General features: G+C 37.5%; 55 protein-coding genes, 1 tRNA gene and 2 pseudogenes (1 of these 58 cut by a window edge). 24 read left to right on the top strand and 34 right to left on the bottom strand.

Translation table 11 applies throughout. The features are described 5' to 3' along the window. Positions 1 to 17 precede the first annotated feature (17 nt). Together AC3E9U_RS14400 and AC3E9U_RS14395 are read left to right on the top strand one after the other, a co-directional pair. Positions 18 to 587, top strand: coding sequence for a YdeI/OmpD-associated family protein (locus AC3E9U_RS14400; protein WP_488747615.1), 570 nt, complete (start codon positions 18 to 20; stop codon positions 585 to 587). 76 nt (positions 588 to 663) lie between these two features. Beyond that, positions 664 to 1863 carry an LETM1-related biofilm-associated protein gene (locus AC3E9U_RS14395; RefSeq protein WP_488747614.1) on the top strand — a complete coding sequence of 400 codons (1200 nt, stop codon included), beginning with the start codon at positions 664 to 666 and terminating at the stop codon, positions 1861 to 1863. A 31-nt stretch (positions 1864 to 1894) separates the two neighbouring features. Here AC3E9U_RS14395 and can read toward each other — a convergent pair whose 3' ends face one another. The 4 genes from can to AC3E9U_RS14375 all read right to left on the bottom strand — a co-directional run bounded on the left by can (position 1895) and on the right by AC3E9U_RS14375 (position 5218). Continuing rightward, on the bottom strand, positions 1895 to 2530 hold the full coding sequence (can, locus tag AC3E9U_RS14390; protein ID WP_488747613.1) for a carbonate dehydratase: 636 nt from the start codon (positions 2528 to 2530) through the stop codon (positions 1895 to 1897). An 87-nt stretch (positions 2531 to 2617) separates the two neighbouring features. After that, complete coding sequence (locus AC3E9U_RS14385) at positions 2618 to 4282, bottom strand: SulP family inorganic anion transporter (protein ID WP_488747612.1); 1665 nt, start codon at positions 4280 to 4282, stop codon at positions 2618 to 2620. Positions 4283 to 4366: 84 nt separating this feature from the next. Then, the gene (locus tag AC3E9U_RS14380; protein WP_488747611.1) at positions 4367 to 4651 is read right to left on the bottom strand and encodes a hypothetical protein; all 285 of its coding nucleotides are present in this window, start codon (positions 4649 to 4651) and stop codon (positions 4367 to 4369) included. An 87-nt stretch (positions 4652 to 4738) separates the two neighbouring features. Continuing rightward, positions 4739 to 5218 carry a Dps family protein gene (locus AC3E9U_RS14375; protein WP_488747665.1) on the bottom strand — a complete coding sequence of 160 codons (480 nt, stop codon included), beginning with the start codon at positions 5216 to 5218 and terminating at the stop codon, positions 4739 to 4741. A gap of 107 nt (positions 5219 to 5325) precedes the next feature. Here AC3E9U_RS14375 and AC3E9U_RS14370 point away from each other — a divergent pair, with 107 nt between their 5' ends. Next, entirely contained in the window at positions 5326 to 6267 is a 942-nt protein-coding gene (locus AC3E9U_RS14370) for a LysR substrate-binding domain-containing protein (RefSeq protein ID WP_488747610.1), read from the top strand. Between the two features lie 53 nt (positions 6268 to 6320). Here the strand turns inward: AC3E9U_RS14370 and AC3E9U_RS14365 are convergent, their stop codons facing one another. The 5 genes from AC3E9U_RS14365 to AC3E9U_RS14345 form a co-directional block, all read right to left on the bottom strand. Further along, positions 6321 to 6521: a hypothetical protein gene (locus AC3E9U_RS14365; protein WP_488747664.1), complete on the bottom strand. Its 201-nt coding sequence runs from the start codon at positions 6519 to 6521 to the stop codon at positions 6321 to 6323. 376 nt (positions 6522 to 6897) lie between these two features. Next, on the bottom strand, positions 6898 to 7095 hold the full coding sequence (locus AC3E9U_RS14360; protein ID WP_488747609.1) for a hypothetical protein: 198 nt from the start codon (positions 7093 to 7095) through the stop codon (positions 6898 to 6900). A 133-nt stretch (positions 7096 to 7228) separates the two neighbouring features. After that, positions 7229 to 7894 (bottom strand): tRNA (5-methylaminomethyl-2-thiouridine)(34)-methyltransferase MnmC2, encoded by a 666-nt coding sequence (mnmC2, locus tag AC3E9U_RS14355; RefSeq protein ID WP_488747608.1) that lies wholly within the window; start codon positions 7892 to 7894, stop codon positions 7229 to 7231. Positions 7895 to 7896: 2 nt separating this feature from the next. Next, positions 7897 to 8340, bottom strand: a complete 444-nt coding sequence (locus tag AC3E9U_RS14350) for a hypothetical protein (protein WP_488747607.1) — start codon at positions 8338 to 8340, stop codon at positions 7897 to 7899. After that, on the bottom strand, positions 8340 to 8837 hold the full coding sequence (locus AC3E9U_RS14345) for a DUF4920 domain-containing protein (RefSeq protein WP_488747606.1): 498 nt from the start codon (positions 8835 to 8837) through the stop codon (positions 8340 to 8342). The genes AC3E9U_RS14350 and AC3E9U_RS14345 overlap by 1 nt, the downstream gene beginning before the upstream one ends. A 302-nt stretch (positions 8838 to 9139) precedes the next feature. Here AC3E9U_RS14345 and AC3E9U_RS14340 point away from each other — a divergent pair, with 302 nt between their 5' ends. Further along, on the top strand, positions 9140 to 10207 hold the full coding sequence (locus AC3E9U_RS14340; RefSeq protein WP_488747605.1) for a branched-chain amino acid aminotransferase: 1068 nt from the start codon (positions 9140 to 9142) through the stop codon (positions 10205 to 10207). A gap of 165 nt (positions 10208 to 10372) precedes the next feature. Here AC3E9U_RS14340 and AC3E9U_RS14335 read toward each other — a convergent pair whose 3' ends face one another. After that, positions 10373 to 10756, bottom strand: coding sequence for a pyrophosphohydrolase domain-containing protein (locus AC3E9U_RS14335; RefSeq protein ID WP_367230379.1), 384 nt, complete (start codon positions 10754 to 10756; stop codon positions 10373 to 10375). A 302-nt stretch (positions 10757 to 11058) separates the two neighbouring features. On the opposite strand from AC3E9U_RS14335, the gene AC3E9U_RS14330 reads away from it, so the two are divergent. Further along, the gene (locus AC3E9U_RS14330) at positions 11059 to 12135 is read left to right on the top strand and encodes an SRPBCC family protein (RefSeq protein WP_488747604.1); all 1077 of its coding nucleotides are present in this window, start codon (positions 11059 to 11061) and stop codon (positions 12133 to 12135) included. 49 nt (positions 12136 to 12184) lie between these two features. Here the strand turns inward: AC3E9U_RS14330 and AC3E9U_RS14325 are convergent, their stop codons facing one another. From AC3E9U_RS14325 to AC3E9U_RS14315, 3 genes are all read right to left on the bottom strand, one after another. Further along, positions 12185 to 12901, bottom strand: a complete 717-nt coding sequence (locus AC3E9U_RS14325) for a tRNA threonylcarbamoyladenosine dehydratase (RefSeq protein WP_488747603.1) — start codon at positions 12899 to 12901, stop codon at positions 12185 to 12187. Positions 12902 to 12951: 50 nt separating this feature from the next. After that, entirely contained in the window at positions 12952 to 13587 is a 636-nt protein-coding gene (locus tag AC3E9U_RS14320) for a TatD family hydrolase (protein ID WP_488747602.1), read from the bottom strand. A gap of 249 nt (positions 13588 to 13836) precedes the next feature. Then, positions 13837 to 14427: a DUF1684 domain-containing protein gene (locus AC3E9U_RS14315; protein ID WP_488747601.1), complete on the bottom strand. Its 591-nt coding sequence runs from the start codon at positions 14425 to 14427 to the stop codon at positions 13837 to 13839. A gap of 108 nt (positions 14428 to 14535) precedes the next feature. Between AC3E9U_RS14315 and AC3E9U_RS14310 the strand changes: the two genes are divergently transcribed. The 6 genes from AC3E9U_RS14310 (at position 14536) to AC3E9U_RS14285 (ending at position 24318) form a co-directional block, all read left to right on the top strand. Further along, a complete protein-coding gene (locus AC3E9U_RS14310) occupies positions 14536 to 15753 on the top strand; it encodes an MFS transporter (RefSeq protein ID WP_488747600.1) in 1218 nt (405 codons plus the stop codon). Between the two features lie 85 nt (positions 15754 to 15838). After that, positions 15839 to 17449: a tetratricopeptide repeat protein gene (locus tag AC3E9U_RS14305; RefSeq protein ID WP_488747599.1), complete on the top strand. Its 1611-nt coding sequence runs from the start codon at positions 15839 to 15841 to the stop codon at positions 17447 to 17449. Positions 17450 to 17714: 265 nt separating this feature from the next. Further along, positions 17715 to 19373 (top strand): T9SS type A sorting domain-containing protein, encoded by a 1659-nt coding sequence (locus AC3E9U_RS14300; protein ID WP_488747598.1) that lies wholly within the window; start codon positions 17715 to 17717, stop codon positions 19371 to 19373. Between the two features lie 445 nt (positions 19374 to 19818). Further along, a complete protein-coding gene (locus AC3E9U_RS14295) occupies positions 19819 to 20178 on the top strand; it encodes a BlaI/MecI/CopY family transcriptional regulator (RefSeq protein ID WP_488747597.1) in 360 nt (119 codons plus the stop codon). A gap of 4 nt (positions 20179 to 20182) precedes the next feature. Beyond that, positions 20183 to 22162: a M56 family metallopeptidase gene (locus AC3E9U_RS14290; RefSeq protein ID WP_488747596.1), complete on the top strand. Its 1980-nt coding sequence runs from the start codon at positions 20183 to 20185 to the stop codon at positions 22160 to 22162. Between the two features lie 482 nt (positions 22163 to 22644). Continuing rightward, positions 22645 to 24318 (top strand): T9SS type A sorting domain-containing protein, encoded by a 1674-nt coding sequence (locus tag AC3E9U_RS14285; RefSeq protein ID WP_488747595.1) that lies wholly within the window; start codon positions 22645 to 22647, stop codon positions 24316 to 24318. Between the two features lie 231 nt (positions 24319 to 24549). On the opposite strand, the gene AC3E9U_RS14280 is transcribed toward AC3E9U_RS14285, so the two are convergent. The 11 genes and pseudogenes from AC3E9U_RS14280 to AC3E9U_RS14230 all read right to left on the bottom strand — a co-directional run bounded on the left by AC3E9U_RS14280 (position 24550) and on the right by AC3E9U_RS14230 (position 37124). Further along, entirely contained in the window at positions 24550 to 25728 is a 1179-nt protein-coding gene (locus tag AC3E9U_RS14280) for an efflux RND transporter periplasmic adaptor subunit (RefSeq protein ID WP_488747594.1), read from the bottom strand. An 11-nt stretch (positions 25729 to 25739) separates the two neighbouring features. After that, positions 25740 to 30118 (bottom strand): annotated as a pseudogene (locus AC3E9U_RS14275) (CusA/CzcA family heavy metal efflux RND transporter). 85 nt (positions 30119 to 30203) lie between these two features. Further along, the gene (locus AC3E9U_RS14270; protein ID WP_488747593.1) at positions 30204 to 30530 is read right to left on the bottom strand and encodes a DUF6660 family protein; all 327 of its coding nucleotides are present in this window, start codon (positions 30528 to 30530) and stop codon (positions 30204 to 30206) included. A 67-nt stretch (positions 30531 to 30597) separates the two neighbouring features. Beyond that, positions 30598 to 31110, bottom strand: a complete 513-nt coding sequence (locus AC3E9U_RS14265) for a 4'-phosphopantetheinyl transferase family protein (RefSeq protein ID WP_488747592.1) — start codon at positions 31108 to 31110, stop codon at positions 30598 to 30600. Beyond that, positions 31107 to 31361, bottom strand: a complete 255-nt coding sequence (locus AC3E9U_RS14260; RefSeq protein ID WP_488747591.1) for an acyl carrier protein — start codon at positions 31359 to 31361, stop codon at positions 31107 to 31109. The genes AC3E9U_RS14265 and AC3E9U_RS14260 overlap by 4 nt, the downstream gene beginning before the upstream one ends. Continuing rightward, complete coding sequence (locus AC3E9U_RS14255; protein WP_488747590.1) at positions 31358 to 32632, bottom strand: beta-ketoacyl-[acyl-carrier-protein] synthase family protein; 1275 nt, start codon at positions 32630 to 32632, stop codon at positions 31358 to 31360. The genes AC3E9U_RS14260 and AC3E9U_RS14255 overlap by 4 nt, the downstream gene beginning before the upstream one ends. Continuing rightward, positions 32629 to 33066, bottom strand: coding sequence for a 3-hydroxyacyl-ACP dehydratase FabZ family protein (locus tag AC3E9U_RS14250; protein WP_488747589.1), 438 nt, complete (start codon positions 33064 to 33066; stop codon positions 32629 to 32631). The genes AC3E9U_RS14255 and AC3E9U_RS14250 overlap by 4 nt, the downstream gene beginning before the upstream one ends. A 19-nt stretch (positions 33067 to 33085) precedes the next feature. Then, positions 33086 to 34138 (bottom strand): type III polyketide synthase, encoded by a 1053-nt coding sequence (locus tag AC3E9U_RS14245; protein WP_488747588.1) that lies wholly within the window; start codon positions 34136 to 34138, stop codon positions 33086 to 33088. Next, a complete protein-coding gene (locus AC3E9U_RS14240) occupies positions 34135 to 34848 on the bottom strand; it encodes a methyltransferase domain-containing protein (protein ID WP_488747587.1) in 714 nt (237 codons plus the stop codon). The genes AC3E9U_RS14245 and AC3E9U_RS14240 overlap by 4 nt, the downstream gene beginning before the upstream one ends. A gap of 3 nt (positions 34849 to 34851) precedes the next feature. Further along, entirely contained in the window at positions 34852 to 35976 is a 1125-nt protein-coding gene (locus AC3E9U_RS14235) for an NAD(P)/FAD-dependent oxidoreductase (protein WP_488747586.1), read from the bottom strand. Positions 35977 to 36362: 386 nt separating this feature from the next. Then, entirely contained in the window at positions 36363 to 37124 is a 762-nt protein-coding gene (locus AC3E9U_RS14230; RefSeq protein ID WP_488747585.1) for an XRE family transcriptional regulator, read from the bottom strand. A 103-nt stretch (positions 37125 to 37227) separates the two neighbouring features. Here AC3E9U_RS14230 and AC3E9U_RS14225 point away from each other — a divergent pair, with 103 nt between their 5' ends. Beyond that, positions 37228 to 38613, top strand: a complete 1386-nt coding sequence (locus AC3E9U_RS14225; RefSeq protein ID WP_488747584.1) for an exonuclease domain-containing protein — start codon at positions 37228 to 37230, stop codon at positions 38611 to 38613. Between the two features lie 21 nt (positions 38614 to 38634). After that, on the top strand, positions 38635 to 39237 hold the full coding sequence (locus tag AC3E9U_RS14220; RefSeq protein WP_488747583.1) for an alpha-ketoglutarate-dependent dioxygenase AlkB family protein: 603 nt from the start codon (positions 38635 to 38637) through the stop codon (positions 39235 to 39237). Between the two features lie 73 nt (positions 39238 to 39310). Here the strand turns inward: AC3E9U_RS14220 and AC3E9U_RS14215 are convergent, their stop codons facing one another. The 3 genes from AC3E9U_RS14215 to AC3E9U_RS14205 form a co-directional block, all read right to left on the bottom strand. Continuing rightward, the gene (locus tag AC3E9U_RS14215; protein WP_488747582.1) at positions 39311 to 39586 is read right to left on the bottom strand and encodes a hypothetical protein; all 276 of its coding nucleotides are present in this window, start codon (positions 39584 to 39586) and stop codon (positions 39311 to 39313) included. Positions 39587 to 39695: 109 nt separating this feature from the next. After that, positions 39696 to 40163 carry a hypothetical protein gene (locus AC3E9U_RS14210; protein WP_488747581.1) on the bottom strand — a complete coding sequence of 156 codons (468 nt, stop codon included), beginning with the start codon at positions 40161 to 40163 and terminating at the stop codon, positions 39696 to 39698. Between the two features lie 11 nt (positions 40164 to 40174). Further along, the gene (locus AC3E9U_RS14205) at positions 40175 to 41233 is read right to left on the bottom strand and encodes a tetratricopeptide repeat protein (RefSeq protein ID WP_488747580.1); all 1059 of its coding nucleotides are present in this window, start codon (positions 41231 to 41233) and stop codon (positions 40175 to 40177) included. Positions 41234 to 41577: 344 nt separating this feature from the next. On the opposite strand from AC3E9U_RS14205, the gene AC3E9U_RS14200 reads away from it, so the two are divergent. Genes AC3E9U_RS14200 through AC3E9U_RS14175 form a run of 6 tightly spaced genes read left to right on the top strand, consistent with a single transcriptional unit; the run spans position 41578 to position 47667 of the window. Then, positions 41578 to 42828, top strand: a complete 1251-nt coding sequence (locus tag AC3E9U_RS14200) for a TolC family protein (protein WP_488747579.1) — start codon at positions 41578 to 41580, stop codon at positions 42826 to 42828. Between the two features lie 15 nt (positions 42829 to 42843). Further along, complete coding sequence (locus AC3E9U_RS14195; RefSeq protein WP_488747578.1) at positions 42844 to 43743, top strand: HlyD family secretion protein; 900 nt, start codon at positions 42844 to 42846, stop codon at positions 43741 to 43743. A gap of 11 nt (positions 43744 to 43754) precedes the next feature. Next, positions 43755 to 44729 carry an ABC transporter ATP-binding protein gene (locus tag AC3E9U_RS14190; RefSeq protein WP_488747577.1) on the top strand — a complete coding sequence of 325 codons (975 nt, stop codon included), beginning with the start codon at positions 43755 to 43757 and terminating at the stop codon, positions 44727 to 44729. Further along, a complete protein-coding gene (locus tag AC3E9U_RS14185) occupies positions 44707 to 45444 on the top strand; it encodes an ABC transporter ATP-binding protein (protein WP_488747576.1) in 738 nt (245 codons plus the stop codon). Before AC3E9U_RS14190 ends, AC3E9U_RS14185 begins: the two co-directional genes overlap by 23 nt. Before the next feature lies 1 nt (position 45445). Further along, positions 45446 to 46552 (top strand): ABC transporter permease, encoded by a 1107-nt coding sequence (locus AC3E9U_RS14180; RefSeq protein WP_488747575.1) that lies wholly within the window; start codon positions 45446 to 45448, stop codon positions 46550 to 46552. 2 nt (positions 46553 to 46554) lie between these two features. Then, entirely contained in the window at positions 46555 to 47667 is a 1113-nt protein-coding gene (locus AC3E9U_RS14175) for an ABC transporter permease (RefSeq protein ID WP_488747574.1), read from the top strand. Positions 47668 to 47684: 17 nt separating this feature from the next. Here AC3E9U_RS14175 and AC3E9U_RS14170 read toward each other — a convergent pair. From AC3E9U_RS14170 to AC3E9U_RS14160, 3 genes and pseudogenes are all read right to left on the bottom strand, one after another. Next, positions 47685 to 47936: pseudogene (locus AC3E9U_RS14170) on the bottom strand (4a-hydroxytetrahydrobiopterin dehydratase). A 71-nt stretch (positions 47937 to 48007) separates the two neighbouring features. Beyond that, complete coding sequence (locus tag AC3E9U_RS14165; protein WP_488747573.1) at positions 48008 to 49183, bottom strand: ligand-binding sensor domain-containing protein; 1176 nt, start codon at positions 49181 to 49183, stop codon at positions 48008 to 48010. Positions 49184 to 49237: 54 nt separating this feature from the next. After that, positions 49238 to 49879, bottom strand: a complete 642-nt coding sequence (locus tag AC3E9U_RS14160) for a hypothetical protein (protein WP_488747572.1) — start codon at positions 49877 to 49879, stop codon at positions 49238 to 49240. Between the two features lie 350 nt (positions 49880 to 50229). On the opposite strand from AC3E9U_RS14160, the gene AC3E9U_RS14155 reads away from it, so the two are divergent. Continuing rightward, a complete protein-coding gene (locus AC3E9U_RS14155) occupies positions 50230 to 50976 on the top strand; it encodes a hypothetical protein (RefSeq protein WP_488747571.1) in 747 nt (248 codons plus the stop codon). Positions 50977 to 51260: 284 nt separating this feature from the next. Here the strand turns inward: AC3E9U_RS14155 and AC3E9U_RS14150 are convergent, their stop codons facing one another. Beyond that, positions 51261 to 51773, bottom strand: coding sequence for an adenine phosphoribosyltransferase (locus AC3E9U_RS14150; protein WP_488747570.1), 513 nt, complete (start codon positions 51771 to 51773; stop codon positions 51261 to 51263). Positions 51774 to 51847: 74 nt separating this feature from the next. Here AC3E9U_RS14150 and AC3E9U_RS14145 point away from each other — a divergent pair. From AC3E9U_RS14145 to AC3E9U_RS14130, 4 genes are all read left to right on the top strand, one after another. After that, a tRNA-Arg gene (locus AC3E9U_RS14145) sits at positions 51848 to 51921 on the top strand. Positions 51922 to 52038: 117 nt separating this feature from the next. Next, positions 52039 to 54396, top strand: a complete 2358-nt coding sequence (locus AC3E9U_RS14140; RefSeq protein WP_488747569.1) for a PAS domain S-box protein — start codon at positions 52039 to 52041, stop codon at positions 54394 to 54396. Further along, positions 54396 to 54776, top strand: coding sequence for a response regulator (locus AC3E9U_RS14135; protein WP_488747568.1), 381 nt, complete (start codon positions 54396 to 54398; stop codon positions 54774 to 54776). The genes AC3E9U_RS14140 and AC3E9U_RS14135 overlap by 1 nt, the downstream gene beginning before the upstream one ends. Positions 54777 to 54806: 30 nt before the next feature. Beyond that, complete coding sequence (locus AC3E9U_RS14130) at positions 54807 to 55382, top strand: pentapeptide repeat-containing protein (RefSeq protein WP_488747567.1); 576 nt, start codon at positions 54807 to 54809, stop codon at positions 55380 to 55382. A 78-nt stretch (positions 55383 to 55460) separates the two neighbouring features. Here AC3E9U_RS14130 and AC3E9U_RS14125 read toward each other — a convergent pair whose 3' ends face one another. From AC3E9U_RS14125 to gyrA, 3 genes are all read right to left on the bottom strand, one after another. Further along, the gene (locus AC3E9U_RS14125) at positions 55461 to 56123 is read right to left on the bottom strand and encodes a hypothetical protein (protein ID WP_488747566.1); all 663 of its coding nucleotides are present in this window, start codon (positions 56121 to 56123) and stop codon (positions 55461 to 55463) included. A 166-nt stretch (positions 56124 to 56289) separates the two neighbouring features. Next, on the bottom strand, positions 56290 to 57609 hold the full coding sequence (locus AC3E9U_RS14120) for a tetratricopeptide repeat protein (protein WP_488747565.1): 1320 nt from the start codon (positions 57607 to 57609) through the stop codon (positions 56290 to 56292). Positions 57610 to 57626: 17 nt separating this feature from the next. Then, a protein-coding gene (gene gyrA, locus AC3E9U_RS14115; RefSeq protein WP_488747564.1) for a DNA gyrase subunit A crosses the window boundary here: on the bottom strand, positions 57627 to 57671 show its 3' portion. It continues 2511 nt past the right edge of the window; the window shows 45 of its 2556 coding nt (coding positions 2512-2556); its start codon lies off the right edge, out of view; it ends in the stop codon at positions 57627 to 57629.

Genomic DNA, 57671 nt, shown 5'->3' with positions numbered 1-57671 from the left:
AGAGTATCATTTCAAAAATGAACGAAAGGCAACAATTATATTTTAAAAACGCAGAAGAATGGCGCAAATGGCTGCATGAAAATCATGATTCGGCTATGGGCGTTTATCTTATTTTTTATAAAGTCGGAAGTCCTTTTGAAAGCATGCGATGGGAAGAAGCCGTTCAGGTTGCCCTTTGTTACGGTTGGATTGATTCTACAGTTAAGCGATTGGACGAAAACAAACGCCGGCAGCTTTTCACTCCGAGAAAAAACAAAAGTGTATGGAGTAAAATCAACAAATCTTATATTGAAAAACTCATAGCAGCAGGTTTAATGCATGAAAGCGGATTGGCCAAAATTGAAATTGCCAAACAAAACGGTTCGTGGAATTCGTTGGATCATGTGGAAGAAATCATAATTCCGGATGATCTTCAGCGTGCATTTGATGCTAATAAAATTGCGTTCGAGAATTACAAAAATTTCAGTTTTACCTATCGAAAAAGTTATCTCTATTGGTTGAATCATGCAAAACGTGAAGAGACCCGAAAAAAAAGGATTGACGAGATAATCCGACTTTGTGAAGCCAACTTAAAATCACGACAATAATTATTTTCTCAAAACTTAACGTGAAGTTTGTATCCGATGCCTAAAATGATATAGCTTTGTGGTATAATTTCAAGTAATGATAAACCCTTCAACAAACGGATGGATCGACAAGTTTTTTGCAGAGCAAAAGCCACTGCTCCTACCCGTCGTTGTATATTCTTCCGTTTTTTATACCAACGTTAGAAAAACGGGTTTTATTTACGGTTACACGATTGATTTTGATGTTGAAAAACCTATATCAACAAAAGGATGGACTTCTGAAGAAATTACAAAAGTCGCTTTACTGAACACGCTTTACGGCGTTTACGGACTGATAACCCACGACGGGAATCCGAAAACCTTCATTGAAGAAGCGATAAAATTCTACAAGCAGATGAACCCGGAAGGCTTCAGTTTACTGAAAAAAATGCTCCCGGATTCTTCCAATAGTCACAAATTAGAGGAAATGATTGATGAAAGGGTCCAGACCAACGACAATATCATCAGTAAAAACTTCTCGCATATTCTGACGAATGCGCTCCTATTCATGGATGTTTTGGCTTTTCGTCAGTATCTTTTGCATCAGGAAATCCCATCCAATTATCTGAAAAAACTGGAGGAAAAAATCATCAGCATTGTTTCATTGGCCTTAAAGACCAAAGCGGTAAAATCCAATTACGACGATTTACTGATAAAATTGTTTGAGTCCTCTGTTCGCTATACCAAATTTTCGAAAGTCGACATTGAAACCATCGAAATGCTTCAACTCGACTATTTTACATCGGAAATCGAAAAGAATTATTTACTGGATATTGCCGGAATGGCCATGTGGAGTGATGATGTACTGGAAAAAAGAGAAAGTGATTTCTTGTACCGATTGGCTGAATCACTTGAAATTAAAGCTGATTTCGCAGCTAAAAGCATCGAGTCCATAGATACTTTTATTACGAAATACCAAAAAGAAATTCCGTATTTCAAATATTCCAATCCTGTAAAACATTTCTACGATCAGGCAACTCAGAATGTAACTGTTTTGATCACCCGAAATAAAAACCGTTTGATAAAAGAGATTTCGCAAAGTGGTGAACTAATGGTTTTACTGGCGCATTCTACAAGAAGGGATTTAGATTCGAAGGAAAAGAAAAAAGTAAAGAAACAGCTTTTGGACATCTGTAAAACGATTCCGTCTCTAACCATATTTCTTCTGCCCGGCGGAGGATTATTACTGCCGATATTAATCAAATTCATTCCGAAAATGCTTCCTTCCGCATTTAATGAAAACTTAGACACAGAATAAAAAAGCCCCGTTTTAAACGGGGCTTTTTTATTTAGAATTTCAATTGATATACATCATCCAGTTTTTCGTTCGAATCGATATTTACGTTCAAATCGGTTACATAACCAGAATTTAATCCGTAAACCCAACCGTGGATTACCAGTTCCTGCCCGGATTTCCAAGCAGACTGTACAATTGACGTTTTAGCCAAATCAAACACCTGCTCTTTCACGTTAAGTTCGACAAATTTATTAAAACGTTCGTTCTCATCCAGAATAGAATCAAGATAAGTGCTGTGGTATCTGTAAACGTCTTTGATGTGACGAATCCAGTTGTCGATAATCCCGATTGATTCATTGCCCATCGCGGCTTTCACGCCACCGCACCCGTAATGACCACAAACAATTATATGCTTAATTTTCAAAGCGTTTACGGCGTAATCCAATACACTCAACATATTCATGTCACTGTGAATTACCATATTGGCAATATTACGGTGAACGAAAACCTCACCTGGTGCTGCTCCAATTATCTCATTTGCAGGCACTCGGCTATCCGAACAACCAATCCATAACAGTGGTGGGTTTTGACCTTTTGCTAAATCCTTAAAATAGTCTTTATCAGTTGCTAATTTCTCTTCAACCCACTGCTTGTTGTTGTCTAAAATCTTTTTATAAAAATCGCTCATATTATAAATTTCACTTGTTATACTGATGTCAATTTAACGCGTAATTATTTTCCGCGAATTTACACCAATTTGATTAATTATTATTTTTTAATTCGTAGTTAACCCATCTATAACCTCTTTATGGGATGAAATGGATTTTTTTCTGTAATTCATTATAACGTTATGTTCCATAAAAACGTGGTTGTTCTCATGTTTTGAATTCTCAAGTTCGTAGGCTTCTTTAAAACCTATCAGCGACACTTCAATCTTTCTTTCGAGCGCATTGACATTCTTAAATTCTTTAATGAGGTCAATAACATCATGAGCAATATAGACCGTATCCGAAGCATTGATAACTACCTTCGAATTTTCAGGAAGTTTATTCAACGTCGATTTAATTGCCGCTTTGTTCAGGAACGAAACCTCCTGGGCAAGATCGATATGAATCACATCACCGTCTTCATACTCTTCCTTGCGGAAATAATAAGCCCGCTTCAGATTTCCTTTCAGAACAAAAAGAATACTGATAACCATTCCCAAAGCCACTCCTTTCAATAAATCCAGAAAAACAACCGCTAAAAGTGTAGCTATAAAAGGGATGAACTGATATTTACCTTTTTCCCAGAAATGCTTGATTGTTGCCGGTTTTGCTAATTTATAACCCACTACGAGTAGGACCGCTGCTAAGGTCGCTAGCGGAATTTTATTCAAAAGCATTGGTACAGCCAAAACACTTACCAATAACAATATTCCATGAATAATTGAAGACATTTTCGATTTTGCTCCGGCATTTACATTGGCCGAAGTACGCACAACCACAGATGTCATCGGTAATCCGCCCAAAAGTGAACTTATCATATTTCCGATACCTTGCGCTCGAAGTTCCACGTTAGTATCCGCATATCGCTTTAAGGTATCCAGCCTCTCAGAAGCTTCTATACAAAGTAAACTTTCAATGGAAGCAACAATAGCAATCGTTAACGCTACAATCCAGACTTTAGAATTGGTGATTGCAGTAAAATCCGGAAGTATGAACATCGCTTTAAAATCATCCACTGAAGAAGGAACCGGTAACGAAACCAAATGCTCGCTTCGGATTGCCAACGAACTTCCCGTGGAGATAAAAATCTGATTCAGAATAATTCCGACCAAAACGGCTACCAAAGCGCCAGGAATCAATTTGAATTTCTTTAAAAAAGGAATTTTGTCCCAGGAAATCAAAATGGCCAATGATAGTAAAGTGATAATCACGGAACCTAACTGAATGTAATCCAAGGCTCCAAACAAAGAGGAAAAAGTATTGGCGCCATCTGCCTGAGCAAAGGCTTCATCACCTTCAAAATCTGCATCATACCCAACGGCATGTGGAAGCTGTTTCAGGATAATGATAACACCGATACCGGCTAACATCCCTTCAATTACATTGGTCGGAAAGTAATTTGAGATACTCCCGGCCTTTAAAAAACCTAGTGCCAATTGGATCAAACCGGCCAAAAATACGGCCAAAAGAAAAATGTTGAATGCGCCAAAATCGGTAATAGCGGTTAATACAATAGCTGTTAAACCTGCTGCAGGTCCGGAAACACTCACATGGGATTTACTTAAATAACCCACAACAATTCCGCCTACAACACCCGCAATAATACCTGAAAAAAGTGGAGCGCCCGAAGCCATTGCAATACCTAAGCACAATGGTAACGCTACAAGAAAAACAACCAGACCTGAAGGTATGTCAGATTTGAGGTTGCCAAAAATATTTGTTTTTTTTGTCATAACCCGATAAAATATAATACAATTAGTACTTCAGATACAAAAGAGTATCCGACTGATAATCAATAAAGATTAAATTAAAATGTATTATACCTGTTCAGGCGGGGGAGAGAAAATCTCTTCAGAAACATTATCGTGTTTCTGTTCATTTTCACTGTTAATAACTGTGGATTTGGTTCCTGTAAACGGAACCGGAATTTGAAGAATGTCTTCAATATTAGCGGGAATTTCTTTAATTTCTTTATGAACTTCCTCTTCCGAAAATGAGTAAACAACAGACGTGTCCGCATCCTCTTGGATCAACCCTATGATTGTAGGAGTCGCCAGAAAGGTTACGAACATAAAAAGTACCATGCTTACCAGTATTTTCATCCGGCTAAATTAAAAATTAATAATCAGGTTAAAAATATATTGGGATTTTTTTAATATTTCTAACCTGATTTTATCTAAACAACCGTATTAAATTTCTTCTTCCATCCAGGCTTTCATCATCCAGATGGTTTTTTCCTGTTCTTTTATGAAATCGCTCATCATGGCATTTGTTCCTTCATCATCAATTTCCGATGACTGCTTCAGAATAACACGCTCGATTTTCAATAATTCGGACAAACATTTGGTTATCAACTGAATTGCTTCTTCATCGTTGGAAATATTTTTTCCGACTTCAATCTTTTTATTGGCTACATAATCTTCAAAGGTGTGCAGAGGAACTCCTCCAAGAGTAAGCACGCGTTCTGCTATCATATCGATTTTTAGCTGACTGTCATTATACAATTCTTCAAATTTCAAATGAAGATCAAAGAATCTTTTTCCGCGAATATTCCAGTGCAATCCTCTTAAATTCTGATAAAAAACTTGAAAATTGGCCAGTAAAATATTCAATTCGGCAACCAAAACCTGCGTTTCTTTTACAGGTAATCCTAAGCTGTTCGTTTTCATCATTTTGTTTGTTTCTATTAGTTTACAGCAAAATTATTTCAAAATTCCGGTCGTGTCGTATAAATTTAATTGATAGATTTTATAATTTTATCGAAAATATTTATCCGATGACCATCACTCAATTATATTACGTTTTAGCCGTTGCAGAACACAAGAATTTCACATTGGCCGCTGAAAAATGTTTTGTTACACAACCTACGCTGAGTATGCAGATCCAGAAATTGGAAGAAGAGCTGGAAGTTCAGATTTTCGACCGAAGCAAGAAACCCATTCAGTTAACGGAAATCGGTTCCAAAATAGTGCAGCAGGCCAAAAATATCGTTAATGAATCCGACAGGATAAAAGATATTGTCGATCAGCAAAAAGGGTATTTCGGAGGGGAGTTCAAGATTGGTATCATTCCGACCATCATGCCTACCCTTTTACCGTTGTTCTTAAATAACTTCATCAAAAAATATCCGAAAATCAACTTAATTATTGAAGAACACAATACGGAAGAAATCATTAAAAGATTGAAAAGCGGACATCTGGACGCTGCTATTGCAGCAACACCTTTGGAAGAAGAATCGATTAAGGAAGTTGTTTTGTATTATGAACCTTTCGTTGGGTATTTCCCTGAAAACCATCAAAATAAATCGAAAGAGGAAATTGAAGTTGACGATCTGGATCTGGAAAACATCTTACTTTTACAGGATGGTCATTGCTTTAGAGACGGGATTCTGAATTTATGCAAAAATGCCAATTTAAGGCATGACAGCCATTTTCAAATCGAAAGCGGAAGTTTTGAAACTTTGATAAAACTTGCGGATGAAGGTTTGGGAATAACGCTTTTGCCCTACTTACATACTTTGGACTTGAGTGAGAAAAATAAATTAAACCTTCGTCATTTTAAAGAACCGAGACCGGCACGTGAAGTAAGTCTGATCTTCCCAAAAAACGAACTTAAGATACACATCATTGACGCGCTGCGAAGTACGATTTCCGGAGTAGTAAAAGGAGCTATAGTCTTTCACAATGTGCAGATAATTAGTCCGTTGACAAAAAAATAAAAGGAGCTACAAAAGCTCCTTTTATTTTGGGTTAAGTTAAGGTAGGGTTATAGTTAATTTTCATTTATTACAATCAAACACGGTCGTAATTCAGGTCTTTCTGAAGTAAAATAGTTTAGCCATTTACTTAGTAATTCAAGTTCATAAGGCAACAAACTCTTAATTGCTTTTTTTAACTCTTTCATAAAAAGCAATGGATCAAAGCTCACTCTTTCAAGCACAGACTTAGTGTAGTCATAAATCATTCGCGGCATAATCAAATTGTATTTATATTGGTTAACAGGATAAGAACTTGATGTAAAATTAATTAATTTAAGAATACCTGCAAAGAAAAAAAGCGAAAAATTATCGATTAAATGCAAAATTTTTCGGCAAACTACATGATTTTATTCAAAAACCAGTTAAAAAACTTACAATTTCATTATTTTTCTATTCGCTCTTTTTAGAATCAAGCAATAAATATTATTCAAATAGATTATAAAATTGTTATCAAATCAATAAATAAAAGGTTAATTTTCTGATAGACTACACTAACTAAAAGATATCAAAAGCAGAAATCGATTCAAAAACAGCAGCAGATTGCTGAAAGAAGGAAGGTACTAAAAATGCAAAAGGAGCCGAAGCTCCTCTTTATTCATTTATATAAACTAAACATTGCTGTAATTCTGGTTTTTCTTTTGTAAAGCTGATCAACCATTCCGTTAATTGCTCTATTTCATAAGGTAACAGTATTTTAATGGCTTTTTCTAATTCTTTACAAAACAATATTGGGTCAAAACTTACTCGCTCTAAGATAGATTTGGCGTAAGCATAATTCGATCTTGACATAATTGCAACTAATATAATTTAAAGGTTAATAGGATAAGAACTTATTAGTAAAATTATAAAAATATTTTATTATTATTTAAGTTTAAATTAATTATTTATTAACATTGAATAAATATCACAATATTTTAACAATCTATACTTTTTTAACAGAACGTAACATTTCACGTTTACCTGGAGGCCCTTGCAACTTCTCGACTTTAAAACCAGCCTCCAACATCGCTCTTTTAATAGGACCTCTGCATGCATAGGTTACAAGAACGCCGTTTTCCTTTAAAGCAGCAAACATTCTTCTGAAAATCTCCACCGACCAAAGCTCCGGCTGGTACTGAAATCCGAACGCATCAAAGTAAATCAAATCAAAGCAATCCTGATCATGGATTTCATTAAAAAACTGTTTCCTTTTTGTTAATGCAAATCCGTCGGAAAGTGCTGTTTTCTGTCCCCATTCACTGCTATGCATTTGTTTAAATTCCGTATCGTACTGATTAGCATCTAATTGCGAAACATAATTCAGTTTTTCAACTTCTTCCGGTAAAATCGGGTAAGCTTCCACTCCGACATAATCAATGTTTTGGTGGAAATTTTTTCCTTCCAGAAAAGTTATGAAAGCATTCAAACCGGTACCGAATCCAATTTCTAAAATAGCAACGGACTGTTCCTTAAAAAGTGACAGTCCGTTTTTTATAAATACATGTTTTGCTTCCTGAATAGCGCCGTGTTTCGAATGATAGGTTTCCCCCCACTCTTCCATCAGTAAAGAGGAAGAACCGTCTTCCGTCTGAATAATTTTTCGTTTCAACGTTATTCTATATATAGTTTCTTAATTCTCGGAATTGGTCCACCGCATTTCACTTGGTGACAGCTTAGACAAGCGTCTACTCCATTATTAAAATGTTCTTTAGCGTTTGCCGGATCCTGATAAATCAATTCCTGTGCTTTGATGAACTTCCTAGCTTGTTCTTTAAAGAAATCGTCATTTTCCTTGTCATCCGTCATCACAGCTTTATGAATCTTTAAAAAATGCTGAGGAAACTGTCCGATTGTGTCACCATTTTTAATACGGTCTTTCAATAGCTGATTTTCAACATACATCTGTTCCATCAGCATGGACATCTCCGACATCTCATACATTTTGAAATCCTTCTTTTCAGAAGTTTCCTTTTTTGTTTCAGCTTTAGCTTCTTCTTTCTTCACACAGGAAAAAAGAAAACCCGAAAGCACAAGTAACACAATTATTTTCTTCATTATCTAGCGATTAAAACACCATCAGCCATAAAAGAATAAGTAACTTTCGGCGTGGTAATGCTGTCAATTGCAGCCTGGGATTTACCGGCATCTTTAGCGTAATGCTTCTGTTCATCAATTGACTCTACACTCACAAAAGCTTTTCCGTTAACAATCGCTTCCTGCTTTGCAGCATTCATCGGAACAAAGAAGGCATAATCTTTGAATTTTACAAAAGTCTCATTCCCTTCCGCTAATTCCAAGGACATCCAGCAGCCTTTTTTCTGGCATACCTCATTAATATTCGATTTAAACTTAACATTAAGCGTATCTCCTTCTTTCAGATCTTTAAACTTAGAAAACATTTCTTCTTTTGTTAATACCTGAGTATCAGATATACTGTCACCAAAAACAGCATAATCCACTTTTTTTACTTCGGCTATTTTCTCTTCATTCTGTTTCTTATTACAACTTATAAAAGCCACAGCTGAAAAAGCTAAAATGACAACTTTTTTCATAATAATTCTATTTTCGACTTAATTTATAATTTCCAAAAGAAACAAATTAATATTGAACGGCAAAATGCACAATGGAGATTTTCTGTTTATTTGATTAAAATAGTGCTTTTTGATATTATTTTTTGAATTATTAAAAACAAATTGGCAAATCCTTAATAAATTACACTATTTTTAATACAACGTTAAAAAAGGTTCATTTTTTTGTTAGTTTTGCAAGGACACAACGAGTTTATTAGTAATAATAAAATTATGATTTTACTAATAACCAACGTTTTAGTGTTTTTAATATTAATTTTTATTCAATGGAATTAACAGCTATCGACAACATTAAAATTGTTACGGCAAAAGAATCAAAAATTACTTCGGTTGATTTTGATAACTTAACTTTCGGAAATGTGTTCACAGACCATATGTTGGTTTGCGATTACGACAATGGCGAATGGGGACAACCTGAGATTAAACCTTATGAACCGTTTACCATGGACCCGTCTTCCCGTGTTTTCCACTACGGACAGGCTATTTTTGAAGGAATGAAAGCCTATAAAGACGAAAACGATGATGTTTGGTTGTATCGTCCGGATCAGAACTACGAAAGATTCAACAAGTCGGCAGTACGTTTAGCGATGCCTGAGATTCCTGAAGAAATTTTTATTGATGCATTGAAAAAGCTGATCGAAATCGAGCAAAAATGGGTTAAAAAAGGAAAAGGGAATTCATTATACATCAGACCGTTCATGATCGCTACAGGTCACGGTGTGGTAGCTTCTCCTTCTAACCAATACCGTTTTTGCGTAATTCTTTCTCCTGCCAGCGCTTATTATTCAGGAGAAGTAAAAGTTGTAATTGCCGACCATTACAGTCGTGCGGCAAACGGAGGAATCGGTGCTGCAAAAGCGGCAGGAAACTACTCTGCACAATTCTACCCGACGAAATTGGCAAATCAGGAGGGATTCCAACAGATTATCTGGACAGACGATGCTACGCATACTATGTTAGAGGAAGCTGGAACCATGAATGTTTTCTTCAGAATTAACGATACCTTATATACAGCTCCTGCAAGCGAAAGAATCCTTGATGGTGTTACACGTAAAAGTATCATTGATCTTGCGAAACGTGACGGAATCAATATCGAAGTAAGACCGGTTTTGGTTTCAGAAATCGTGGAAGCTGCTGAAAAAGGAACTTTGAAAGAAATCTTCGGAGCAGGAACTGCTGCGGTTGTTAGTCCGATTTGCGGATTCTCGTACCAAGATACTTATTATGAATTACCAAAAATCGAAAATTCATACGCGTCCGAGATAAAAGACAAGCTGACAAACATTCAATACAATCTTGCTGAAGATACTTTCGGCTGGACAGTGAAGGTTTAGTTTAGTAGAAGGCAGACAGCAGAGGGCAGATTGCAGAAAATAAAGTTTGTACCTAACAGCCAACAAATTATATAAAACAAAAAAAAGGGATTCAAAACTTGAGTCCCTTTTTTATATTTTCAACATTCTGCTTTCTGCCTTCTGACATTTGTCTTCTGCTTTCTACTACTTCAATATCTCCTCAAAATTAGGCTTAAAGTAATTCGGACCTTTCATTACTTTTCCGTCTTCACGGTAAATCGGTTTTCCGTCTTCGCCTAATTTACTCATATTACTGCGTTGGATTTCGTCGAAAACTTCTTCTATTTTGTGTTGTAATCCGTGTTCTAAGATCGTTCCGCATAAAATGTACAGCATATCCCCTAAAGCATCGGCAATTTCCACAACATCATTATTCTGAACCGCCTCAAGATATTCTTCGTTTTCCTCTTTCATCAGATTGAAACGCAGCATGTTCTTCTGTTCTCCCAAATCGCCTTTTGGCGAAAAATTTACGCCTAAACCAAAGGCTTCGTGAAATTCTTTTACGGAATTAATTTGTTTTTGCATACTCATAAAATTTGTTCGGGAAATTAAATAAAATAATTTTCAAAAAACTAATTTTGCATAAATTTTCAAATTATGTTTTCACCAGGTCAGCTGTATTTCGCCCTTTTCTTTGTTATTGTATTTGTATCAGTTATGATTTATGTATACAGAAAAGATCTGGCATTACATAAAATACACTACAAAGGCAGTTTATGGATTCTCTTTTTCTTCCTGCTTTTTATAGGAATTTTATTTATAATCAAATTAGTACTGAAAGAATAAATATCCTTATATTTGAAAATTATCATAATTAGAATAAAATTATGCGAATTTTAAAGTACATATTTCTCCTTATACTTCTTGCTCTTATTGCCATTACCGTTTATATCGGCACCCAAAACGGACAGTTTGATATTAAACGCAGTAAAGTTATTAATGTTTCCCAACCCGTTTTATATAGCTATATCGACGACTATAAAAACTGGGAAGACTGGGGCCCGTGGGCTGAAGAAGATAAATCCATTCAATATTCTTATGCCGAAAGAACACACGGCTTGGGAGCTTCTTTTTCATGGGTTGGAAAAGAAGGTGAAGGTCGTATGAAAACGGTTAAAACTATAGAAAACGACAGTATTTTCCAGAAAATCTATTTTGAAGGAGGCGAACCCAATGACATTATCTGGGGTTTTCAAAAAGCAGGTAACGGCACTAAAGTAACCTGGCAAATGAAAGGAAAAATGGATTTCATGATGAAATTTTTCTCATTCTTTCAGGGCGGTGTTGAAAACATGATGGCTCCAATGTTTGAAAAAGGGTTAAATAATATTGACAACTTACTGGTAAAAGAACTGAAAACCTATACGGTAAAAGTAAATGGTTTGACGCGTAAAGCGGGGGTTTATTATATCAAGCAAACAGTAACCTGTAAAATTTCGTCTTTGAGTAAAAATATGGGAATCATGTTCCGTAAGATCACCAAATTTGCAAAAGACAACAATATTACAGTTAATGGTTCTCCGTTTGCCATTTATGAGAAATATGATGCCGAAAGAGGAATCACAACCTTCTCTACCTGTTTACCAATCGTTGAAGAAATTTTTACTTCGGAAGGGAGCGACATCGAAGGTGGACGTTTTTATTCCTACTTAGCATTAAAAACTACGCTTACCGGCGATTACTCGCATAGTAAAGATGCATGGGATAAAGCCTACGCTGAAATTGCTAAACACAGATGGATGCAGGATCGTACCGGAAAATATATAGAAGTATATAAAGTTGGGGCAAACCAAACCAGAAAAGCTTCTCAATGGGTTACCGAAATTTACATTCCGATTGTTGAAAAAGCCAAACCAATTGAAATCCCAACCGCGTTAAAAGACTCAACTCAGGTTACACAATAAAAAAAGTCCCTTAATTGGGACTTTTTCTTTATACCTATTTTGACTTTACTTAGTCTTTCAGTAATTGTTTGATGACCGTTTCTGCGGCATGCAATCCAAATAAAGCAGGCATCCAACTGTTTGTTCCAAAGAACGATTTCTTAAAATTGGTGCCGTCGGTCATTTTCAAACTGCTTTGATCAGGCTTTTCTGTTGAGAAAACAGCCTTCACCCCTGTTGAAATCCCTTCTTTTTTCAAACGCTTACGGATTACTTTAGCTAGCGGACAAACATCTGTTTTACTAATATCTTTTACCACCACTTTGCTGGCAAGCATTTTTCCGCCAGCGCCCATGTTGCTTATCACTTTTACTTTTTTACGCTTAGCGGCAAGGATCAGATTTAATTTTGGTGTAATACTGTCGATACAATCCAAAACATAATCATACTCAGGGGTAACTAGTTCAAATGCTCTTTCCGGAGACAAAAATTCCTGAATTCTTGTTAACTTCAATTCCGGATTGATGTCCATTAAACGATCACCCACAATTTTTACTTTTGGTTGCCCCACCGTCGAATGCAAAGCCGGCAACTGACGGTTAACGTTGGTAATATCTACCGTATCTCCGTCAACGATTGTCATCTTACCAACACCTGCTCTGGCAATAAATTCTGCTGCGAAGGAACCAACTCCTCCCATTCCTACTACCAGTACATTGGAATTTTTTAATTTTTCTAATCCTTCTTTCTTAAATAATAATTCTGCTCTTTCTGTCCATTCTGCCATCTTAATTCATTTTGCGTAATGCGATGCCGGTCGAAAAACCGGTCAGACCATTACAGGTTAAAAACTAACTTAAAATTATCCGTGATAATTTGTTCCACATCAGTGTTCTTTACTGATGCAGCCTTTATGTAAACATCGTTGATGCTTTCTTCAATAGTGTCGGTCTCCAGAAAAAACCGATTATTCGGAACGTTTTCAAAAACAGAAGCCAGTTCCGGATTACGAAGTAAATACTTCCCAAACGACAAATAAAAGCCGTTATCCAAAAGCGATTTGGCAACCTGCCAGTTTTTAGAAAACCCGTGAATAATCATCGGGACTTCGATTTTTAATCGCTTTTTGATTTCGATTACTTCCTGATACGCGGAAACGCAGTGCAAAATTACTGGTTTTTGGTGTTTTACCGCTAAAGCCAGTTGCTTTTCAAAAACGGCTTTCTGAATATCCAAAGGCGTCTCGATACGTTTGTCCAAACCGCACTCGCCTAAAGCAAGACAATTATTCAGTTGGAGCTTTTCATCTATAATCTTCAAATATTCCTCCACTCTCTGCATATCAATGTACCAGGGATGAATTCCAATCGAAAAAAAACGAACGGACGCATCAAACTCATTCGGATATTGATTGACAATTTCCAGAACGTCTTCCTGATTCGTACTTTTATGCGTATGGATGTTATATTTCACTTTTACTATTTGGAACGCGAATGAAACAGATGTTGGCAACGCGGATTTTTACAGATTTTAAATAGGGAACTCCCTTTTCCCTTTTCCCTTCTGCCTTCTAATTTCTAATTGATTGGAACGCAGATTATACGGATGCAGTCAACGCGGATTTTTACGGATTTTAAATAGGGATCTCCCTTTTTCTCTATTCTATTTTCTATTTTCTCTTTTCCCTTCTGCCTTCTGCCTTCTGCTACCTAATTTCTATAACTACTCATGGAACTTCTTCACGCCAGCTCTTACTTCCACTTTTAGATCATTTTCCTTTGGAGGAATCGGACAGGAATATCCTTCGTTATAAGCACAATACGGATTATAAGCCTGATTAAAATCCAATGTCATAGTTTCACTTTCAGAGGCTTCCAAATCAATATAGCGTCCTCCCCCATAACTTTCAACTCCCGAAGTCAAATCGGTAAACGGTAAAAACAGATAATTTTTAAATTTCTCCTGCTTTGACAAATCGATACTTTGATATACGTTCAGCTTGCATTCTTTTCCTTTCAACACAAAATTCAATTCACCATATTTTACGTATAAAGGTGTTCTGCTTCCGGTCGTTTTCATTGCAAACGGTTTTTCTTTCGGAGTTCTGACCAATTTGGCTTGTACACAGAAACTCATATCGATAGTATAAAAATCAAGCGCTTTAAAATGTTCTAAATCTGATTTTTTGAGCGGACTTTCCTTTTCATCGGAATATTCTTTATTAAGTTGCAACTGATAAGCCTTGGCGTTTTCTACATTACACTGCGCTGAAGCAATCATTGGAAACAAGACAATCAAAAGTAATCTTCTCATTTTTTGACTTTTTTACAAAAGTACTTAAAATTTTATTCTAAAAATTCACATTCATTTAACAGCGACCAGCGCAATAAGATTAGTAAATTTGCACTTAACATTTTAAGTATGTTCCTACAAGCCGTTTCGCGATATATAAATAATTACCGAGGATTTTCAAGAGAAATCTGGATTCTCACGCTGGTTACTTTTATCAACAGAGCCGGAACGATGGTACTTCCCTTTTTATCTAAATACCTGAAAGAAGATTTGCATTTTTCTTATGATCAGGTGAAATGGATCTTGGTTTGCTTTGGAATCGGTTCGATGATAGGCTCTTGGCTGGGCGGAAAACTTTCTGATAAAATAGGCTTTTACAAGATTATGATCTTCAGCTTATTTACCAGTGGAATAGCATTTATAGCACTGCAATATGTAACAAGTTTTGAAGGCCTTTGTGTAGCCATGTTTTCCATTATGGTGATTGCCGATATGTTCCGGCCGGCCATGTTCGTTTCCTTAAACGTTTATGCAAAACCTGAAAACAGAACCAGAGCCTTGACACTGGTAAGACTGGCAATCAATCTGGGATTTGCCGCAGGTCCGGCTATTGGTGGCTTCATCATTGTAACCGGAGGCTATGGAGGTCTTTTTTGGGTTGATGGTTTGACGTGTATGCTGGCGATAACTATTTTCGGATTGTTGGTTAAAGAGAAGAAAAAAGCACCGCTGACTGTTAAATTAATGGATCAACAACCCAACAAGTCCGTATTTACCGATGCTCCGTTTTGGATTTTCCTTAGTATTTGCATGGTTTCAGGGATTTTGTTTTTCCAACTCTTTACAACGCTACCACTATATCACAAGATACAATTTGATTTAAGCGAATTTCAGAGCGGCTTGTTGCTGATGCTGAACGGACTAATCATTTTCTTTTCCGAAATGGCCGTTGTGAGTTATGTGGAGCGAAAGCAGATTGACAAAGTAAAAGTAGTTACATACGGATTACTTGCCATGACAATAAGCATGTACCTGTTACTCCTTAATTTCTGGGCAAGTATATTGGTAGTGATGATGATTTTTATGAGTTTTGGAGAAATGTTTGCTTTTCCTTTTTCCAATTCCTTTGCCATGAGCCGGGCTCCTAAAGGACAGGAAGGCCGCTATATGGCAATTTTTACGATGACTTACAGTTTGGCTCATATCCTGAGTTCTAATATCGGTTTGGAAATTGTTGACCTAAAAGGTTATCAGGCCAATTGGTTTTTTATGGGGTCACTTGGAGTCGTGGCGTTAATTCTGTGTCTTTATTTACGAAAATTACTTTCTGAGGAAAATTCCGGATGATCAATTTTTGAATCTTTTTTGTATTCCCGGATTTCGTGCCTTTTTAATAAGGAAAGTAGTAATTTAGTGCTAAATTAAAATCGGTATGCGAAAAGTTCTGTTTTTACTACTTTTTTGGAGTTCCACCATCGTTGCTCAAAATGACGTCGGAAAATTATTGGACAGTCTCATCGTGAGCTTACCGGATCAGGAAAAAGCCAGGATCTCCCTGAAAATTGCCAGCGAATTAAAAAACTCCGACTGGAAAAGGTCTTTACATTATATTGAATATTCGGAAAAGCTTGTAAAAAATATAGATTCCGATGAAATTACCGCTGAAAACAACGAAAGGATTGCTGACATCTACAATGAGAAAGATGCGTTTGACATTGCCCTGACTTATTATCTGAAAGCTTATGAATATTATCAGGAAAAAAATGTGGGTGAAAAAAAGTATCACTTGGAAAACTCATTGGCCATCATCTATGCACGATTAAACAATAAAGCAAAAGCAATGTATTATTTTAATAATGTGCTGAAGCATCATCGGAAAAAAAAGAACACTATTTTCATAGCCAAAGCGCTAAACAACATTGGAACTTTATACATGAGCAACGGTATTTTAGACAGTGCTATGGTTAACTTTAAAGAATCCCTGAAACTTTCACAACAACTACACGACGAAAAACTAAAGGCTATTTTATACAATAATCTCGGACTATGTTATACCCACCTGAATGATTTTAAGGAGGCGAAAAGTTATTTCGATAAATCCATTGCTGCTGCCGGGGAAAAAACCGACGACAAAAACAAAGCCTGGATCTACAACTCTATTTCAAAACTGTATTTATTAAAAAAACAGCCAGATTCCGCACTCTTTTATGCTCAAAAAGCCGCCGCGTTATTAAAAGATGAAAAGTACAGTTTTGAAAATAAGAACGCTCTGATTAATATTTACAAATCCTACCTCTTAAAAGGAGAATATAAAAATGCGGCCAACTATTTTGAAACTTACGACCAGATTCGTGACAGCCTGAACATTGAAGGGAAAGCCATGAATGTTGAAAAATTAAAACTGGAGCAACAATATAAGGAAAATGAAGAGGTACGATTACTAAAAGAGAGTCAGGAAAACTTCCGGTATTATATTATCGGACTGAGTCTTATTGCTTCCATGCTGGTACTTTCCATTTTACTGATCAAATACAGAAATAGGCTAACTAATGCGCGTTTGGAAAAAGATTTAGTCGAGTCTAAACAGAAGGAGTTGGATGCGAATCTGGAGCTCAAGAATAAAGAACTGATCACCCATTCCATGATGGAAATTCAGAGGGCAGAAATCATTGAACAAATCATAGACGATTTAAAAGAACTAAAATTACAGTCCCCTAAAAGGGAAACAATACAAACCATTGACATGATCATTAAACAATTGGGTAAAAGGGACAATAATAGCCTATGGGAAGAATTTGAACTGCATTACAGACATGTGAACGAATCGTTCTACAATATCCTGAATGAAAAACATCCGGAATTAACTTACCGGGATAAGCGACTTTGTGCTTTATTGAAACTCAATTTAACCACCAAAGAGATTGCGCAGATTACAGGCCAATCGATAAAATCGCTTGAAAATGCACGAACCAGATTGAGAAAAAAACTAAACCTGACCAATACAAATCTTGATTTAGTCACCTATTTGGTCAATCTGAATTAAAAGTTTTCCAGATTCAATACAATTATCACTCTAAAAAGCGTACTTTAAAAACAACATCAAAACACCTTTAAAATCAGGTGTTTATAAAAAAATGAGTGGTAAATAAGTGTAGAAATAAACAGCATGAGTAGTTTATAGAGGCTTCAAAAATAGTGTCGGATATAGTGATTAAGTAATTTTGACTTACCAAAAATTCACGAGGATATCTGAATTACAATCAAAAAATTATAACGATTCTATTTTTCAACCTAAAACTTTTTATGCAATGAAAAAAATTACTTTTCAATTACTATTCCTGATTTCTTTTCTGACCGTAAATGCCCAATGGACCACTGACACTGCAGTGAATACATTAGTAGCCGATGTGGTCAATTTTGATCAGCAAGTTGTCAAATGTCCAAACGGAAGTACGTTTGTGGTATTCTGGAAATCAGTGGCTGCACCTGTTAATTTTGAATTAAGAGTGCAGTTATTAGACGCCAATGGTGTTCAGCAATTCGGAACAGAAGGTATGTTGATCAGCAATACGATTCCAATGTCTACTTCTACCGTTATCATGAAAGTAGCAGGTGATTCAAAAAACAACCTTTACGTGGGCGTGACCGGAACTTCAAATACAGCGGGACAACCTATTTTTGCCTATAAAATAAGCCAGACAGGCGCAATGCTATGGGGCGCTAACGGAATAAGCGTCGGAAACGGTTATTTACCTGTAATCCTTCCTTTAGAATATGACAACGATAATGTGATGATTCACTATATGCCTTCTGCCGGAGGACCATCTAAATTACAAAAATACACTGCCGTTGGAATCCCGGTTTGGGCAGCACCGGTTAATGTACTTTCTGATAATCCGGCGTCTATTACTACTCCGGGAACGCTTTTTGAATTGTCAAATCAACAGGTTATGGTCGTATTCCATAAAAAAGGAACAGGTGTGACAAGTAATCTTTTTGCACAAAAATTTGATACCAATGGTGTTGCACAATGGGTAGCACCTACCCAATTAGCAAGCAAAACTACATCTTATAATAACATGAACTATAATGGTACTCAGGATGGCGATGTGGTTTATTATGGTTTTTCCGGAAATACGGGAACAAGAGCCGACTCATTTGTACAAAGAATCAATCCTGACGGTACTATACCTTGGGGCATCAATGGTGTAGATTTCGATACCAATGCAACTCTTTATGAAACGGATACTAAGATTGCCTTTAGTCCAGGTTCACAGTATGTTTGGGCAATATCTAGTTACACCCCTTCTACGCAAGACCTTAGAGGTGAATATGTTCAGAAATTTGATAAAACTACCGGAGCCAGACAGTTTACCACTAATGCCAAACAGGTTTTTGCCGTAGACAGCAACATGAGAACACATTCCGGCAGCCTGCAGTTAATTAACGACACGCCTTTCTTCCTAATTACGGAAGGCAATAATAATGGAGTAAACCCCGTACCTCTCAAAGCCGTTCTTTTGGATTCTAATGGTGATTTTGTATGGCCCGGACAATCGCTTCCCGTAGCCACTTTTAGTGCTCCAAAATTAAATATAACTTTAACAAAACCTGTCAACAATAATGAAGCAATTGTTGTTTTCACTGAACCTAAAGTCAGTGGACAGAATAGAATTTATGCTCAGAAATTTATCTTACCAACACTTGGCGTTAACGATTTTACAGCTGCAGCAAATGCCTTAATGCTATATCCAAATCCTGCGAGCAGTTTCTTTAACATTAAAACAGACTCGACCATTAAATCTATTTCGGTTTATAACACTTTAGGGCAAAAGGTATTCGGTAAGGAAACTATAGATTCAATAGAATTAAACATACCAATCCAAAGCTGGTCAAGAGGTTTATATACAATCAATGTTGAAACCACCGACAACCAAACCGTGTCAAAAAAACTAATGAAAGAATAACCAAACACTTAACTATCACTTTTTTTGGTAGGCACGCCAAATAAGCCCTATCATAGCAATCCCGATTCGTCGGGATTTTTTTTTATTAAAAGGTCACTTGGAGTAATTGAACGTGTCCAATCTTGGATAATTTTTGCAGTTGGTCGAAAAAACACTTAACAAATAAGTTAATTAACAAATTAGTAATCAGTGGTTTCATTACTTTTACCCTCTCCAAATCTGTTAATAAAACTATAAAATTAGTTTGTTAACTATAAAAATAGTTGCGTAACTAAAAATATAGTTGTACGTTTGTTCTGTGCTTGAGTTAGTAGCCTGCACGTCCGCGTTAGGGATAGGAGCGGCATCCTGTTATTGTGAGATTGCTTTGCAAGCTCGCAATAACAGATACAGCGGATAGCCCGGCCCTTGTGGAAACGCCCAATTAATTTAGAAGAAACGAATCATGCAAAAGTTAACCAACAAAGAAGAAGAAGTAATGCACATTTTATGGAAGCTGGAAAAAGCCTTTGTAAAAGAAGTGATGGCTGAAATCAAAGAAGACCAGCCGCATTACAATACCTTGTCTACGATCATACGAAATCTGGAAGAGAAAGGATATGTTTCACACAATGCGTTTGGAAACACGCACCAGTACTTCCCTATCGTAACGAAAGAAGATTACCGTAAAGGGTTTATGAATACAGCTATTGAACATTATTTCAATAACTCTTACAAAAGTATGGTTTCCTTTTTCGCTAAGGAAGAGAAGATCAGTGCGAAAGAATTGCGCGAGATTTTAGAGATGATCGAACAAAAAAAATAAGCCTATGGAAGCTTTAGGAATTTATCTGCTGAAAGTGAGTGCCTTGATGGGTGTATTCTATCTGGCGTACATTTTATTCCTTCGAAAAGAAACCTTTTTTAATTCGAACCGATGGTTTTTACTGGCAGGTTTGGTAACGTCAATGGCCTTACCGTTTATAACCTATACCAAAATTATCTGGGTTGATCCTGTTCCGGTTGCCCCTTATGATTCAGTAGCCATACCTGAAAATTATATGCCCGTTCCGGAACCGGCTTTTGAAATCAACTGGTTTATGGTTTTGGCCGTACTGTATGGCATCGGGATGACTGTTTTCTTTATAAAATTCATCATAGACTGTATTACCATCAAACAAATCATTGAAAAACCAAAGTCCATCAGAAAAAATGATTTCTATTTAATTGATACGGAAAAAGTCCAATCACCTTTTTCATTCTTTAACTACATCGTTTATAATTCGGCGCTTTTGAAAGAAGAAGAACTCGAGAACATTCTGCACCACGAAAAAGTGCACAGTGCGCAGAAACATTCTTTGGACATGCTTGTAGCTCAGGTATTCTGCATCGCCTTTTGGTTTAATCCGATCATATGGATGTACAAAAAGGCCATCGCACAAAACCTTGAATTCATTGCCGATGCCGAAGCTACCAAAATTGTGGACGACGTTAAAGCGTATCAGAAAACCTTATTAAAAGTAACAATGCAGTCACAATGCATTGCAATCACCAATCCATTTTATCAATCATTAATCAAAAAACGAATTGTTATGTTAAACAAAAATCAATCAGACAAGAAGAATTCCTGGAAGTATCTTTTGGTCCTACCCCTACTGGTTTTCTTCATGTTCCAGTTCCAAATGCGCGTATTAGCTCAGGAGAAAACCTACCCGAGAACAGAAAAACGCCAGGATTCAAGACAGGTAATCTCTGTGGTCATTGACAAAAACACTACAGATGCCGAAATCAAAAAAGATATTGAAACACTGAAAAAAGATTTCGGTGTGACTTTGAAAGTGTCTAAGATCAAACGAAACGGTAATGGGGAAATTACCGGTATTAAAGTTGATTTTAAAGACACAGACGGCAGAAAAGGAACTTCACAAACCCAAAGCGACGCACCGATTCAGCCAATTCGTTTCTTCAAAGAAATAAATGAAGACGGTAAGAGTGCCATTGGGTTCGGACATCCAAAAGGAAGAGAGCCAAAAGAAGGCCTTGCGAGAGTGAAAAGAATCAAACACATCAGTGAAGACGGTGAAGATGTTCAGGTAATTGTTGAAGGTGACGATGCCGATTTTGAGTGGGCCAATAATTTCGATTTCGATTTTGACTTCGATATGCCTTCCCCACCGGATGCACCGGACGCGCCTGGAGCACTCGATGTACCAAGCCCTCCCGATGCACCGGCTGCACCCGGAGCTCCTAGAGCACCAAGAGCACCTAAAATGATGAAGAAAAATGTAACTATCAAAACTGATGGCAACAAAAAAGAAGTTTGGGTTAACGGTGAAAAAGTGACCGAAGAGATTTTAGGCGACATGGATATGGAGGAATTAGACAATGTATATGTTTATAACTCCAAAGGGCCTAAAGGACCAAAAGGACCAAAAGGGCCTAAAGGACACAAATTCATGACCAGTGATCAAAGAGTTGAAGTAATCAATGACGGAGACAAAAAGATCATTGTTGTAACCAAAGGTGAAGACGGAAAAACGACAAGAACGGTTCAAACCATTGACGTCAAAAAAATAAATGACGATGTCAAAGCTGAAATGGAACGCGTTCGCCCTGAAATCGAAAAGGCTCAAAAAGAAGCAATGAAAGCATCCATGGAAGCCAGAAAAGAGGCAATGGAAGCTAGAAAAGAAGCCATGAAACAACGTGAAGAAGCCTTAAAAGCCAGAGAAAAAGCTTTAGAAGAAAGAGAAAAAGCTTTAGAAGAAGCTCAAAAAGCGAAAGAAGAGGCTCTTAAAAACAAAAAATAAAGTTTACAATACAAATCATCAATCATCACCCGAGGCATTTGATATTAAGAAAATTAATTGGAGTGCAGCGGAAAATCAAAATCAGAAAGACGGTCTCCATTGGGGGCCGTTTTTTTTTATAGGTAATGTAAAGTAGTGCTTGCTTCAATATCTCAATCGAATATCTTTTTGTGACACGTATTTCGTGATGAAAATTGTGTAACAAAATAGTTGTCACAAAATAGTTGCTCAAAGTCAGGAGAATTTCGTAACTAAAATATAAAGCATTATAAACCTTACAGTATCATCCAAAAAATCGGGAAAAATCACCTCTATTTTGGGACATAATTTTTTACAATCCTAAAACTAAACCTTTCATTATCACCTACATAGAAATATTTATCACAAAAATAAAATGATTTGTGTGAAACAGCTGGGGCCCTCCAAAAAAAGATTTTCAAGTACTACTTTAGTACAAATTCTAACCAAATAAAATTTTTTTTATGAAAAGAACAGTACTCTATTCTTCTTTCATTGTCCTGTCATCCTTGTTTTCACAAAAGACAATCGGACAAAATCTTACACCACTTCCAATTTCGAGTGGATTTAATGCGGATGTGATTGCCAATGGCGTTGGATCGTCTTCCATTTCAACAAGTACCGATGTGGATGGCGTAAGTTTTGCCTTCGTTTCCAGGGACTTTCAGTTAACTTCGGGCAGCACTGCATTAACGTACGGACTTCCTGCAAACGGACTTATTACCAGTGCAGTAGCTTCACCGTCCGGGCTAACCTATCAACTGGCTTCGTACAGCGGAAACAATTCGCTACGACTGCAAAACACAAGTGACAGCGGAACTTTAGTATTAACTACTCCTTTAGCGGCTGTCAATTTATACATGCTGGCAACAGGAGGAAGCGGTGCCACTGTGGTAAGCGTAACAGCTAACTTTACAGATGCAACAAGCGAAACTTTCACAGGTCTAAACATCGCGGATTGGTATAACGGTACCAATTTTGCCATCCAGGGAATCGGAAGAATCAACAGAACTAACGACGTTCTGGAAACAGGCGGGGGAACCAATCCAAGACTTTATCAGATTCCAATGGCCATTAGTGCGGCTAATCAATCCAAGCTGATACAAAGTATTACGGTTACCAAAACCGGAACAGGCGGAATACCAAACATCTTTGCATTTTCTGCTGATGCATATACAAGCTGTCCCGGACCAACAAACATTACGTATGTATCCTCTAATGACGGTGGAACTTTTAACTGGACTGCACCAGCAAGTGCTCCTGCGTCAGGATATCAGTATTACTACAGCACTTCAGCGACACCTCCAACAGCTTCAACTACTCCAATGGGAAGTACAGCAGCCGGTGTAACTACACTTACCCTTACAGGACTTAACTTAGGTACGACGTACTATCTTTGGGTTAGATCAAACTGCGGTTCAGAACAAGGTTTCTGGCAAATGAAAATGTTTACAACAGGGCAAATCAACACTATTTATGCAGGAGGAGATATTAACACACTATATACCTCATCAGCGACTGTAACCACTACAACAACTTGTCCGGGTACATTATCCATTACGGTTCCGGCAGGGTACGAAATTGGTTCAACTGATGTTTCTTATTCGATGACAACGGCAAGTAATGGTTATAAGAGTGAGCAAAGAAGTATTTTGGTGTGTACAAACAACAATACTACTGAAACAGCTGTTAGTTCCGGAGTGGGTAGTACCACAGGAACGCATTCTTATAACAGAACCGGTTTAACTCTTGCTAACGGACAGACCGGAACTGTTAATTTTGAACTTAGAGCTTGGAGAACCTACGGTGGTACTGGCTGTAATGCAACCTACAATAAAGTAGATAACAACTCCTGGAAAGTAACTGTTACTCTTGTACCGGTTAATTTGGCTACAGCAAATGCGACAGCTCCTGAAAAAATAAAAGTGTATCCGACTCCGTTTACAGACAGAATTCATATTGACAGAGCGAACGAAGTAAAAACTTTAGCAGTTACAGATCTTACAGGAAAGACGGTAAAAACCATTCAACAGCCTCAAAATGAAATTTATTTAGGTGATTTGAAAGCAGGTGTATACTTCCTTACCATGACAATGCATGACGATAGTGTGACGATCGCTAAAACAATAAAGAACTAAATTGGTTACTAAATTGGTTTAAAAAATGAGGCTTGAATGGCCTCATTTTTTTTTAAACATACTACTTGACTACAAATTTCATAATAATGTGATACCCTAGTTATTAACATGCTTTCATTTACTATTAAATACTGAAAATCATCATCCGTTAAAATCAAAAAGACCATCTCGGCTGAGACAGTCTTTTTTTTTAATTCTTGAATTGCATTTAGTAGAAAATTTAATACCTAATTAATGCTCATGTCCACCGCCACCTTTCATCGTGGACAGCAAATAAAAAGCACCTTTAACTACAACTTTCGCATCGTCCGGAATTTCTTCCGTCAATTTTACTTCAGTGTAACCCATATCTGTGGGGCCCGGCACTACTTCCAATGCCCTGAAATGTACTTCAGAATAAGTTTCTTTCCCTTTAGCACGACCGTCTTCCTGGATAAAAATAAAATATTTATCTCCGTTGCGAACCACAGCATCTTTGGGAAGCGAAGGAACTGTATTATTGCTAATGTTGATGTTTGCCGAAACATACATTCCGGAAATCAGCCCTTTTGTGTCTTCAGGATTAATTTTAGCATGAACAGCAACCGATTTACTTTCATTGGAAAACGATTTGTTTACACCAAAGATCTTCCCTTTAATGGTTTTGTTGGATTGATTGGTTAAAACAAAATCTACAGTCTGACCAATTGCAATAGTTCCCAAATCTTTTTCGTAAACATTTAAATCTAAGTGCATTTGCGTATTATCGACAACTTCTATAAGCGTTATTCCAGTCGCTGCAAATGCACCTTTGTTAATGCTGATTTTGCCCACGTAACCGCTGATAGGTGAAACTATAGGTATCAAAGAAGTGCTGCTTTTTGGATTAACATTGATAGCTTGTAACTTAGTTTTGGCAGCTTGCGCCTTAGCCCTTTCAACTGCTAATTTCGATTTAATTTCCTGAAATACCTTTCTTGGATTTATATCTTCGTCAGAAAGTGTTTTTTGTCTGTTGTATTCCAATTGGAGATACTCGATGTTGGCGATCGCGGAATTGTAATCTTCCTGCATCTGCACAACATCCAAATTCTGTAACGTTGCCAAGACCTTACCTTTGTTCACATAGGTCCCTTCCAAAACGAAAATATCTTTTACAACACCTGAAATCAGTGTTGATATACTTGCCGAGTTTTGAGGTGGTACCGCGGTGTAACCATTTGCTTTGATTATTGTATTCAGGTTCCTGTTTTCAATTGAACCGGTAACAATCCCAACTGTTTTGAATTGAGCCTCTGTTAAAGCGACTTCGCCTTCGGTTTTTTCTTCTTTATGTTCTGCGCTCGTTTTTTTATCGGAACAGGAAAACATTACAAATGAAGAAGCCAATGCAGCCAATAAAATGGGCCTTATTTTTTTATATTTTGTCATTACGATTTCGTTTAATTAGTGATAAGGGTTGGATATTGCAACTGAATGGCGCTTTGATTGTAAAGATTGACTGAGTCCGCAAACTGCTTTTTAATATCAATCGCCTGATTTAAAAAACTGATGTACGTCCAGTAACTCATATCTCCGTTCGCATAACTTTTTTGCGAGGTTACTATGATTTGTTCTGCAAATTGGAGTCCTTCTTTTTTATAATAATCTACACCTTTCTTATACTTTTCAAATTCGTTCCGGAGATGTTGCTGTTGCAGACCAAAAGTCATTTGCGTCTTTTCCACTTGCAGCTGCGCTTGTGAACGACTGATCTCAGAAGCTTTTGCTCTGGTCGTATTTACACTTCCAAACAAAGGAATTTGCAAACCGGCAGTGAAACCCTGGAAATAAAGCTCTTTGTCCAAACTCTGAATAAAATAGCCTAAACCTAATTTAGGCATTCGTTGCGCTTTGAAAGTCTGCATTTCTTTTTCATAAACATTCGCCTGTTGCTCGTAAAATCCGATCACCAATCCTTGCGCTTTCTCAGATCCTTTGGTTTGTGCGTTATATTCTAAATCGGTTGCGACATCCGGAATTACATCATCAGTTGTCTGGAGAAAATACTGAAACTGATTTTGATAGCGAGCCAAATCGTATTCCAGCTGACCTTTCAAAGTTTCAATTTCCTTTACCTTAGCCTTAGCACTGATCACTTCAATTTTCCCGCTTTCTCCCGTATTAAAACGTAATTCGGCGTTTTTAAGGAATTTGCTGTAGATATCATAAAGTTCGTTATTTAGTTTTTGCTGAGAAACCCCATACAAATACTGATAATAACTTAGCGTAACTGCTTTTTCAATTTCATATTCTGATAGCGCTTTCTGTCTTTCAGCCAATTTTGCCAACTCCTCCTGCAACTGACGGTTCGCCTTTGTCGCACCTCCAATGGGGAAATATTGCTGCAGTGAGATATTGTTATCAAAATCTTTACTGTTGAACTGTCCGCCCTGATATTGAATTTGCAGCGGGTCAGCCTGAAAAGCTGCTTTCTTTAAAGTATTTTGTTTTTCGATTTCTTTATCAGCAATTTTTAATTCGGAGCTGTTCTTCTTAGCCATGCTGGTTGCCTGTTCCAGAGAGATTGGCGTATTTTGGGAAAAGCCAGCTACTGAAAAGCATATGGTTACTACTGATATAATAGTTTTTGAAATTTTAGTTTTCATTTTTCTTCTGTTTTTTATAGCTCATTTTGGTCATCCGAAACCTCATTCACCTTGTTGGAAAATATCTTTTTTTGTGAGGTTTCAAATAATAAATATAAAATTGGTAAAACAATTAATGTTAGTAATGTTGCAGAGAACAAACCGCCAATTACCACGGTAGCTAATGGTTTTTGCACTTCGGCTCCGCTTCCGTTAGATAAGGCCATTGGCAGGAAACCAAGTGAGGCTACTGCAGCAGTCATTAAAACTGGACGTAATCGAACTTTTGTTCCAACATAAATACGCTCTACTACATTGTTCATTCCTTCTTTTTTAAGTTGATTGAAGTATGATATCAATACAATTCCGTTAAGTACCGCAATACCAAAGAGAGCAATAAATCCAATACCGGCAGAAATACTGAACGGCATACCGCGTAACCAAAGGGTAAAAACTCCGCCGATGGCTGATAAAGGAATAGCGGTGAAAATCAAAAGTGCCTGTTTGATACTATTAAAAGTGAAATAAAGAAGCACCATAATCAATCCCAGAGCAATTGGCAAGGCAACTGATAGCCTTTTATTTGCCTCAATCAGGTTTTGAAACTGACCACCATAGGTGATATAATATCCGGCCGGAAGTTTAAAATCAGCATCAACTTTTTGCTGAATTTCTTCCACCACACTTTTGATATCACGACCGCGGACATTTAGACCAACAGTGATACGTCGTTTACCGTCTTCACGACTCACCTGAACCGGTCCCTGCTCATAGCTGATATTTGCAACTTGAGACAAAGGAACTTGTTGACCATTAGGAAGTGGCACAAACAAATTGCTCACATCAGACATATCCGTTCGGTGTTCTTTATCCATGCGGACAACTACATCGAAACGTTTGCTCTCTTCATAGATCTTACCTGCACTTTCGCCTGCAAATGAAGAGCGTATGATTTTATTGATGTCCGTAATATTCAGTCCGTAAAGAGCAATTTTATCATAATCATATTTGATTGTAATTTGCGGTAAACCGGTTACTTTTTCTGCTTTTAAGTCACCTACTCCTTCAATTGTATTGATTTTTTTGGTCAACTCCTCCGCTTTATTCGCTAACACTTCCAGATCGTCTCCGAAAATCTTAATTGCAATATCACTGCGGCTACCACTCATTAGCTCATTAAATCGCATCTGAATGGGTTGAGAAATCTCGATAGTTGCACCCGGTATCTTTTCCATTTCTTCTTTCATCAGATTGGCCAGGTCCTCCCAATTATCGGCGGTTGTCCATTCGTCTTTATCTTTTAGGACAATGATCAAGTCACCGCTTTCAATCGGCATCGGGTCTGTTGGAATTTCTCCACTACCAATTTTAGAGACAATGTTTTTTATCTCCGGAAATTTAGCTTTGAGCAACTGTTCATATTTTGTGGTGGTTTCTACCATTTGGGATAGAGAACTACCTGTCATGATAGTCGCATTGATCGCTAAATCGCCTTCCTCCAGTGTCGGGATGAACTCTCCTCCCATCCGATTGAAAATTACCAACGACGTGGCAAATAAGCCTATTGCAATTACTAAAACGATTCTTTTGATTCTAAGAGCTTTTTCCAAAAAAGTTTCATAAATGCCTTCAAACCAAGTCATCATTTTATCACTGAAATTTTCTTTATGTTTCGTCTTTTTTGACAAGAATAATGAACTCATCATCGGAACATATGTCAGCGATAAAACAAACGCTCCAATTACGGCAAAACCAACAGTTAGAGCCATAGGTTTGAACATTTTTCCTTCGGTTCCGATTAGTGACAATATTGGAATGTACACAATCAGAATAATAATCTCTCCGAAGGCGGCACTGTTACGGATCTTGGAAGCAGAATTAAAGACTTCTTCATCCATTTCCTTTTGGGTCAAAGCCTTCTTCCGTTTGAGATTGTAAAGATGGTGCATGGTCGCTTCCACAATAATTACAGCGCCATCGACAATAATTCCGAAATCGATTGCTCCTAAACTCATCAAGTTACCACTTACCCCGAAAAGATTCATCAAAATAATCGCAAACAACATTGACAGTGGTATCACTGAAGCTACCACCAATCCCGCCCGCAGATTTCCTAAAAACAGAATTAAGACAAAAATTACAATTAACGCTCCTTCTATTAGGTTTTTGGTAACTGTGCCAATAGCATTGTCGACTAACTTTCCTCTGTCAATAAAAGGTTCGGCAACCACACCTTCCGGAAGCGATTTGTTGATTTGAGCCATTTTTTCTTTGACCCGTTCGACAACAGCTCTGGAATTTTCTCCTTTAAGCATCAAAGCTAATCCACAAACGATTTCGCCTTTACCATCTTTAGTGGAAGCACCGTAGCGCAGAGCAATTCCTTCACGAACCTGAGCCACATCTCTCACTAACACCGGCGCACCGTTTCGGTTTTTGATTACTACATTTTCCAAATCTTTAATTCCGGATGCCATGCCAACACCTCGGATGAAATAAGCATACTGGTCTTTTTCGATATAGGCTCCTCCGGTATTCTGATTGTTTTTCTCAAGAGCATCGAAGATTTCCGAAATGGTGACCCCTAGACTGTTCAATCGATTAGGATTAACTGAAATTTCATACTGTCTAAGTTTTCCACCCCAAGTACTTACTTCGGCAACACCTTTTACTCCCTGCAATTGCGGCGTGATAATCCAATCTTGGATGGTTCTTAATTTTACCGCGTCGTATTTGTCTTCATAGCCTTTTTTGGCATATACGTCGTACTGAAAAATTTCGCCTAATCCCGTTGTAATTGGTGCTAATTCGGGAGAACCTGCGTACGCCGGAATGTTTTCTTCCGCTTGTTTTAATCGCTGAAAGATTTGTTCGCGAGCCCAGTAAATGTCAGCTTCTTCTTCAAAAACGACGGTAACAACAGATAAACCAAAACGAGAAATACTCCGCAATTCGATTACTTTTGGAATTGTCTTTACGGCCTGTTCAAGCGGGTAAGTAATTAACTGCTCTACTTCCTGACTGGCGAGAGTCGGAGCAGTTGTTATGATTTGCACCTGATTATTGGTTACATCAGGCAGAGCGTCTATAGGTAGATTCTTTATCGAATAACTACCCCAAGCGACTAAAATTAATGTCAAGAAGAGTATAATGAACTTGTTCTTTATACTAAATTGAATGATTCTATCCAGCATTATATAATGAATATGTTTTAAACAATATTGTTTTTAGTTGCGTTTGGACACAACAACTCGACCCGAAATCACTCGGGCCTATTCATTATACTATTTGAGGGGGCTGCCAAATACTTCCAAAGAAGCTGGAAGCAAAAACCGATTTGTAAAAGGGTTCTTTTGTTTTAATTTCCGACAGTACTTTCTGAAATTCGAATGTCAAAAACGGCTGGTATACCAAAATCTGAGCACCGCAGCAATTACAGGCACAAAAAGGAGGACAAGTGTCCTTTTGTTTATCATGTGAGTGACTTTCATGACCGGTACTGTGAGTAATAGATTCATGAGCAAGACTATTGACCTCCATATCCGAACAAGGAATGGACGTTAATACTATTAGGTAAATCGATAATATGATGTTTAACCACTTCACAGCTGTAAAAATAACAATAAAATTTAGACGAATTAATTCCTCTTACATTTTTTAAGACTTTTTAAAACTAGCGGGAATCAGCAGCTATAATTACCACTTTTTCAAATCGGCCATGATGACTAACGGAAACATCTTTACCACTACTTTTTGCCGAAGTTACTAAATGAGGAATACCGTATTTATCTTTTGTAATGCCCTTGCGTTCAATCTCAATCACATTATCAAGATCATCCAAATGAGTGACAGCTATAGTATGAATACTGTCTTGACAAATGAATGTTTTGGTGTAATAGACATTTTCTTCGTAAGTAACCTTGCCTATACTATAAGCACCATTTTGCGAACATATAGTACACGCAAATTTCTTCGGAACATATTCTCTTATTTTGGTTTGTCTGTTATAGATTTTATAAGCCGCTTCTTTCATGCTCCAAAGCCGCCAAACCATGATCTCCGGTTCCGGATGAAGTAATATAACCGATTGTTCATCAGCCGTAAAAAGCTTTTCAATAAAGCCCTTTCTTTGCCAATTGCTTTCCTGTCTTGATTGCAGTATATCGATCACATCATTGCCTATCATTTTCCGGCGAGTTTGGTCTCTATTATTTCGACGGAGGTTCTTACATCAAGCATTCGTTGCATGTCTGTATTATCTATAACCACATCAAAAGCCATTTCGATATCCAATATAATATCTACCAGATTAGACGAATTAATATTAAGATCGTTGATAAAATCAGTGTCTTCCGAAAGCTTGTCATACGCCTCTGTGTTTGTAGTATAAGGCTTGATGATTTCTTTTAGTTTTGCAATAAGTTCATCTCTTTTCATGGTTCAAATTTTTTAAATATTATACATGTATTTACATCTCCAAAACCAAAACTTGCCTTGGCAATTATATTCAGGTTCGCATTTATTGTTTTTAGAGGGACTTTCGAGGTATCGATCAGTGCAGCAATTTCCGAATGCAGGTCTTCACAGTTGCTATTCCCGAATAAAAACCCTTCATGAAGCTGCAGCACCGCCGCAACACTTTCTATGCTTCCGGCACCACTGAGACAATGCCCCGTCAAACTTTTCAGAGAATTAATATACGGAAAGTCGCTTCCGTTTCGACCCAGTGCTTTTGTCCAGTTTTCGATTTCCAGACTATCTTTTGTTGTTGCCGTAAGATGTCCGTTTATGGCATCTACGTCATTTCCTGAAATTCCGGCATTGGTGAGCGCATCCATAATGCATCTTTGTACGGCGGTGCTGTTAGGTGCCGTCATGCTTCCGTTGCCACGCTGACCGCCCGAATTCACATTACCGCCTAATACTTCCGCGTAAATGGTGGCACCACGCTCTAAGGCACTTTCCAAGTCCTCTACTACTAACGCCCCTGCCCCGCTACCCGGAACAAATCCTGCTGCTGTGGCGCTCATGGGACGGGATCCCTGCTCCGGATTATCGTTATATTTCGAGCTGCAAACACGCAGGGCATCAAATCCGGCCCAGATGTAAGGACCACTATCTCCGGTGCTTCCAGCCAATATACGTTTTGCCTGTCCGGAACGAATTCGGTCATAAGCCATCATGATCGACTCGCTGCCTGTCGTACAAGCTGAAGAGTTTGTCGTAACCTGATTACCAAAACCAAGTTTACCGCCCAGATAAGCGCTGACGCCACTATTCATGGTTTGTGCCACTACAGTACTGCCCAATCTTCGGGTTTGCAGTTCATCTATTTTATAAATACTTTCCCGAAACTTGTCAATACCCGAGGTACCGGTTCCAAATATGGTTCCGCTGTCCCAATCCGGTTCTTCAGGGATTGCTATAGACAATCCTGCATTTTTCCAGGCTTCCAAACCTGCGATAACACCATATAAAATTCCTGAACTGTTAAATCCCCGCAGTTCAAGTTCTGTAAAATACTGCGACTTCAATTCGGCTGATATTTCCGGCTGACCCGCTATCTGACACGAAAACTGCAGGTCCTCCAAATGAGTACTATGTTTTATGCCGGATACACCATTTTTTAAAGCGTATGTGAACGCCGGAATTCCGACCCCATTTGGAGCCACAACACCTAATCCTGTTATTACAACTCGTTTATTCATAATTTTCTTGTGATCATACCTGCAACAATACCTTTGCAAACTTCCTGTCCGGCTTCGTTTTTCATAACCACATCGCACTTAAGTTTGCCAAACCTGAAATAGGTTTTCTGAGAAATCACCGTTACTTTCTCATTGGCGTAAACCGGTTTCAAAAATTGCATATCAGCCGATGTAAATGCTATGGCAATATCTTCTTCAACTTCATTATCAAGTAAATAAATACCAAAGCAAACTAAACCGATCTGTGCCATGGTTTCGGTTAAAATAACGCCTGGAGTCACCGGGTAATCTTTAAAATGCCCTTTATAAAAATCAAGGTCTTCCGTAAATGTATATGTACCGGTAACGCCGTTTTCATCAGCATGCAACAATTCATCCACAAATAAGAAAGGCTTACTGTAGGGTAACTTTGTTATGATATCATTCAATTCCATAATTTTTCTGTTATCCAAATTACCATTTCAGTAAAACCCGTTGTGCTGAAAATCCGGGGCCAAAACTAAGCATCAGACCTTTTTCTCCCGGTTGCGGACTATCATCCATAATACGTTCTAAAACATACAAAACTGTTGCACTAGACATATTACCGTATTGTTTAAGCACTTCTTTCGTATCCTCAATATTTTTGCCCAATCCGGAAAAAAGTGATTCCACTGTACTGACTATTTTTTTTCCTCCGGGATGAAATATCATATGGTCTATATTCCGAATTTCTAAATCATTTTTTTGCAGAAACGGGTGAATGATGTCTTCAAAATGTGAGGAAATTGTATCCGGTACGTCAACATCCAGTATCATTTGCAGGCCGTTGTTGGTTAGCTTAAAACCCATCATGTGTTCCGCATCATAAAAATGATACATTTGTTCGTCGAGTATTTCAGGTCCGTAATCTTCTTCACTTGATGACAACAGACAACAAGCTGCTCCGTCGCCGAAAATGGCAGCGCTGACAATATTAGGCATGGAAAAATCAGTAAGCTGAAATGTTGCTGTAGGCGATTCCACGGCTATTACCGCAGCACGTTTACCCGGATTAGCCTGAAGAAAGTTCTTTGCATATATGATGCCCGATATCCCCGCTGCGCAACCCATTTCGGTTACAGGTAAACGCACAATATCCTGTTTTAGTTTCATTTTATTGATCAGATAAGCATCTAAGGAAGGTATCATGATACCGGTACAGCTTACCGTAATAATATAATCCAGTGATTGGGGTTCCCAACCTGCTTTCGAAAGTGCTTTTTCCAGTACTTTTTCACCTAAAACAATAACTTCCCGGCTGTAAATATCATTTTTATCTTCAAAGGAAGTTGGTGTAAAAACGTCAACCGGATCCATTATGGAATAACGCTTATCCACAGCGGCTCCTTCAAAAATCTTTTTTACTTTTTTTATAAAACGTTCGTCATGTCCTGCAAGCCATCCATCCACCAATGGAAGTATATCGGCAGTAGTACGTGAATATTTCGGTAGTTGCTTTGCAACCGTTACTATTTTTACACTCATCCTTTAGCGATTATCCATTGGTAGCGAAACGCCCATCTCCAGTTAATAGAGTAGTTTTTTAAATTTAATTTTTTTGAGAAGCTCTCGAGTTCGTTTTTTTTAAATCCTCTTAATATTGACACCAGCCCATCTTCCCGTGAGATCCTGTTCAGTTTAAAAACAGCACAGATAATTCCAAAGAGCCTGTAAGCCAGTTTACTGCGATGCAAATCGTTTATTACAATCCCTATGGTCGCATTTTTATTAAAGATACTCATTAAACTTAGTATCTGCTCGTTCGTAAAGTGATGAAGCGTTAGCGTACATAAAGCAATGTCATAGTGAAGTGCAGAAAAGTCTTCATTAAAAACATCCATACACCTATATTCAATATTCGTATAATCTTCTGATAATCTTTTAGCATGCTCTACCGTAAACGCGTTTGCATCAATACCTAATAATTTAAAATTAAAACTCTTTTTTCTTCCATAGTCAGCCAGCATACGCAGCATATCGCCATTGCCACAGCCTATGTCAGCAATATGTATTTCTTTAGACTTACCTGCATTATTCAACAATTGCTTTATTCCGTGTAGTGTCAGGTTATTACCGCCAAGCCATTGATTTATACGGGCAATTTTGTCGAGTGCATCACGTAACTCTTCGCCCTGAAGTGAAAAATCATCCATGATCTCTGTTTCCTGTGTCCTGTATTTTGTGCTTATGTCCATCTGCTAAATGGTTATAGGGTTGCCATGGGTTTGTTTTATTATACCACGCAATACCGCCGGCGACACTGCCACAAGTGCCATAAGTACATTGGTGACAAGTTTATTTGTTAAAACGTTAGCCAGAATTCTCCCCATACGCATCCGCCCTGCAAAATTCTTTTTCCATTGTTGAGCATATGCGTGCTCTAACAACTCGCGTGATGGCAACTTACCGGAATGATAATCCAGGGCTAACTCCGATGCAATTTTAGCACTGTGTATTGCCATCGCCATTCCGTTACCGCATAATGGGTGAATTAGGCCAGCCGTATCACCAATCATCAACATGTGATTTTCAACAGGTTGCTTTTTTTCAAAAGATACCTGGCTGATAGTGATTGATTTATCAAATAGCATTTGACTGTTTTCGAAAACCGATTTCAGATGCTTGTTTTTATACAGGACATTACGCTGATAATCTTCAATATTTTTATACTGTTTAAAAGTGGCATAATCGGCCAGATAACAAATATTTATAACGTCTTTTTCAACTTTTGATACACCGCAATACCCCCCCTTAAAGGTGTGCAAAGCCACGACATCGTTAGCAAAATTGCCTGAATAATGAGCCTTAACAGCTAACCATGGCGATTTTCTACTGATAAAATCACGCGACAGGATCTGGTCGATATTTGATCGCTTGCCGAAAGCACCTAAAACTATCTTTGCTGATAAAATCTGATTTGAAGTTACAACTGTAAAAGTATCATTGCTAAAAGAAACGTTGTTAACCGTTTCATTAAGAACAGTACAACCTTTTTCTATAGCCTTTTTATATAAAAAATTATCCAATTCATAACGACTGATACCAAAACCTCCCAACGGAAGTTCAGCACTTGCGACCTTGCCATTGCATGCAGAAAATTCAAACCTGTTAATATGAGTCGGTTGCAATTCTGAAACATTTGCACCAAGCCAATTAAGATAGGGCAAGATCTCGTTGGAAACATATTCACCGCACACCTTATGTTTGGGATAAGGTGATTTTTCGATTAAAGCTACTCTTAATCCTTTTTGAGACAAATGAATAGCGCCCGCCAAACCGGCAAGTCCTCCACCAATAATAAGCACATCCGGATTTGTTCCCATACATAGCAATTTACTTATAAAATCTCAATATTTTAACATTATTTCATTAAAAATTAATTCTAAATTTTAAAAAACATCCCCAGGTTAAATTATCTGTAATCATCATATTTACCAAACATGATTGCAGACATTGTCTAAAGCCTAATCCGTCGCGTTCCACCATCTCCACTTTTTGGTAAGGTATGTCCATAAGCGATCTGGTGATTAAAACTTCCCCTAATTTATCTGTTTCAATCGAGAACACATAAATTGAGAAGGCTTACATGAATCTCGTAAAAATTTGTATGTGAAGAATAAGAATATATAATTTCTATTTTAGGTATAGAACTCTTTTTGAAGAGTAATTTCGCCTCTATCGTCGGCAATTGTTTCTGAAGTTCCACCAATTACCTTCTCGGTAGTTCTTTAATTTCCCGTTTTAATTCGAGGAACATTCCTTTTATAGCATCAGAATCAGAAAGAACTTGTTTGGAGTCATTTCTTCCGATATGCGCCACATATTCCCATATTTCAATGATATCAGCCAGATTAATTTCATAGGGATGATAAAAGCTGTTATCTGAGGCGACTGTCATTGTATCCGAATTCAGGTCTGTCATTCTTTTATAAATGATTCCCTCACTTATGGTAACCAGTACATAAGTTTTGTCTGATTTTAGTTCTTTCAGGTTTTCTATATAACGACCTACTATAAAACTGTGATCATCATGAGGCGGCATGGAATCACCCCCAACCGGAAACGCCCTCATTTTTCCCAATCCTAAAAAGGGCAAGGATACCTGCTGAAGATTTTCTATGAACTCAGTATCCGCATAACCTGACAAATATCCTGCGCGGGCCTTATGCGATACAATTTCAATCAGATTGTTCCCATCGCTATCAACCGCTATTGGTAAAACGATGCGGTTATCTTCCAGTTGCAGCAAACTGTCAATTGAAATTTTTCTCAGATCTACCGTAAGTAAAAGATCAATGCTGACATGATAAAATCTTGAGATAATGAGCAAAGCTTCTGCCGGTGGCGTATTTTTTCCGTATTCATATTTTTTATACTGATCCAGACCGAATTTCATTCCGTCCGCCGCTTCCCGTTGGGATAAGTTTCGCCGACTTCTCAACCATTTCAAATTGTCAGAAATGTACAACATATGTTAAAGGGATTTTAAATCACTGCAAATATACTTTTTTCAGGGATTATAAATCCTAATTTTGTAAAAGACTGTAAACCATTGGAGAAGAGAGGACGATCAAATGAAAGAAACAGAATATGCAATAGTAGATATCGAAACTACCGGCGGAAATGCCAGTGGCAGCCGCATTACGGAAATTGCAATATTGATTCACAATGGCAAGGCAGTTGTTGATCGTTGGGAGACGCTTGTCAATCCGGAAAAAGATATTCCGCTTCCTATTTTTGCGCTGACAGGCATTACAAACGAAATGGTAAGTACAGCACCCATTTTTGATGATATCGCAGAAAAGGTTTTAGAACTGCTTACGAATCGGATCTTCGTAGCGCATAACGTTAATTTTGATTATTCCTTTGTGCGCCACGAACTGGAAAGGTCAGGATTTAAGTGGACGGCAAGAAAACTATGCACCGTACGGGCAGCCCGAAAAATAAGACCCGGTTTTTCCTCTTACAGTTTGGGCAATCTTTGCAATTCATTAAACATACAAATCGAAAACCGTCACCGTGCTGGTGGTGATGCTGATGCTACGTCAATACTTTTTTCAAAATTACTGGAATGGGATACCGAAGGCGAGATGACCAAAATGCTTAAAAAAGCAGCTAAGGATCAACGACTTCCTCCTAACCTACCCTTAGAGGATTTTGAACAGTTACCTGAAAAACCCGGGGTTTATTATTTTTACAATGAGGTGAAAAAAGTCATTTATGTTGGTAAAGCCATCAACTTAAAAAAACGGGTTGCCTCTCATTTCAGCGGTCATAATATCAGTCCGCAGCGACAGCATTTTTTAAAAGATATCCATGCCATATCCTATGAGCTCTGCGGCACCGAACTGATGGCTCTTTTATTGGAATGTACGGAGATAAAAAAATTATGGCCTTCGTACAACAGGGCTTTGAAACGTTTTGAACCGAAATTCGGACTCTTTGAATATGAAGCCCGTAACGGTTTCAAATACCTGGCGATTGGTAAAATCAGTAAAGGGCAATCGTGTATCGAACATTTTAATACCCTATACGAAGGAATAAATTTGTTACGCAATCTTGTTGAACAATTTGGCATTGATCAACGGTTCTGCAACTACGGCACCTCTCATGAAAATGAATTGCTTCCAAAACCGGATCAAACCAATTTGCCGGATTTAGATGTGCATAATCACAATGTTGATGACGCGCTTTATTTTTTATCAAAAACCCGTCCCAGCTTTGCTATTATGGATAAGGGAAGATCTTCGGAAGAACGCAGTTGCATCTGGGTTGAAAACGGTCATTTTTACGGAATGGGTTATATCTCATCGGATATTCAGGTGAATGAACTTTATGAGCTCAAAGACCATCTTACCCCGTATCACAGCAATCAATATATCATGCATCTGTTATATAGTTATGCTGAAAAATACCCGGGTAAAATAAAGAAATACGAAATAAAAGATACCCTAAATTAAGATCGAAATAGTTAAGAAATCATGACACTATTCAATGACACAGAAATTTTCGGATCCGGTACCCGGGGTAAAAAAATATTTGATGCTCCCAATGCTGATTTAATGTTAATAGACAATTTTTTCAGCAAAGAAGAATCGGACCATTATTACAATACGCTGATGAATAACACGGTGTGGCGCGAATATGAAATGCCCATGTATGATAAAACAGTAAAAGCCCCACGCATGGTTTCATGGTATGGAGATAATAACGAGAATTTAAATTGGCCATCAGAATTGCTAACCATAAAAGAAAAGGTCGAAAAGGAAACATTGATCAGTTTCAATGCTGTTCTGCTAAATCTGTACCGAAATGGTAACGATGGTGTATCATGGCACAGCGACAAAACTTCCAGCATCAACAAAGACATGATTATCGCATCCGTTACTTTTGGGGAAACGAGGATGTTTCGGTTACGCCATAAATTCCTGAAAGATGTGCCGCAAATAGAAATCCCTTTATATCACGGTTCTTTTTTATTGATAGCCGGATCCACAAACAGCTATTGGGAGCATCAGGTTCCTAAAACAAGGCGGGAAGTACTTCCGAGAATTAATCTGACTTTCAGACAAAGTAAGTTTTGATTTAATTGAGACAGTCAAGAGTTGAGAGATAGCGGATGGAAGACTGCAGATTATCAGATTGTGTTTTGTGCTGTCAGTTTGCAATAAGAAACTCATCTTTAAACTCTTTCTGTTCATCTACATATAAATAATATTTACTTGTTTTTCTAAATTCCGCATCATGCTGTAATTCAATTACGATTTGAAGACAAGGCGTCGGAATAAAACTATGGTCTAGCAATATCGCTATAGATTTTGGAATTATTTTTACTACGTCCTCTCTACACTCTTCCTCAATATTATTGTAATATTCAATTGCTAAGTGATATAGTTCTTCCTTATTGTCTAAAATATTTTTATAGGTATCCATTGTTCATAATGAACTTAAAAAATTAAAAAAAATCCACGCAAAAAGGCTAATCCAACAAAGGATTTGCCTAATTTATGAAGTAAATCCATGCTATCGGATCAGAAATAATTTATATAATGATTTTCTGTTTAGAATTTTCATGGAATTTTTGCAGCTTCCAGATGAATCCCAGGAGGATGATCGCGATACTATTCACAGAAATAAAGAACTGAGAATTAGAACCTAAATTTAGTTCGAAGGCACTGAATCCGAAATTATAAATCAGTAAGGTATCTTCGGTAATATCAATTCCAAAAGAAGCGTGGATTCCCAATAGACATTTAAAAGCGAAGCCGGCTATACCAAAACTTACAACTTGTATAATCTGGTTATACAATGAAAAAGCAAATCCTTTTGAATAACTCTTTTTTAATAATAAATAACCACAGTAAACCGAAAATAAATTTAAGGCAAGAATCAGTATCATTACGGCTGAATGCATGACAACGTTCATCAGGAATAAAAACAGTATTCCCGAAACACCGCTAAAAATTTGGTAAATTGCCAGGTAGTTTACTTTTTGTTCGAATTTTTTCATTTAATGTAACGCTATTCTCTAATAAACATATTCTTATTATTTATTTTCAGGTAATTGTCTTCATCGGTAAACCATGCTGCAAATGCATCGTATTTCTCTTTATTGTTTTTAAGCCATTCCGAAAATTCCTCCTCCGCACCGACTTGCAGTATATATCGGTTATAGGTTTCCAACATTCCTTTATCAAGCATCAATTTTTGATATTCAAATAAAACATTTGGATATTTTTTATAATCTTCTTTGAAGTAGTTCTTGATAAATTCAACTCGGATTGCAGAAAGCGAATTCAAATTTATTTCCTTCTTGCCCCATATACTCATGATGAAATGCTTTCCGAAAATACCACAGAAAGGCATTGTAAACTCATCCTTTTTAAGATTTCGGGCATCTACCACAACTTGGCAGAAATCAATTTTTACATCATCCCCGTTAAATGTAATGGATTCTTTATACGTATCAAAAAGTAATTTGCTTATTTCAGCCGTACGCTTACTTGTTCGCTCCAGATTCATGAAGATCTCGCCATACATCAGTCCGGATAATTTGTCGGTTGAATTTAAATATAAAACAGCGAGTCTGTAATAATTGGAAGAAAAAGAAGGATCGGCTTTGATTCCTTCTTCATAATTGATAACCGCTTCGTCATATTTTTTCTGAGCAAAAAATATATTTCCTTTTTCTAAATGAAGATTTCCTGCATAAGGAAACTTTTTCATTCCTGCCTCGTATTCTTTTATTGCCAGCTCCGGTTTGTCCAGATAACTATAACAGTTTCCTGATAGCTGATAAATGTTACTTGTGGCGTTTTTATATTTTTTGGTTTTATTCAAAATTTCGATTGCCGTTTCGTATTCCTTTTTAAGAGCATAGGCCATAGCAATCTCATAAGGATACGTACAGTCTTTTTTATCTAATTTCTCGCACTCTTTCAGCAGTTCGATACTCTCGTCTAATTTTCCTGCATCCATTTTATTGATTGCATCCCTGGCCTTAGCCTTAGCAAGTTCACTGTCTTGGGAAAACATATGCAACGACGTTAGAAACACTGATAGTAAGAGTATTTTTCTCATATAGAAATTAATTTAATATGCTATTATTTTTAATCTGTTTACAATTCTCAAACATAACTATTTCATTCCAATCCTACCCTCTCGTGTTTTGGTAATTTTGTGATTATTTACAGCATTATGAGGATTATAATCCCCGCGGAAAACAAATATTGATTTCCGAAGATGCATTTAATTTTCAAACAACCGATTTTACTGATTATCAAAAGATTATTTGCAGGAAAAATCAGTAATCAGAAAAAAAATCATTAACTTCATAAGGCCAAAGATTGCATCAGTTATTTATTTGGAATTGAATACGTTAATGGCAGCAGCGGATTTTAAATGGAAATCAAATTTAAACCGGGATGAAAAGTAGGTTAGCATTGTTTCTGTTTTTTGTTTTTTGTACCACAAACGGGCAAATAACCCTTGATGGCTGCCAGCAAAAAGCCCAAGCCAACTATCCGTTAATTAAGCAATATGACTTAATTGCCAAATCATCCGAGTTTACTATTTCAAATGCTAATAAAGCTTATCTCCCCCAGGTAAGCATCACGGCAATAGGTGGTTATATCTTCAATGGTTTACCTGAATTTTCAATACCCGGTCAGGTTCCTTCCCAGCAGAACAATGCGCAATTCATCGGAATCGGCCAAATCAATCAGACCTTATGGGACGGCGGCGCAACCCGTGCTCAAAAAGATATTGCAAAAACAAGTGCCGAAGTCGAAAAATCGGCAGTTGATGTTTCCCTGTACTCTATCCGCGAACGAGTCAATCAGCTCTTTTTCGGAATTTTAGTGATTGACGAGCAAACCAAGCAATTGGAGCTTTTATCAAACGATTTGAGATTAAATCTGAACAAAGTCAAACTCTCAAAAGAGAACGGTTTAGCTTATACTTCCGATGTTGATGAAGTGAAAGCTGAGTTGCTAAATTTGGAACAAAAAAAAATTGAATTCGATTATACCCGTAATGGTTATGTGCAAATGTTATCTTACCTCATCGGGGAAAAACTTGAGGAAAATGTAAAACCTGAAAAACCTGTTACGTTAGAGTCTGCAGAAATGCTTTCCAATAATCGGCCGGAATTAAGTCTGTACGCCAATCAGCAGAAACTTATTGAATCCCGTTCCTCTTTAAATAAAGTTTCCAATATGCCAAAACTTGGTTTATTGGGCGCCGGCGTTTTGATTGAACCGGGTTTGAATTTCGGTCCGTCAAAGTTTAACGGATTTGCTTTAGCGGGTTTGAGTTTGTCCTGGAATACGTCGGGTTTGTATAAAACCAACAACAATAAGAATCTTGAGAAAATCGAAATTGAGAAAATCAAAACACAACAGGAAACCTTTTTGTTCAACAATCAATTGCAGCTGACACAAACCAACAGTGAAATCGAAAAACAAAAAGCGATCATTACCAAAGATGAAGAAATCATTAAACTGAAAGGGAATATCAAAAAATCTTATCAGCTTATGTACGAAAATGGAATGTGTGCGATGAATGATCTTATAACCGCCATGAACAAAGAGAATGAAGCGATAGGAAATCAGGCGTTGCACAAAATCCAATTGCTCATGAGCCTATACAATTATAAAACAATTAGTGGTAACTGATTATAACGATACGAAATGGATGTCAATTTTTACAAAATAAGCATTGCAGCGCTTTGCATCGTCCTGTCTTCCTGCGGCGATAAGGAAAGCGCTAATGAGGCTTCAGGAACATTTGAGGCGACGGAAACCATTGTTTCTTCAGAAGCTAACGGTAAAATCCTGGCGCTGACCATCAACGAAGGCGACGTATTGAAACTTGGACAGAAAGTGGGCTACATCGACAGTACACAATTGTATTTATCAAAACTGCAGTTAAAACAAGGTAAGAAAGTCATTTTATCAGGCCGTCCCAATATTGAAATTCAGATTGAAGCGTTGCAAAAAGAACGCGAAAATGCAATTAAAGACAAAAACCGCATCGAAAATCTTGTGAAAGGCGGCGTTGCTTCCCAAAAACAACTGGATGATGCCAATTCTAAAATAGCCGTTATCCAATCTAAAATTAATGCTTTAAGAAGTCAACTGACAACCACAACGACTAACCTCAACGAACAAAGCGGAACGGTTGAAATTCAGATGGAGCAACTCGAAGACCAACTGAAAAAATGCAATATTATAAATCCGGTTGCAGGTACGGTACTGACCAAATATGCCAATGTTTACGAAATGGCTGCCGTCGGAAAACCGATATACAAAATTGCTGATTTGTCTTCCATCAAATTGAGAGCTTATATTACCGCTTCGCAATTCGCCAAAATTAAAATTGGTGACAAGGTCAAGATAAATGTGGATGCTGAAGAAGGAAAATCAAAATCCTATGACGGAACTGTGGAATGGATCAACAGCAAAGCCGAGTTTACGCCGAAATCCATTCAAACCGAAGATGAAAGGGCCAATCTGGTTTACGCGGTAAAAATCAGCGTTAAGAACGACGGACTTTTGAAAATAGGCATGTACGGAACAGTAGTTTTTTAAACGATCATCTCATGGACACTAAAACCGATACTATTTCCATTCAGGTTGACCACATAACCAAATCCTATGGCAATGGAAAAATAATGGCTATACTGGACGTGTCTTTTCAGGTAAAAAAAGGCGAAGTATTTGGATTGATCGGTCCGGACGGTGCAGGCAAAACTACCCTATTCCGAATATTAACTACGCTTTTAAAACCGGATTCAGGAAATGCTTTAGTAGATGGGTTTGATGTCGTGCAAGATTTTAAAACCATCAGGCAACGCGTTGGTTATATGCCCGGAAGATTTTCACTTTATCAGGATTTGTCGGTTGAAGAAAACCTGACTTTCTTTGCCACCGTTTTTAAAACTACTATTAAAGAAAATTACGGACTGATAAAAGACATCTACCAACAGATAGAACCTTTTAAAACACGTAAAGCCGGAGCGCTTTCGGGTGGAATGAAACAAAAACTGGCTTTGTGCTGCGCGTTGATCCATAAGCCGTCGGTTCTATTTCTAGATGAACCCACCACCGGCGTCGATCCGGTTTCCCGAAAAGAATTTTGGGGCATGCTCAAAAATCTGAAGGCACAAGGGATTACCATTTTGGTTTCCACACCCTATATGGACGAAGCTACTCTTTGCGACCGAATAGCTTTAATTACCGAAGGCAAAATATTAAAAATCGATACACCTAAAAATATGATAGTTCAATTTGATAAAGTACTTTGGTCGGTTCAGAGTAACGATATGTATCGACTGTTGATTGATCTACGCCACTATCCCGATGTTAAGACCTGTTTTGCTTTCGGTGATACGCATCATGTTACTTTCGATTCAGAAGAATTTTCAAAAGAAGCGCTCAATACTTTTCTGCTTGAAAAAGGACATAAAGAAATCCATATACAACAAACCCAGCCAAGCATTGAGGATTGTTACATGAATTTAGACATCAGAAAAACCAAATCAGGAAACACAAATGAAAGCTATAGAGGTTACTAATCTGGTAAAACGTTTTGGTCATTTCACTGCGGTGGACCAAATTACTTTTGACGTCGATCAAGGGGAAATCTTTGGCTTTCTTGGTGCCAACGGAGCCGGAAAAACTACCGCCATACGTATGTTATGCGGTTTGAGCATTCCTTCAGATGGCCAAGGGAATGTTGCGGGTTTTGATATCCGTAAAGATCCTGAAGAAATTAAAAAGAATATCGGTTATATGAGTCAGAAGTTCTCGCTCTACAATGATCTCAAAGTATGGGAAAACATAAAGCTCTTCGCCGGAATTTACGGAATGGAGAAAAATGAAATAAGCGCAAAGACGAACGAACTTTTGGATAAACTAAACTTTGAGAGAGAGCGAAATACATTGGTTAAAGACCTTCCGCTTGGATGGAAACAGAAACTGGCTTTCTCTGTTTCGATCTTCCATAATCCGAAAATTGTGTTTCTGGATGAACCAACAGGTGGTGTCGATCCGTTTACACGCAGGCAATTTTGGGAACTGATTTACGAAGCTTCTTCACGGGGAATTACGGTTTTCGTAACAACTCATTATATGGATGAAGCGGAATATTGCAATCGTGTTTCGATTATGGTTGACGGCCGAATCGAAGCATTGGATACGCCCAAAAATCTAAAACAGAAGTACCAAGCCACCAATATGGATGAAGTATTTCAGCAGCTGGCAAGAAAAGCAAACCGAAAATCAGATTAAAATGCAACAGTTTGGCTCATTTGTAAAAAAGGAATTCCTGCATATTTTCCGCGACCTGCGAACAATGATGCTCCTTTTGGCGATGCCTGTCATCCAAATGTGCCTTTTCGGATTTGCTGTTACCACCGAAGTGAAAAATTCTCAGGTCGCGGTTTATGATCCGTCAAAAAGTATAATGTCAAGGACAATAATTGATCGCATCAATTCCAGCAAGTATTTTGATGTTATCCAGTATCTTGATAGTCCTTCTGAAATCGAGCATGAATTCCGTAAAAGTAAAATCGGCCTTGTATTAGTTTTTGATGAAAATTTCGATCAAAATTTAATGCATTCAGGCAAAGCTCAGCTGCAATTGATTGCCGATGCTACCGATCCAAATACAGCCAACACTTTAACCAATTACGCCGGAGCCATTATCATGGATTCCCAGCAGGATTTGATACAAAGAATGAAAATCCCTTTCCAGATCTTACCGGAAGTAAAAATGCTGTACAACCCGCAGATGAAAGGGGCCTACAATTTTGTTCCAGGCGTTTTAGGATTGATTCTGATGTTGATCTGTGCTATGATGACTTCCATTGCCATAGTTCGGGAAAAGGAAATGGGTACTATGGAAGTATTGCTTGTTTCCCCACTGAAGCCGATTTACATCATTCTTGCTAAAATGGTTCCCTATTTTCTATTGTCGTGTATTAATTTGTCAACCGTACTGCTATTGGCTGTTTTTGTTTTGGATGTTCCCGTCGCCGGCAGCCTGTTTTGGCTTTTGGTTGTTTCCATGCTTTTCATTTTTGTGGCGCTTTCTTTAGGCCTGTTGGTTTCAACAGTCACAGAGACGCAAATGGCCGCCATGTTGGTTTCGGGGATGATTTTCATGATGCCTATTATGTTATTATCGGGTATGATTTTCCCCGTTGAAAACATGCCTTTACCGCTGCAATGGTTATCGAATCTAATCCCGGCGAAATGGTATATCATCGCTGTGAAAAATATTATGATTAAAGGATCTGACGTTTCATCGATCTATAAAGAGCTACTGATACTCGGATTGATGGCTGTAGTGATTCTGACCGTAAGTTTAAAAAATTTCAAAATTCGTCTGGAGTAGTTATGATACGGTTTTTACTAGAAAAGGAGTTTAAACAAATTATTCGAAATTCATTTTTACCTCGAATGATCCTGCTATTCCCTGTAATGGTGTTACTGATATTTCCGTTGGCTGCCAATTTTGAAATTAAAAACATAAATCTGTGCATTCTGGATAATGACCACAGCAGTTATTCAAATCAACTAATACAAAAGATTGCTTCTTCCGGATATTTTAAGTTGACGTCATTAGCTTCTGATCCAAAAAAAGCGCTTCATTATATTGAAAAGGACAAAGCGGATATCATTTTAGAAATTCCATCCAGTTTTGAAAAAAATCTAGTGCGTGAACAGGCAGTTCGTCTTCTGATTTCTGCAAATTCTGTCAATGGTACTAAAGGCGGATTGGGTTGTGCTTACCTTTCGGGCATTATTACCGATTTCTCTTCTGAAATACGCGAAAAATGGATTCAGACTTCAGCAGAAACAAAATTTCCGATGATGGAGATGGTTTACCAAAATCGATTCAATACGCATCTTAGTTATAAGGTATTCATGGTGCCGGCGCTGATGGTAATGCTTTTGACAATGCTCTGCGGATTCCTGCCCGCACTTAATATCGTGAGTGAAAAAGAAGCCGGAACGATGGAACAGATTAACGTGACCCCCATTCCCAAATTTACTTTCATTTTGTCAAAACTGATTCCTTACTGGATTATCGGTTTCATAGTAATTACGATTGCTTTTGCTATAGCTTATATAGTGTATGGTTTGTCACCTGCCGGAAATCTGGCGACCATTTATGTTTTTGCAGCCATATATATTTTAGGTGTCTCCGGACTTGGGCTGGTAATATCAAACTACTCCAATACCATGCAACAGGCTATGTTTGTAATGTACTTCTTTATGCTGATACTGATATTGATGAGCGGCTTATTCACTCCGGTGCAAAGCATGCCACAATGGGCACAAATCATAACAATTTTTAACCCGTTGAAATATTTCATGCAGGTAATGCGGATGGTATACCTGAAAGGCAGCGGTTTTTACGACCTTGGAACTCAGTTATTTGCACTCATCTGTTTTGCCGTGTTTTTTAATCTCTGGGCTATTTTGAATTACAGAAAAACGGTGTAATAATAGTTTAAATTGATTTACAACAGAAGATCAATTTTAGAAGCCAATTCACGGTCCTTATCGGTAACTACATTTCCTGCGGAGTGCGTACAAAGCCAGATTTCTAGCTTATTCCAGGTGTTTGTCCAAGTTGGATGATGGTCTAGTTGCTGAGCTATTTATGCTACTCTCGTCATAAAACCAAAGGCTTCTGAAAAATCTTTGAAAAGAAATTTTCGGTATAATTTGTTATCGGTTTCTTCCCAGACGGAGTTTTGTTGTGTGTTCATGAGCGTGCGGTTTTAAAGTTCTGTTCATCACTTAAAGTTACGCAAAAATTGTGATGGAAAACCGCATCGCATTATTTTTGGCCGCTAGTTTTTTTGCTCACCGCTTCAACCGGAAACTGAAATTTTTCAAATGACTGTCCGTTGAACTTATATAAACCATCCCCGTTTGTTCCGAACCAAAGCTCCCCTTTTCTGTCTTTGTAAATGGTTTCAATAGGAGAATTTGACAAACCATTCGACGAAGTAAACTTAGTTAACTTTCGGCCGTCATAGCGCCATGCCTCCCCTTCTCCGGTACCTAACCAAAGGTTTCCGCTGCTGTCTTCATTTATTGCCCAGACCCGTGCCAAAGTGCCCGGACCTTGTTTCCCTGATTTTTGAAACGCTGCATTGCCTAAACCGTTGGCTTCAGTAAAATTGATTAAAGACTGTCCGTCAAAGCAGAACAATCCGCCGCCATTTGTTCCAAACCAAAGTTTTCCAAACCGATCTTCAAAAACGGAAAGGACAGCCGGACCCGCCAGGCCTTTATCTTTTAACCAAGTGAACGAATTTCCGTCATAACGGCCAACCCCTCTTGCCTGTGTTCCAAACCACAAGTTTCCTTTTCGGTCTTTCAAAACAGAATAAATACTGTAAGGACCAACTTGACTGGCCGGACCAGGTGAGTAATTAGCATCTGTATTAGGTTTTGGAAAAGGTAAATAAGAAAAGGAATTGCTTTTAAAACGATACGCTCCGGACCCGGCATTAAACCACAAATCGCCCGGTTCTACTTTCCAGCCTATATAGGAATTGCCATCGAATTTTGTGTTCTGCTCATTCTGTAAGGTCATAATCTTTTTTCCGTCAAAACAACTCACGCCATAACCGCCTGTGGTAAACCAAATGTTTCCTATTTCATCTTCTTGAATATCCTGAACCTGGTCGTTAAACAAACCGTCCTTTGTGGTAAATCGAACCAATGTTTTTCCATCATAACAATAAGCACCTGAATTTTGAGAACCAAACCAGTAGTTGCCCTTTCTGTCCTCCAAAATACTAAGTACCCCGCGACAAAATTCTGTTGTTATATTATCCCTGAATTTCTCAGAAACAGTTTCTTTTACCGCAGCCATTGTGTCCTGAATCGTAACGACAGTACTGTCCGTGGACTTACTTTCTTGGTTGGCTTTATCTTTGTTTGAACCATCGCACCCCATAAATAAGATGGATACGCTCAAAATCAATTGTAGATGTACTTTCATATTTGTTTAGTTGAAATGTTGTCTTAGGATTGTTTCTGTCCTGTAGTCCAAGTTTTAACAAGGAAACCACCAATGCATAAAATAAAGTCGGTCATTTTTGAAAAAAATCTTAATATGACCTTCCGAATAGTTTGCATCTTCTCTTAACATCATCACTTCTAATGTTCCTTCATGATAAACATCCAATATCCCAATATTTTTTATTGCATAAGGAAAGTACTTTTTTAAATCATTTTTTGTTGTGTTAGCATTCATTATGATGCCTTTATAGCGAATAAAGTTTTTATCCGTAAATCTAAATTCATCCACTGCCACCTTATCTTTTGAATTTTCAAATCTTGAACCGTCTTTGTAAATGTATTTGTCATCCATATCTTTACTACCATCCTCATTTTCAAATTCATAATTACAGGGTTCTTCTTTCGACATCAGAACCAAACTGTCAGGCTTGCCAAAAACAATTTCAAATTCTTTTATATCAAAATAGCGGCTTAGTTTTCCATTAAACAGAATGTCTCTTTCGTTCATTACTTCGGCTTTTTGCAAGTCGTAAGAAATAGTGTCTTCCGTCTTTACTTTCTCTTCCGTTTTGGAACTCAGAGGTTTTATATTTGAAACAATTTCACTTTGCTCTTGGCCAGTTTGCTTTTTACTACAGGCGGTAAAAATTAAAATGAGGAAAAAGATTTTTTTCATAGATACACTTCTTTAAATTTCAAATAATTGAAAAAGAAAGGAACAAATAAATACTATCGGTTTATAATTAGTCAAACATAGTCATTTCCTTGCAATACTGCTCTCACCAATTTTGGTGATTTTCGTTCATGTTTTCTATTGCTGACGTTTTCTTCAAAAAGACAGCGCCAGGGTTACATGAGATTTCAAAAAAAGCATTTAATACACTAAAAAACAATATTTTAAGACCTCTTAATTTTTACTTCAGATTTGCTAATAATACAAGATTCTGGATATTTAAGTCGCTTTTTCTGCGTAAATTTGATAGTACAAAGAAGATCAGTTAATAAACACTAAAAAACAGAGGAATCATGAAAAATGAACCCTATCACTCTGAACTCAGAGCCCTACTGTCAATAAGAAATTTTAACAGCGCTTTGGAAAAACATCAGGCTCAGATGCTTCAGATAGAAAAGAACCTTGAAGAATTGAACAAAAATGCTTTGGCAATCATTGAAACGCACAGTTCCTCTAAATTACAGGAAGAGTGGAAAAACGGTTTACAGGAAATGAATAGTTCTTTGGATGCGATAAATGAAGTACTTAGCGCGGCGAAGGAAAAAGTTAAAAAACATGACCGATCCGATTCATCCGCGTTATGGAAAGAGTTCCATTGGCATCTGACAAATTTGAAAAAAATCAGTAAAAAGTTGGAAGATCGGGGATTCGAGATACTTCCGGTAAGCGAACATGTGCATTGGAAAAAAGACATATGTAATTTTGAAGACACTATCTTACCATTGATTGTATCGCATGCGAAAGCTTGTGAAATAGAACTTCAAATGATGGAAAAATATGAACCTGCCGAAATACATAAGCTTACTGAAATTCTGATGGCTCACATACCTGAAAATTACAGCTTTGAAGAGGCAGAAAAATATGAGGAAGATTATTTGAAAACTTTTGAAGAATTTAAAAAGGAATTCCGTCAGGAAAAAAATCTTTGGGACACGTTTCTGGATATCTTAGCCGGAGGAACGCACCAGGCTCCTTCCGAAAGAGTAATGCTTCAAAGATGGATTGAAGGAGAAAGAGGTGAATTAAAGGATAATTTATAATTCTTACCGGAATTTTTACAACTTCGAAGAAGAACAAAACTTATAATTTAAATCAAAGCGGTCAAGACGCAAAATATGATCTTGACCTGAGTCTTTTTTATACCTTTGCGCAAATAAAGAATTTATGTACAAAGTGTTAGCTCAAATAAACAAATTGATTTTACCGAGTTTTACTAAACAGCGACTTGATTTAGCAAAAGCGAAAAAGTGGCAGAAAGCACTCATTGCCTATCGTTACTTTGTTACCATCAGAGCATTGGATTAGTTTTGCGTTCAAACAGGGACTAATACGTTATTGCCGCAAAGACCTCTTTACCTGGTATTTTTGTTCTTCCGTTTAGAAAAGTCAGTTCCATCAAAAAATTACACTGAACTACCTCTCCTCCAAGTTTCTCTACCAATTCGCAAACGGCTTTTGCAGTTCCGCCCGATGCGAGAACGTCATCGTGAATCAAAATTCGGTCGCCTTTTTTTATAGCGTCTGTGTGAATTTCCAAAGTGTCAGTCCCATATTCCAGTTGATAGGTTGCTGAAATAGTCGAAAACGGCAATTTTTTAGGTTTACGTACCGGTACAAAGCCCACATTTAATTCATGTGCCAAGAGCGTGGCAAAGAAAAATCCTCTACTTTCTACCCCTACTACTTTATCAATATTTTTATCATTTAAACTATTGATTAACAAAGACAAACACTCATTTGTGCCCTCAGGACTGGACAATAGCGGGGTTATATCTTTAAAAACAATTCCCTCTTTTGGAAAATCCTGAATATCACGGATGTAGTCTTTCAAAGCCATTTTTTTTTAAAATTTATATCAAATTTCATTTGCAAGTTATACAATAATGCCTATATTTGCACTCGTTAAAACAAGGCCTCGTGGCGCAACTGAATAGCGCATCTGATTACGGCTCAGAAGGTTACAGGTTTGAATCCTGTCGAGGTCACAAAAGCTCACCACTGGTGGGCTTTTTTATTTCCCTCCCTATCTACCTCATTTAAAGTTCTAATGTAATAATAATTATCTGAAATTTAGTTATATTTATATTCTAAAAGGATTGTGAGTGAGTCTTAAAAAGAAAATAAGTGCTTTAGACAATTGGTTCGTACTTCACCCAAGACTTTCGGGAACACTTGTATTTCTCCTGCTATTTTCTATTTTAAACCTGACAATTTACTTCCGTTATGAGGTCATAAGGGAAAACGAACAGCACAGCATGACCTACATTTTAAATGTGGTCAAACAAAATGTTGAACAGACTTTAAAAAACAGTTACGGCGCCACAATCTCTTTAGCGCTTACCATTGACGATTCGGGAAACCCGAAAAATTTCGAGGAAATCGCAAAAAAACTGATTGCTACTTACAAATCACTTGATGCGGTACAACTTGTCCCTAAAGGCATCATTAAATACACGTATCCGCTAAAAGGAAACGAAGCAGCAACCAATTTTGACATCCTGCACCATCCGTTGCACAGAAAAGCAGCACTAAGGGCTATTGCCACCAAAGCTATTTATTTTTCCGGTCCGATAGAATTAAAGCAAGGCGGTTTGGGTGTAATCGGACGTTTACCCGTGTACAAAAAAGGAAGATTCTGGGGATTTTCAGCTGTGATTTTTAAATTCGACACTTTCATAAAATCAACAGGAATAGGATCATTTAAAAGCGATAAATATTACTTCCAGCTTTCAAAATTTAATCCGACAACGAACAAAGAGGAATTTTTTCTTGAAGATAAATCTGATTTCTCAAAAAAACAGTATCAGAAAGTCAAAATTCCTGAGGGTGATTGGAATTTGTATATCATTCCGAAAAATGAGTCGGTTCTTTTCTGGAGCTTTATGCCCGTGGTTTTTATTTCTTTTCTGCTGAGCTTTCTTTGCGGACTTTTTGTAACCACATTATTAAAAAAGCCATCCGAGTTACAAAAATTAGTGAAGTTACAAACTTTGAAATTAACCCGAAGCCAATCCCTTTTCAAATCGATTTTTGACCACGCCGGTTTAGGTATCTCGCATAACAACTCTATTGACGGTTCGTTCATTGATGCAAATGAGAAATTCTGTGAACTCATCGGTTACAATCAGCATGAAATCAAGAGTATGAATTTTATGATGATTACGCATCCCGACGACCTGGAAGCCGATTTAGCGAACATGGAACGCTTAAGAAATGGCGAAATCAATCAATATTCAATGGAAAAAAGGTATTTTGACAAAAACGGAGGAATCAATTGGGTCAATATTACCGTATCGCCGCTTTGGGAAAAAAATGAAAAACCGAGCAACCACATCACCATTGTAGAAAATATCAATCAGAGAAAAGAATCCGAAAAACTAATCCTCGAATCACAGAAAAAGATCAAAGATCTTATGGACAGTATTGACGGGGTCGTATGGGAAGGTAATTCCGTTGAACCCGGTGTAACTTTTGTCAGCAAAAAATCAATAGACATATTGGGCTATACTCCTGAAGAATGGACGTCCGATGAGTATTTCTGGAGAAAAATTATCCATCCGGAAGACCGTAAATGGGTAGTCGACAGAAGTACGGAATGCGCCAAAAAACGAATCCCTTTTGACAGCGAATACCGTATGATCGCCAAAAACGGAAATACGCTCTGGGTCCGCGATATCGTCAGTATTTATCACGAAAGTGAAGATTCCATTAAGTTTCGAGGGATCCTGATCGATATTACAAAATCCAAGCAATTTGAAATCGACCTTAACAATTCACTTACCCTGGTTACGGAACAAAATAAGCGACTGCTGAATTTCTCGCATATTGTTTCCCATAATTTACGTTCGCATACCAGCAACATCCAGTCGCTTATCAACCTAATCGAAATGAGCGAAGATGAGGATGAAAAAAAGGAATTATTGGTCTTGCTGAAATCGGTTTCCGAAACACTGAACGAAACCATGGACAATCTTAATGAAGTCGTGTCCATACAAACGGATATCACTCCAGTAATCGAGGAATTAAACCTAAACAGGTTCCTAAAAAAAACCATGGAAGTGTTACGAAATCAGATTGTTAAAAATGAAGCTGAAATCGTAAACAATATTCCTTATGATGCAACCGTTAATTTTAATCCGGCCTACTTGGAAAGCATACTGTTAAACTTTATTTCAAATGCTATCCGATACAAACATCCGGACCGAAACCCGAAAATAGAATTGAATTTCTATTTCGAAAAAAACTATAAAGTCCTGGAAATAAAAGATAATGGCATAGGAATTGATTTAGAGAGAAACAGAGACAAGCTTTTCGGAATGTATAAAACATTTACCAATAATCCGGAATCGCGCGGTATCGGTCTTTTCATCACAAAAAACCAAATCGATGCCATGAAAGGTAAGATTGAAGTGGAAAGCAAATTAAACGAAGGAACAACTTTTAAAATTTATTTCAGATAATGGTTCAAAAGCGTATTTACATAATTGATGACGATCCGATCTATCAACTGGTAACAAAAAAACTGATTGAAAAGACGTCGCTGTTCAACGACAGTAAATCTTTTGTCAATGGTAGCGAAGCATTGGCTTACTTTGAAACCACGGGAGATATTCCGGATATCATACTCCTTGATATTGAAATGCCTGAAATGGACGGTTGGGATTTTCTGAATCAGTTACTCCAAATTGAAAAATCTTTTGATAAAGAAGCAACAATTTATATTGCAAGTTCTTCCATTGCTTTCGAGGACAAAATGAAAGCTAAAGGCTATCCGTGCGTAAAAGATTTTCTAAGCAAACCGATGAATATTGAAAAATTAAAGATTATCGCCGCCGAATAATAAACTATATTTGCATTCAAACCCATTGCAATGACGGCTGATTTTATTTACGATAAAGAATACAAGAATAACATTTTCGCAGAATACGAAATCAAATTCAAGGAATTTGAGAACTGCACTTTTAACCACTGTGATTTCACCCTATGCAATTTCTTAGGAACTGTTTTCATCGACTGTACTTTTTATCATTGTAATTTTAAGGAAGCGCAAGTGGGTCACATAGGAATGCGCAATGCCATTTTTAACGACTGCGATTTCACTTCGGTGAATTTCGCCATGACAGACCAGATTTTGCACGAATTTCATTTCAACAACTGTCTGCTCGACTATTCCCAATTTTATGCCTTAAAACTCAAAAAAATCAGTTTTACCAATTGCAGCATGGTAAGTACGGATTTTATGAAAACCGATTTAAGTGAAGCCTTATTCGACAATTGCAATCTTCGTTTAGCTGTTTTCACGGACGCGAATTGTGAAAAAACGGATTTCTATTCCAGTTACGATTTCACTATCGATCCCGAAAAGACAAAGGTAAAGAAAGCTATTTTCTCTTCAGAAGGCATCAGAGGATTGCTCACAAAGTACAATCTGGTGATAAAAGAGTAAGATGTATATTTTTTTCCGAAAGGATAAATCAGAAAAGATCGTAAAAAAACTCAAAATAAAATTTGGAGTTCAAAGGATTTAATTCTCTTTAATTATCATGACGGATCCTTTAAAACCGGTAGCCAAATCCCACTGCGCACTCGTTATAAGTGTTCCTTTATCATCAAAGACGAAAAATTCTGCTGTGTTGGGACCGGATGTACCCTGATTTAATGCTTCAAATTCGACTTTATTGAAGCCAGGCGTAAGTCCGATTTCAATGGTTCTGTAGCCCTGCGTAAGTTCTACACGGGCGGCGACAACCATACTGTTAATGTATACTTTAACAATATCACCATCTATAGCCATATGGTCACGACATAATAGTTTTATGGAATTGGATTTCGTCTTAAATTCTCCGAAAGACTGATTACGACGGAAGATCTTCGTATTCTCATCGCCGGGTTGTTTCGGAACGGCATTTTTCGGGATATCGTACGGGCTGATAAACTGTTCCGGTTTTTTCTCCGTTGTCTGCCCTATTTGTGCAGTTGATAATCCTTCTTTAGGAAAGGTCAGCGGTTTATCTTTATCCAGAACAGAATCGCTGAAATCCATCGGCTGAAAACGTGGCGTATCTGCTTTTGCCGGCAATGGATTGACCGCCACTTCCGGATCTTTAAGACGCGGAATCACAACGGTTCTCTTACCGTTATCCGGTTGCGCTAATCCATTCAGCGACACTAGCATGAGTGTTGTCAAAAAGCATAAAAATTTCACGTTCCTGTTTTTTAGTAATTCAAAAATAAGGAATCAAAAACTATTCCAATCTTAAAATTATAGGGAAAAACGTTAATGTTAGTTAAATTTAAGCAAAAGAAAACATCGATGAAATAAAAAAAGCCCTCAGAGATGAGGGCTTTCAAAATTATTTTTTCGCTTTTAATGCTTTATATTTTGCATCCATTTCTAAAACCTGATAACAATTTAAAAGGATAGATTTAACTCCTTCATTTGCCGGCTCTAGCTCAAGCGCTTTTTCAAAATAAGGAATTGCACTAGAAAACATTTTCTGTCTTTTCGCTTTTAACTCGTCATAGCGTTTGCTTTCCTTCGGAGTCATTCCTAAAGAGTTCATCTCTTTAACGATTTTATCATCTCCCGCTAAATGCAGCGCTCCTAAGTTATTGTACGCGTTAAAATACTTCGGATTTAAAGCGATGGCTTTCTCATAGTATTTCTTAGCCTCTTCTATCTCACCTGTATTGGTACTCACAACACCTAAGTTGAAATATAAATCAGCATCATTTGGCTTTTTGGCAATAACCTCGTTAATAAGCTTTTTGTAGGTTACCATATCTTTAGCTTCGTAATAAAGATTTGCTTCAGCTAAAATCAAATCGGTATCCTCAGGATTATGAGCTCTTGCCTCCGCAATAGCTTTTTTAGCCTCTTCAGCTCTTCCCTTACTCAACAAGATTGAAGCATAGTTCTTATAGATCTCACCTCTTTTAGATGGGATTTTCTCATCTCTTGGCTTTTCATAAGCCCCCATGCTGATCGCCTTTTTTCTCTCATCAGCCGAAGCAAAAGGCTCTTCTTGTGAATTAGCTTTATTGACAGCATAATAAACTGTTCCTTCTCCCGTATAATTGATTCTTTTTAATTCCTCATAATACTTAAGAGCATTATCATAATCTTCAGCCTGAACCGCTAGAATAGAAGCATTGTACAAGTTCGATGCATCCGACTTATCAAGATTGTAAATAGCAGCAAATACCTGTGCTGCTTCTTTTAACTTTCCTGCCTGATTTAAACCAAATCCGTATTGAATCATCGTCGGCTTGAAACTTCCTATGGTTTCTTTAATATCGGCCGTGTAAATTTGCTTACCGGTTTTTTTTTCAAACTCCAACACATCATTTAATCCTTTTGCCAACGTATTGATATTCGAAGCAGAAAGGTGCTTTGTCAATGCCTGAATATCGTTTGGATTCTTCATCATTGCAGCATTAAGCTCCAAAATCGGCAACATAGCGTTGTAGAAATTAACGTATATAAGATCTGCTTCTTCCAGACCGGACATCGCCGTTACTTTATATACATTCGCCTTATAGCTGGAAATATCCTCTGTTGTTAACTGATCTTTAGCGTACAGTTTTTTCAAAGTCTTTAACTCATCTTTCTGTGCGAAAGAAGCCGCCGACAGCATCAATGAAGATGCCAATAAAACATATTTAACTTTCATGTATAGATTTGTTTTGGTTATTCTTGAGACTCAGTTTCTTCTGAAGAAGTTGAAACATCATC

It is taken from the genome of Flavobacterium sp. 21.1, assembly GCF_057801535.1.
This window is presented reverse-complemented; position numbering and strand designations above follow the sequence as displayed.

Bases quoted from the DNA above. Each gene is read 5' to 3' on its own strand.
- AC3E9U_RS14185 (WP_488747576.1), top strand. From the start codon at position 44,707: ATGAAAGCTATAGAGGTTACTAATCTGGTAAAACGTTTTGGTCATTTC.
- can (WP_488747613.1), bottom strand. From the start codon at position 2,530: ATGAGCGATTTTTATAAAAAGATTTTAGACAACAACAAGCAGTGGGTT.
- AC3E9U_RS14195 (WP_488747578.1), top strand. From the start codon at position 42,844: ATGGATGTCAATTTTTACAAAATAAGCATTGCAGCGCTTTGCATCGTC.
- AC3E9U_RS14315 (WP_488747601.1), bottom strand. From the start codon at position 14,427: ATGAGAAGATTACTTTTGATTGTCTTGTTTCCAATGATTGCTTCAGCG.
- AC3E9U_RS14300 (WP_488747598.1), top strand. From the start codon at position 17,715: ATGAAAAAAATTACTTTTCAATTACTATTCCTGATTTCTTTTCTGACC.
- AC3E9U_RS14385 (WP_488747612.1), bottom strand. From the start codon at position 4,282: ATGACAAAAAAAACAAATATTTTTGGCAACCTCAAATCTGACATACCT.
- AC3E9U_RS14400 (WP_488747615.1), top strand. From the start codon at position 18: ATGAACGAAAGGCAACAATTATATTTTAAAAACGCAGAAGAATGGCGC.
- AC3E9U_RS14255 (WP_488747590.1), bottom strand. From the start codon at position 32,632: ATGAATAAACGAGTTGTAATAACAGGATTAGGTGTTGTGGCTCCAAAT.
- AC3E9U_RS14290 (WP_488747596.1), top strand. From the start codon at position 20,183: ATGGAAGCTTTAGGAATTTATCTGCTGAAAGTGAGTGCCTTGATGGGT.
- AC3E9U_RS14360 (WP_488747609.1), bottom strand. From the start codon at position 7,095: ATGTCAAGATCGAATTATGCTTACGCCAAATCTATCTTAGAGCGAGTA.
- AC3E9U_RS14130 (WP_488747567.1), top strand. From the start codon at position 54,807: ATGACGGCTGATTTTATTTACGATAAAGAATACAAGAATAACATTTTC.
- AC3E9U_RS14395 (WP_488747614.1), top strand. From the start codon at position 664: ATGATAAACCCTTCAACAAACGGATGGATCGACAAGTTTTTTGCAGAG.
- AC3E9U_RS14260 (WP_488747591.1), bottom strand. From the start codon at position 31,361: ATGAAAAGAGATGAACTTATTGCAAAACTAAAAGAAATCATCAAGCCT.
- AC3E9U_RS14375 (WP_488747665.1), bottom strand. From the start codon at position 5,218: ATGAAAACGAACAGCTTAGGATTACCTGTAAAAGAAACGCAGGTTTTG.
- AC3E9U_RS14150 (WP_488747570.1), bottom strand. From the start codon at position 51,773: ATGGCTTTGAAAGACTACATCCGTGATATTCAGGATTTTCCAAAAGAG.
- AC3E9U_RS14180 (WP_488747575.1), top strand. From the start codon at position 45,446: ATGCAACAGTTTGGCTCATTTGTAAAAAAGGAATTCCTGCATATTTTC.
- AC3E9U_RS14135 (WP_488747568.1), top strand. From the start codon at position 54,396: ATGGTTCAAAAGCGTATTTACATAATTGATGACGATCCGATCTATCAA.
- AC3E9U_RS14200 (WP_488747579.1), top strand. From the start codon at position 41,578: ATGAAAAGTAGGTTAGCATTGTTTCTGTTTTTTGTTTTTTGTACCACA.
- AC3E9U_RS14235 (WP_488747586.1), bottom strand. From the start codon at position 35,976: ATGGGAACAAATCCGGATGTGCTTATTATTGGTGGAGGACTTGCCGGT.
- AC3E9U_RS14215 (WP_488747582.1), bottom strand. From the start codon at position 39,586: ATGGATACCTATAAAAATATTTTAGACAATAAGGAAGAACTATATCAC.
- AC3E9U_RS14295 (WP_488747597.1), top strand. From the start codon at position 19,819: ATGCAAAAGTTAACCAACAAAGAAGAAGAAGTAATGCACATTTTATGG.
- AC3E9U_RS14280 (WP_488747594.1), bottom strand. From the start codon at position 25,728: ATGACAAAATATAAAAAAATAAGGCCCATTTTATTGGCTGCATTGGCT.
- AC3E9U_RS14120 (WP_488747565.1), bottom strand. From the start codon at position 57,609: ATGAAAGTTAAATATGTTTTATTGGCATCTTCATTGATGCTGTCGGCG.
- AC3E9U_RS14310 (WP_488747600.1), top strand. From the start codon at position 14,536: ATGTTCCTACAAGCCGTTTCGCGATATATAAATAATTACCGAGGATTT.
- AC3E9U_RS14330 (WP_488747604.1), top strand. From the start codon at position 11,059: ATGCGAATTTTAAAGTACATATTTCTCCTTATACTTCTTGCTCTTATT.
- AC3E9U_RS14190 (WP_488747577.1), top strand. From the start codon at position 43,755: ATGGACACTAAAACCGATACTATTTCCATTCAGGTTGACCACATAACC.
- AC3E9U_RS14350 (WP_488747607.1), bottom strand. From the start codon at position 8,340: ATGAAGAAAATAATTGTGTTACTTGTGCTTTCGGGTTTTCTTTTTTCC.
- AC3E9U_RS14335 (WP_367230379.1), bottom strand. From the start codon at position 10,756: ATGCAAAAACAAATTAATTCCGTAAAAGAATTTCACGAAGCCTTTGGT.
- AC3E9U_RS14175 (WP_488747574.1), top strand. From the start codon at position 46,555: ATGATACGGTTTTTACTAGAAAAGGAGTTTAAACAAATTATTCGAAAT.
- AC3E9U_RS14340 (WP_488747605.1), top strand. From the start codon at position 9,140: ATGGAATTAACAGCTATCGACAACATTAAAATTGTTACGGCAAAAGAA.
- AC3E9U_RS14250 (WP_488747589.1), bottom strand. From the start codon at position 33,066: ATGGAATTGAATGATATCATAACAAAGTTACCCTACAGTAAGCCTTTC.
- AC3E9U_RS14370 (WP_488747610.1), top strand. From the start codon at position 5,326: ATGACCATCACTCAATTATATTACGTTTTAGCCGTTGCAGAACACAAG.
- AC3E9U_RS14325 (WP_488747603.1), bottom strand. From the start codon at position 12,901: ATGGCAGAATGGACAGAAAGAGCAGAATTATTATTTAAGAAAGAAGGA.
- AC3E9U_RS14365 (WP_488747664.1), bottom strand. From the start codon at position 6,521: ATGCCGCGAATGATTTATGACTACACTAAGTCTGTGCTTGAAAGAGTG.
- AC3E9U_RS14165 (WP_488747573.1), bottom strand. From the start codon at position 49,183: ATGAAAGTACATCTACAATTGATTTTGAGCGTATCCATCTTATTTATG.
- AC3E9U_RS14240 (WP_488747587.1), bottom strand. From the start codon at position 34,848: ATGGACATAAGCACAAAATACAGGACACAGGAAACAGAGATCATGGAT.
- AC3E9U_RS14225 (WP_488747584.1), top strand. From the start codon at position 37,228: ATGAAAGAAACAGAATATGCAATAGTAGATATCGAAACTACCGGCGGA.
- AC3E9U_RS14160 (WP_488747572.1), bottom strand. From the start codon at position 49,879: ATGAAAAAAATCTTTTTCCTCATTTTAATTTTTACCGCCTGTAGTAAA.
- AC3E9U_RS14345 (WP_488747606.1), bottom strand. From the start codon at position 8,837: ATGAAAAAAGTTGTCATTTTAGCTTTTTCAGCTGTGGCTTTTATAAGT.
- AC3E9U_RS14265 (WP_488747592.1), bottom strand. From the start codon at position 31,110: ATGATAGGCAATGATGTGATCGATATACTGCAATCAAGACAGGAAAGC.
- AC3E9U_RS14285 (WP_488747595.1), top strand. From the start codon at position 22,645: ATGAAAAGAACAGTACTCTATTCTTCTTTCATTGTCCTGTCATCCTTG.
- AC3E9U_RS14210 (WP_488747581.1), bottom strand. From the start codon at position 40,163: ATGAAAAAATTCGAACAAAAAGTAAACTACCTGGCAATTTACCAAATT.
- AC3E9U_RS14155 (WP_488747571.1), top strand. From the start codon at position 50,230: ATGAAAAATGAACCCTATCACTCTGAACTCAGAGCCCTACTGTCAATA.
- AC3E9U_RS14245 (WP_488747588.1), bottom strand. From the start codon at position 34,138: ATGAGTGTAAAAATAGTAACGGTTGCAAAGCAACTACCGAAATATTCA.
- AC3E9U_RS14230 (WP_488747585.1), bottom strand. From the start codon at position 37,124: ATGTTGTACATTTCTGACAATTTGAAATGGTTGAGAAGTCGGCGAAAC.
- AC3E9U_RS14305 (WP_488747599.1), top strand. From the start codon at position 15,839: ATGCGAAAAGTTCTGTTTTTACTACTTTTTTGGAGTTCCACCATCGTT.
- AC3E9U_RS14205 (WP_488747580.1), bottom strand. From the start codon at position 41,233: ATGAGAAAAATACTCTTACTATCAGTGTTTCTAACGTCGTTGCATATG.
- AC3E9U_RS14220 (WP_488747583.1), top strand. From the start codon at position 38,635: ATGACACTATTCAATGACACAGAAATTTTCGGATCCGGTACCCGGGGT.
- AC3E9U_RS14380 (WP_488747611.1), bottom strand. From the start codon at position 4,651: ATGAAAATACTGGTAAGCATGGTACTTTTTATGTTCGTAACCTTTCTG.